This is a genomic window from Dyella flagellata, assembly GCF_030160275.1.
In the GTDB taxonomy this organism is placed as follows: Bacteria; Pseudomonadota; Gammaproteobacteria; order Xanthomonadales; family Rhodanobacteraceae; genus Dyella_B; species Dyella_B flagellata.
The window spans coordinates 1-56705 of record NZ_BSOA01000020.1 but is presented as its reverse complement, the minus strand read 5'-3'; the positions used below and the strand labels follow the sequence as shown (position 1 = coordinate 56705).

General features: G+C 63.3%; 51 protein-coding genes and 1 tRNA gene (1 of these 52 running past the window's edge). 28 read left to right on the top strand and 24 right to left on the bottom strand.

Going from position 1 to position 56705, the window contains the following annotated elements:
- From typA to QQJ96_RS11655, 3 genes are all read right to left on the bottom strand, one after another.
- A protein-coding gene (gene typA, locus QQJ96_RS11665) for a translational GTPase TypA (protein ID WP_284332175.1) crosses the window boundary here: on the bottom strand, positions 1-1667 show its 5' portion. Its footprint begins 166 nt before the window's first position; the window shows 1667 of its 1833 coding nt (coding positions 1-1667); it begins with the start codon at positions 1665-1667; the stop codon falls past the left edge of the window.
- A gap of 228 nt (positions 1668-1895) precedes the next feature.
- On the bottom strand, positions 1896-2168 hold the full coding sequence (locus QQJ96_RS11660; RefSeq protein WP_284332174.1) for a hypothetical protein: 273 nt from the start codon (positions 2166-2168) through the stop codon (positions 1896-1898).
- Positions 2169-2261: 93 nt separating this feature from the next.
- Positions 2262-3659 carry a GntP family permease gene (locus QQJ96_RS11655; protein ID WP_284332173.1) on the bottom strand — a complete coding sequence of 466 codons (1398 nt, stop codon included), beginning with the start codon at positions 3657-3659 and terminating at the stop codon, positions 2262-2264.
- A 197-nt stretch (positions 3660-3856) separates the two neighbouring features.
- Between QQJ96_RS11655 and QQJ96_RS11650 the strand changes: the two genes are divergently transcribed.
- From QQJ96_RS11650 to QQJ96_RS11630, 5 genes are all read left to right on the top strand, one after another.
- A complete protein-coding gene (locus tag QQJ96_RS11650; RefSeq protein ID WP_284332172.1) occupies positions 3857-6091 on the top strand; it encodes a TonB-dependent receptor in 2235 nt (744 codons plus the stop codon).
- A 37-nt stretch (positions 6092-6128) separates the two neighbouring features.
- The gene (locus QQJ96_RS11645; RefSeq protein WP_284332171.1) at positions 6129-7157 is read left to right on the top strand and encodes an extracellular catalytic domain type 2 short-chain-length polyhydroxyalkanoate depolymerase; all 1029 of its coding nucleotides are present in this window, start codon (positions 6129-6131) and stop codon (positions 7155-7157) included.
- A 19-nt stretch (positions 7158-7176) separates the two neighbouring features.
- Complete coding sequence (locus QQJ96_RS11640) at positions 7177-10467, top strand: hybrid sensor histidine kinase/response regulator (protein ID WP_284332170.1); 3291 nt, start codon at positions 7177-7179, stop codon at positions 10465-10467.
- 181 nt (positions 10468-10648) lie between these two features.
- Complete coding sequence (locus tag QQJ96_RS11635; protein ID WP_284332169.1) at positions 10649-11779, top strand: serine hydrolase domain-containing protein; 1131 nt, start codon at positions 10649-10651, stop codon at positions 11777-11779.
- 366 nt (positions 11780-12145) lie between these two features.
- Positions 12146-12523, top strand: a complete 378-nt coding sequence (locus tag QQJ96_RS11630) for a hypothetical protein (RefSeq protein WP_284332168.1) — start codon at positions 12146-12148, stop codon at positions 12521-12523.
- A 114-nt stretch (positions 12524-12637) separates the two neighbouring features.
- Here the strand turns inward: QQJ96_RS11630 and QQJ96_RS11625 are convergent, their stop codons facing one another.
- On the bottom strand, positions 12638-13285 hold the full coding sequence (locus QQJ96_RS11625; RefSeq protein WP_284332167.1) for a response regulator transcription factor: 648 nt from the start codon (positions 13283-13285) through the stop codon (positions 12638-12640).
- Positions 13286-13472: 187 nt separating this feature from the next.
- Between QQJ96_RS11625 and QQJ96_RS11620 the strand changes: the two genes are divergently transcribed.
- From QQJ96_RS11620 to QQJ96_RS11610, 3 genes are all read left to right on the top strand, one after another.
- The gene (locus QQJ96_RS11620; protein WP_284332166.1) at positions 13473-15218 is read left to right on the top strand and encodes a 3-hydroxybutyrate oligomer hydrolase family protein; all 1746 of its coding nucleotides are present in this window, start codon (positions 13473-13475) and stop codon (positions 15216-15218) included.
- A 98-nt stretch (positions 15219-15316) separates the two neighbouring features.
- The gene (locus tag QQJ96_RS11615) at positions 15317-15826 is read left to right on the top strand and encodes a peptidylprolyl isomerase (protein ID WP_284332165.1); all 510 of its coding nucleotides are present in this window, start codon (positions 15317-15319) and stop codon (positions 15824-15826) included.
- Between the two features lie 155 nt (positions 15827-15981).
- Positions 15982-16413 carry a YidB family protein gene (locus QQJ96_RS11610; RefSeq protein ID WP_284332164.1) on the top strand — a complete coding sequence of 144 codons (432 nt, stop codon included), beginning with the start codon at positions 15982-15984 and terminating at the stop codon, positions 16411-16413.
- A 75-nt stretch (positions 16414-16488) separates the two neighbouring features.
- Here QQJ96_RS11610 and QQJ96_RS11605 read toward each other — a convergent pair whose 3' ends face one another.
- Positions 16489-16743 (bottom strand): GlsB/YeaQ/YmgE family stress response membrane protein, encoded by a 255-nt coding sequence (locus tag QQJ96_RS11605; protein WP_284332163.1) that lies wholly within the window; start codon positions 16741-16743, stop codon positions 16489-16491.
- 192 nt (positions 16744-16935) lie between these two features.
- Between QQJ96_RS11605 and QQJ96_RS11600 the strand changes: the two genes are divergently transcribed.
- Together QQJ96_RS11600 and QQJ96_RS11595 are read left to right on the top strand one after the other, a co-directional pair.
- Positions 16936-18135, top strand: coding sequence for a pyridoxal phosphate-dependent aminotransferase (locus QQJ96_RS11600; protein ID WP_284332162.1), 1200 nt, complete (start codon positions 16936-16938; stop codon positions 18133-18135).
- Between the two features lie 67 nt (positions 18136-18202).
- Positions 18203-19189 carry a malate dehydrogenase gene (locus tag QQJ96_RS11595; RefSeq protein ID WP_284332161.1) on the top strand — a complete coding sequence of 329 codons (987 nt, stop codon included), beginning with the start codon at positions 18203-18205 and terminating at the stop codon, positions 19187-19189.
- Positions 19190-19324: 135 nt separating this feature from the next.
- On the opposite strand, the gene QQJ96_RS11590 is transcribed toward QQJ96_RS11595, so the two are convergent.
- The 7 genes from QQJ96_RS11590 to QQJ96_RS11560 form a co-directional block, all read right to left on the bottom strand.
- On the bottom strand, positions 19325-20047 hold the full coding sequence (locus QQJ96_RS11590; RefSeq protein WP_284332160.1) for a UDP-2,3-diacylglucosamine diphosphatase: 723 nt from the start codon (positions 20045-20047) through the stop codon (positions 19325-19327).
- Positions 20044-20730: a peptidylprolyl isomerase gene (locus QQJ96_RS11585; protein WP_284332159.1), complete on the bottom strand. Its 687-nt coding sequence runs from the start codon at positions 20728-20730 to the stop codon at positions 20044-20046. The genes QQJ96_RS11590 and QQJ96_RS11585 overlap by 4 nt, the downstream gene beginning before the upstream one ends.
- A gap of 150 nt (positions 20731-20880) precedes the next feature.
- Positions 20881-22380 carry a Ppx/GppA phosphatase family protein gene (locus QQJ96_RS11580; RefSeq protein WP_404649034.1) on the bottom strand — a complete coding sequence of 500 codons (1500 nt, stop codon included), beginning with the start codon at positions 22378-22380 and terminating at the stop codon, positions 20881-20883.
- Positions 22381-22523: 143 nt separating this feature from the next.
- Positions 22524-24683: a polyphosphate kinase 1 gene (gene ppk1 / locus QQJ96_RS11575; RefSeq protein WP_284332253.1), complete on the bottom strand. Its 2160-nt coding sequence runs from the start codon at positions 24681-24683 to the stop codon at positions 22524-22526.
- A 405-nt stretch (positions 24684-25088) separates the two neighbouring features.
- Positions 25089-26381 carry a phosphate regulon sensor histidine kinase PhoR gene (phoR, locus tag QQJ96_RS11570; RefSeq protein WP_404649524.1) on the bottom strand — a complete coding sequence of 431 codons (1293 nt, stop codon included), beginning with the start codon at positions 26379-26381 and terminating at the stop codon, positions 25089-25091.
- Positions 26382-26394: 13 nt separating this feature from the next.
- Entirely contained in the window at positions 26395-27084 is a 690-nt protein-coding gene (phoB, locus tag QQJ96_RS11565) for a phosphate regulon transcriptional regulator PhoB (protein ID WP_188792565.1), read from the bottom strand.
- A 165-nt stretch (positions 27085-27249) separates the two neighbouring features.
- Entirely contained in the window at positions 27250-28950 is a 1701-nt protein-coding gene (locus tag QQJ96_RS11560; protein WP_284332156.1) for a M48 family metalloprotease, read from the bottom strand.
- A 115-nt stretch (positions 28951-29065) separates the two neighbouring features.
- Here QQJ96_RS11560 and grxC point away from each other — a divergent pair, with 115 nt between their 5' ends.
- From grxC to QQJ96_RS11545, 3 genes are all read left to right on the top strand, one after another.
- Complete coding sequence (gene grxC, locus QQJ96_RS11555; RefSeq protein WP_284332155.1) at positions 29066-29329, top strand: glutaredoxin 3; 264 nt, start codon at positions 29066-29068, stop codon at positions 29327-29329.
- Positions 29326-29718 (top strand): carboxymuconolactone decarboxylase family protein, encoded by a 393-nt coding sequence (locus QQJ96_RS11550; RefSeq protein WP_284332154.1) that lies wholly within the window; start codon positions 29326-29328, stop codon positions 29716-29718. Before grxC ends, QQJ96_RS11550 begins: the two co-directional genes overlap by 4 nt.
- 214 nt (positions 29719-29932) lie before the next feature.
- On the top strand, positions 29933-30946 hold the full coding sequence (locus tag QQJ96_RS11545; protein WP_284332153.1) for an isocitrate dehydrogenase: 1014 nt from the start codon (positions 29933-29935) through the stop codon (positions 30944-30946).
- Positions 30947-31022: 76 nt separating this feature from the next.
- Here QQJ96_RS11545 and QQJ96_RS11540 read toward each other — a convergent pair whose 3' ends face one another.
- The 8 genes from QQJ96_RS11540 to QQJ96_RS11505 all read right to left on the bottom strand — a co-directional run bounded on the left by QQJ96_RS11540 (position 31023) and on the right by QQJ96_RS11505 (position 37611).
- Positions 31023-31484: a carboxymuconolactone decarboxylase family protein gene (locus QQJ96_RS11540; RefSeq protein ID WP_284332152.1), complete on the bottom strand. Its 462-nt coding sequence runs from the start codon at positions 31482-31484 to the stop codon at positions 31023-31025.
- 92 nt (positions 31485-31576) lie between these two features.
- On the bottom strand, positions 31577-32035 hold the full coding sequence (locus QQJ96_RS11535; RefSeq protein ID WP_284332151.1) for a carboxymuconolactone decarboxylase family protein: 459 nt from the start codon (positions 32033-32035) through the stop codon (positions 31577-31579).
- Between the two features lie 38 nt (positions 32036-32073).
- Positions 32074-32973 carry an RNA polymerase sigma factor SigJ gene (sigJ, locus tag QQJ96_RS11530; RefSeq protein ID WP_284332150.1) on the bottom strand — a complete coding sequence of 300 codons (900 nt, stop codon included), beginning with the start codon at positions 32971-32973 and terminating at the stop codon, positions 32074-32076.
- Positions 32974-33031: 58 nt separating this feature from the next.
- A complete protein-coding gene (locus QQJ96_RS11525) occupies positions 33032-33955 on the bottom strand; it encodes an aspartyl/asparaginyl beta-hydroxylase domain-containing protein (RefSeq protein ID WP_284332252.1) in 924 nt (307 codons plus the stop codon).
- A gap of 112 nt (positions 33956-34067) precedes the next feature.
- A complete protein-coding gene (gene thiD, locus QQJ96_RS11520; protein ID WP_284332149.1) occupies positions 34068-34853 on the bottom strand; it encodes a bifunctional hydroxymethylpyrimidine kinase/phosphomethylpyrimidine kinase in 786 nt (261 codons plus the stop codon).
- Positions 34854-34922: 69 nt separating this feature from the next.
- Positions 34923-36302 carry a PhoH family protein gene (locus QQJ96_RS11515; protein WP_284332148.1) on the bottom strand — a complete coding sequence of 460 codons (1380 nt, stop codon included), beginning with the start codon at positions 36300-36302 and terminating at the stop codon, positions 34923-34925.
- Between the two features lie 77 nt (positions 36303-36379).
- Positions 36380-36841, bottom strand: a complete 462-nt coding sequence (locus QQJ96_RS11510) for a peroxiredoxin (protein WP_284332147.1) — start codon at positions 36839-36841, stop codon at positions 36380-36382.
- Between the two features lie 206 nt (positions 36842-37047).
- Positions 37048-37611, bottom strand: a complete 564-nt coding sequence (locus QQJ96_RS11505; protein ID WP_284332146.1) for a glycine cleavage system transcriptional repressor — start codon at positions 37609-37611, stop codon at positions 37048-37050.
- Between the two features lie 120 nt (positions 37612-37731).
- Here QQJ96_RS11505 and dapA point away from each other — a divergent pair, with 120 nt between their 5' ends.
- Both dapA and QQJ96_RS11495 read left to right on the top strand, forming a co-directional pair.
- On the top strand, positions 37732-38625 hold the full coding sequence (gene dapA / locus QQJ96_RS11500; RefSeq protein ID WP_284332145.1) for a 4-hydroxy-tetrahydrodipicolinate synthase: 894 nt from the start codon (positions 37732-37734) through the stop codon (positions 38623-38625).
- Positions 38626-38673: 48 nt separating this feature from the next.
- Positions 38674-39270 carry a hypothetical protein gene (locus tag QQJ96_RS11495; RefSeq protein WP_284332144.1) on the top strand — a complete coding sequence of 199 codons (597 nt, stop codon included), beginning with the start codon at positions 38674-38676 and terminating at the stop codon, positions 39268-39270.
- An 80-nt stretch (positions 39271-39350) separates the two neighbouring features.
- On the opposite strand, the gene fdxA is transcribed toward QQJ96_RS11495, so the two are convergent.
- The gene (gene fdxA, locus QQJ96_RS11490) at positions 39351-39674 is read right to left on the bottom strand and encodes a ferredoxin FdxA (RefSeq protein ID WP_284332143.1); all 324 of its coding nucleotides are present in this window, start codon (positions 39672-39674) and stop codon (positions 39351-39353) included.
- A gap of 51 nt (positions 39675-39725) precedes the next feature.
- Positions 39726-39801, bottom strand: a tRNA-Glu gene (locus QQJ96_RS11485).
- Positions 39802-40022: 221 nt separating this feature from the next.
- On the opposite strand from QQJ96_RS11485, the gene pcnB reads away from it, so the two are divergent.
- From pcnB to panD, 5 genes are all read left to right on the top strand, one after another.
- Positions 40023-41345 (top strand): polynucleotide adenylyltransferase PcnB, encoded by a 1323-nt coding sequence (gene pcnB / locus QQJ96_RS11480; RefSeq protein ID WP_284332251.1) that lies wholly within the window; start codon positions 40023-40025, stop codon positions 41343-41345.
- Positions 41342-41824 carry a 2-amino-4-hydroxy-6-hydroxymethyldihydropteridine diphosphokinase gene (folK, locus tag QQJ96_RS11475; RefSeq protein WP_284332250.1) on the top strand — a complete coding sequence of 161 codons (483 nt, stop codon included), beginning with the start codon at positions 41342-41344 and terminating at the stop codon, positions 41822-41824. Before pcnB ends, folK begins: the two co-directional genes overlap by 4 nt.
- 138 nt (positions 41825-41962) lie before the next feature.
- A complete protein-coding gene (gene panB, locus QQJ96_RS11470) occupies positions 41963-42793 on the top strand; it encodes a 3-methyl-2-oxobutanoate hydroxymethyltransferase (RefSeq protein ID WP_284332142.1) in 831 nt (276 codons plus the stop codon).
- Positions 42794-42811: 18 nt separating this feature from the next.
- On the top strand, positions 42812-43657 hold the full coding sequence (panC, locus tag QQJ96_RS11465; protein ID WP_284332141.1) for a pantoate--beta-alanine ligase: 846 nt from the start codon (positions 42812-42814) through the stop codon (positions 43655-43657).
- A 125-nt stretch (positions 43658-43782) separates the two neighbouring features.
- Positions 43783-44169 (top strand): aspartate 1-decarboxylase, encoded by a 387-nt coding sequence (panD, locus tag QQJ96_RS11460; protein WP_284332140.1) that lies wholly within the window; start codon positions 43783-43785, stop codon positions 44167-44169.
- Positions 44170-44322: 153 nt separating this feature from the next.
- On the opposite strand, the gene queG is transcribed toward panD, so the two are convergent.
- A complete protein-coding gene (gene queG / locus QQJ96_RS11455; RefSeq protein WP_284332139.1) occupies positions 44323-45378 on the bottom strand; it encodes a tRNA epoxyqueuosine(34) reductase QueG in 1056 nt (351 codons plus the stop codon).
- A 41-nt stretch (positions 45379-45419) separates the two neighbouring features.
- On the opposite strand from queG, the gene QQJ96_RS11450 reads away from it, so the two are divergent.
- The 7 genes from QQJ96_RS11450 to QQJ96_RS11420 all read left to right on the top strand — a co-directional run bounded on the left by QQJ96_RS11450 (position 45420) and on the right by QQJ96_RS11420 (position 54726).
- Complete coding sequence (locus QQJ96_RS11450) at positions 45420-46904, top strand: NAD(P)H-hydrate dehydratase (protein ID WP_284332138.1); 1485 nt, start codon at positions 45420-45422, stop codon at positions 46902-46904.
- Positions 46897-47358, top strand: a complete 462-nt coding sequence (gene tsaE / locus QQJ96_RS11445; RefSeq protein WP_284332137.1) for a tRNA (adenosine(37)-N6)-threonylcarbamoyltransferase complex ATPase subunit type 1 TsaE — start codon at positions 46897-46899, stop codon at positions 47356-47358. Before QQJ96_RS11450 ends, tsaE begins: the two co-directional genes overlap by 8 nt.
- A 167-nt stretch (positions 47359-47525) precedes the next feature.
- Entirely contained in the window at positions 47526-48869 is a 1344-nt protein-coding gene (locus QQJ96_RS11440; RefSeq protein WP_284332136.1) for an ABC transporter permease, read from the top strand.
- A gap of 12 nt (positions 48870-48881) precedes the next feature.
- Positions 48882-50123 carry an ABC transporter permease gene (locus QQJ96_RS11435; RefSeq protein ID WP_284332135.1) on the top strand — a complete coding sequence of 414 codons (1242 nt, stop codon included), beginning with the start codon at positions 48882-48884 and terminating at the stop codon, positions 50121-50123.
- 133 nt (positions 50124-50256) lie between these two features.
- Positions 50257-51783: an N-acetylmuramoyl-L-alanine amidase gene (locus QQJ96_RS11430; RefSeq protein ID WP_284332134.1), complete on the top strand. Its 1527-nt coding sequence runs from the start codon at positions 50257-50259 to the stop codon at positions 51781-51783.
- A gap of 91 nt (positions 51784-51874) precedes the next feature.
- Complete coding sequence (gene mutL / locus QQJ96_RS11425) at positions 51875-53698, top strand: DNA mismatch repair endonuclease MutL (RefSeq protein ID WP_284332133.1); 1824 nt, start codon at positions 51875-51877, stop codon at positions 53696-53698.
- 110 nt (positions 53699-53808) lie between these two features.
- Positions 53809-54726: a DUF1684 domain-containing protein gene (locus tag QQJ96_RS11420; protein ID WP_284332132.1), complete on the top strand. Its 918-nt coding sequence runs from the start codon at positions 53809-53811 to the stop codon at positions 54724-54726.
- 64 nt (positions 54727-54790) lie between these two features.
- On the opposite strand, the gene QQJ96_RS11415 is transcribed toward QQJ96_RS11420, so the two are convergent.
- The gene (locus QQJ96_RS11415; protein ID WP_284332131.1) at positions 54791-55573 is read right to left on the bottom strand and encodes an enoyl-CoA hydratase/isomerase family protein; all 783 of its coding nucleotides are present in this window, start codon (positions 55571-55573) and stop codon (positions 54791-54793) included.
- A 313-nt stretch (positions 55574-55886) separates the two neighbouring features.
- Between QQJ96_RS11415 and bamJ the strand changes: the two genes are divergently transcribed.
- Positions 55887-56639: a BamJ family beta-barrel-assembly machinery protein gene (gene bamJ / locus QQJ96_RS11410; RefSeq protein ID WP_284332130.1), complete on the top strand. Its 753-nt coding sequence runs from the start codon at positions 55887-55889 to the stop codon at positions 56637-56639.
- Positions 56640-56705 lie beyond the last annotated feature (66 nt).

The following is a 56705-nucleotide window of genomic DNA, read 5'->3' as shown; positions in this document are numbered from 1 at the left end:
TTGCCCGAGGCGCGCATATTGGTGAGCGGCTTGGGCTTGATGGCGTTGACGGTGAGATCGTTGTCCTTGGCGTGGATGCCCACCAGCTGGCCTTCGTACACGGAGTCACCTTCGGCCGCGAACAGCTTGCCGCGGTCCTGCAGCGGCCCAAGCGAATAGGCGGGAGTGGTGCCGGCGGCGTTGGCGATCATTACGCCGTTCAGGCGCTTGGCGATCTGGCCTTCTTCCTTCGGACCATAGTGATCGAACACGTGGAACAACAAGCCCGAACCCTGCGTCAGGGTCTTGAACTGGTTCTGGAAGCCGATCAGGCCGCGTGCCGGGATCATGTATTCCAGGCGCACGCGCCCCTTGCCGTCCGGTTCCATGTTCTTCAGCTGACCCTTGCGGATGCCCAGGCGCTCCATCACCGGACCCTGGTGGTTTTCTTCCACGTCGATCACCAGCTGTTCGATCGGCTCCATCTTCTGGCCGTCCATCTCCTTGATGATCACTTCCGGGCGCGACACGGCCAGTTCATAGCCTTCGCGGCGCATGTTCTCGATCAGCACCGACAGGTGCAGTTCGCCGCGGCCGGAGACGAGGAACTTGTCGGCATCCGAACCCTGTTCGACGCGCAGCGCCACGTTGTGCACCTGCTCGCGCTCCAGGCGGTCCTTGAGCTGGCGGCTGGTGAGGAACTTGCCGCCCGAAAGGTCCTTGTTACCGGCGAACGGCGAGTTGTTCACCTGGAAGGTCATGCTGATCGTCGGTTCGTCGACGGTGAGCGCCGGCAGCGCTTCGGGGGTATCCAGCGCGCACACGGTATCGGAAATGGTCAGCTCCTGGATGCCGGAGATGGCGACGATGTCGCCCGCTTCGGCCGTATCCTGCTCGATGCGCTCCAGGCCCAGGAAGCCGAGCACTTGCAGCACCTTACCCTGGCGCTTCTTGCCTTCGCGGTCGATCACGGCCACCGGCATGTTCTTCTTCAGCGTGCCGCGCTGGATGCGGCCGATGCCGATCACGCCGACGAAGTTGTTGTAGTCGAGCTGGCTGATGCGCATCTGGAACGGGCCGGTAGGGTCCACTTCCGGCTTCGGCGCGTGGTCCATGATGGCCTGGTACAGCGGGGTCATGTCGCCTTCGCGCGCTTCCGGGTCGAGGCTGGCGTAACCGTTCAGTGCCGAGGCATAGACGATGGGGAAGTCCATCTGCTCGGGCGTGGCGCCGAGGCGGTCGAACAGATCCCATACCTGTTCCACCACCCAGTCGGGGCGCGAGCCGGGGCGGTCGATCTTGTTGACGACCACGATCGGCTTGAAGCCCATCGCAAACGCCTTCTGCGTCACGAAGCGGGTCTGCGGCATCGGGCCGTCCATCGCGTCGACCAGGATCAGCACGGTGTCAACCATCGACAGCACACGCTCCACCTCGCCACCGAAGTCGGCGTGGCCTGGGGTGTCGACGATATTGATGCGGTTTTCGCGCCAGGTGATGGCTGTGTTCTTGGCCAGGATGGTGATGCCGCGTTCCTTTTCCTGGTCATTGCTGTCCATCACGCGTTCGGCCAGCACGGTGCGTTCGGACAGGGTGCCCGACTGCTTCAGCAGCTGGTCGACGAGGGTGGTCTTGCCGTGGTCGACGTGGGCGACGATGGCGATATTGCGCAGGTTATCGATGGACATGAGTACAGGGCTGGGGCAGGCCATAGGGCCGCCGCGAAGGGTTGCGGTCAGGGTTAACTTATGGATTATACGGGGTTTTGTGACAGCTTGCTTGCGTTGGCGCGTTGCAGCCCCTCTCTGCGGCGAGAAAGGGGCTGGCTGGGCGGCAAAAACGCGTAGGCCGGGATGGCAATCCCAGCATCGGCAACCCACCAAAGTGGCTTGGGATGGGCATCCCAAGCCTACGGGTCAGGCCTCGGCGTCTTCCTCTTCTTCCTCTTCGTCTTCCTCGAACTGCGCCAGTTCCTCTACGCGCACGAAGTTGGCGGCTTCATCGGCAAAGACGATCTGCTTGCCATCGGCGCACATCGGGCGCACAGCTTGGGTCTTGCTGCCGTTGTCGAGGGTTTCCACCAGGGCGAAACAGACCAGGGCGGCGGCGCTTTCCTCGCCGCTTTCGTCGTAGACGGCGACCCAGCCGGTGGCGGGGAGGATCTGCAGGATGTTCGTGGGCTTGGACATGGGCGGCTCCGCGGGTTGAAAGGCGCGCAAGCTTGCATGGCGTTCATGACGTTGGCAAGCGCGCAGGCGGGTGCGTGCGCCGTCGGGTGGAACTCACACGAGTCCGGTCAGATAAAACGCCGCAATGATTACGAACACCGCCGATGTCTTGATCAACGTCACCGCAAAGACGTCCCGATAGGATTGCCGGTGGGTGAGCCCGGTGACCGCGAGCAAGGTAATGACGGCGCCGTTGTGCGGCAGCGTATCCATCCCGCCCGAGGCCATGGCGGCCACGCGATGCAAAACATCCATCGGAATGCCTGCCGCCTGGGCGTTCTGCACGAAAGTATCGGCCATCGCAGCCAGGGCGATGCCCATGCCGCCGGACGCTGAGCCAGTGATGCCGGCGAGCGAGGTGACCGATACGGCTTCATTGACCAATGGATTGGGCACCGCGCGCAACGCATCCGCCACCACACGAAAGCCCGGCAGGGCGGCAATCACCGCGCCGAAGCCGTACTCGGAAGCGGTGTTCATCGACGCAAGCAGTGCGCCGCTTACCGCCGCCTTGCTGCCCTCGGCGAAAGACCGGGTGACCGGGCGCCAGGCAAACACCAGCACGCACAGCACACCCAGCAACAGCGCGCCCTCCACTGCCCAGATGGCCGCGAGCTTGGAAACTTCCTGTACGACGGGAGCTGGATGGCCGATCACGGCTGGCAGGAACGATTGCGTGTGACCATACAAGCGAGGAATCAGGTGCGTAAAAGCCAGGTTGGCAACGCCCACCAGCGCCAGTGGCAGCAAAGCGATCAACGGGTGCGCCAGTTTGCCGCCGTCGAACGGCGCCGGTTCGTTGATGAGGTTTTCGCCGTAGCCTTCGCCCGCAGCAGCGGCTTTGCGCCGGCGCGATTCCAGGTAAAGCATGCCTACGGCAAGAATGAACAGCGCGCCCAACGCGCCCAGCCATGGCGCCGCCCATGCCGTGGTGCCAAAGAAGGAAGTGGGAATGATGTTCTGGATCTGCGGCGTGCCCGGCAGCGAATCCATGGTGAAAGTGAAAGCGCCGAGCGCGATCGTACCCGGGATCAGTCGCTTGGGGATGTTCGACTCGCGAAACAGTTCCACCGCGAAGGGGTATACCGCGAACACGACCACGAACAATGACACGCCGCCGTAGGTAAGCAGGGCGCACACCAGCACGATCGACAGCATGGCGCGGCTGCGGCCAACCAGGCCGATGGCGGAGGCGACAATGGCTTTGGAAAAGCCGGACAGCTCGATCACCTTGCCGAACACCGCGCCGAGCATGAACACCGGAAAGTAGAGCTTGAGAAAGCCCACCATCTTGTCCATGAACAGGCCGGTGAACATGGGCGCCACCAGCGCCGGGTCGGTCAGCAGCACGGCGCCGAGCGCGGCGATCGGCGCAAACAGGATCACGCTGTAGCCGCGGTAGGCTGCCAGCATTAGCAAGCACAATGCTGCCAGCACGATCAGAAAAGCCATTCGTTAGTCCTTGTTGTTCGGCGCGACCTGTCCACTCGCTTTCCTTGCAGGGAGCGAGCGTGTTGCATGCTGGAGTATCCCGACACGGATGCGTTCAACGGCACTGTACGAAGGTACAAGTGCCGCCCACCCATCCCTTGCCTAAGCTGCGCAGCATGGACATCCGTGGGCGGATGCACGTCACTGCGAGGGGAGACATGAAGCGTAGCCATTTGAGTCTGGCCATTGGTTTGAGTCTGGTTTGCGCCGCGCCGCTGTTTGCGCAGCAAGCCACGGACACCACCGCCACGGCCGGGACAGCTCAGGCGAACCAGGGCGATAGCGGTCCGAAGAAGCTCGACCAGATCACCGTCACCGCGCGCAAGCGTGAAGAAACATTGCAGGACGTGCCGATTGCCGTAAGCGCCTTTACCGCGCAGTCGCTCTACAACCAGAACGTACAAAGCCTGGGCGATCTGCAAGGCAAGGTGCCGGACCTGCAGATCTATGCCGCACGAGGTTCCAACACTACGCTCACCGCGTACATCCGCGGCCTGGGTCAGGCCGATCCCACCTGGGGTTTCGATCCCGCCGTCGGCATCTATCTTGACGATGTATACATGGCGCGTCCGCAAGGCACGTTGCTGGATGTGTTCGACGTGGACCGCATCGAGGTGCTGCGCGGTCCGCAGGGTACGCTGTATGGCAAGAACACCATCGGCGGTGCGATCAAGTACGTTTCCAAGCCGCTGCCGACCAAGACCGAGGGTTCGGTGGAAGTCACCGCTGGCACGCATGGCGAGAAGGACGTGAAGGCAGCCATAGGTGGCGCTACGGCCGATGGCGTGTGGCGCGGACGGGTTGCCGTGGCCAGTGAGCACAACAACGGTTTCGGCAGCGATGTCCTCACCGGCAGCCGCAATGGCAACAAGAACACCAATGCCGCGCGTGCCACTGTGGGTTTCTTCCCTACGCAGAACTTCAGCGCGCAGCTGGAAATCGACGGCATGCACGACAATTCCAATCCGCGTGGCGCGAAGATGCTGGAGGCCAACTCCTTCTACCCGCAGTACCAGCCGCTATCGAGCGACTACAACACGCGCAGCGGCATGCCGCAGCTCAACTGGACCAAGATGAAGGGCGCGGCGCTGACCTTGAATTGGATCGTGAGCCAGGACTGGACGCTTAAGTCCATCAGTGCCTACCGCAGCTCCAAGACCGACAGCAACATCGATTTCGATACCTTGCCGGTCGCGGTGGCGGATGTGAACGCCATCTACAAGGACCACCAGTTCAGCGAGGAACTGCAGGCGAACTACGATTCGGGCGGTGCCGTGCACGGGGTGATGGGTCTGTATTATTTCAGCGGATCGGCCCAAGGCGAGATCCACAATGCGTTCCTGGGTTCGCCGCCCTACAGCCTGCTGGGCTTCTCCGAATACGGCAGTACCGGCGGTAGCATGGGTACCCGCAGCTATGCCGCCTACGGCGACTTCACCTGGGATATCAGCCCGTCGTGGAGCCTAGACGTCGGTGCGCGTGTGACCGACGAGAAGAAGACCGCCATCATCCAGAACTTCCTCTATTCCGATGCCAGCTTCACCCAGGCGATCGGCGTGCTGGCCAATTTCACCGGCGCGCACACTTCCCACAACGCATCGCCCAAGGTGTCGCTGGACTACTCCGTAAACGGACAGGTCAAGCTCTACGGCAGCTATAGCGAAGGCTTCCACTCCGGTGGCTACAACATTCGCGCCAACTGCGCGGCGATTCCGTCGTCCTGCCGGCCGATCCAGGACGAGAAAGTGCAGTCCTTCGAACTGGGCAGCAAGATGAGCTTCTTCGACAACAGCCTGATGCTGAATTCGGCAGTGTTCCATAACGTCTACTCGAACATCCAGCTCTCGGTGTTTACGTCCTACATCCTGCCCAACGGCACCAAGGGCTTCTTCGGCGACTTCACCAACGCCGGCCGGGGCCACATCGACGGCTTCGAAGAGGAATTTGCCTGGTATCCGTCGCAGGCATGGACGCTCAGCGGCAATTTCGCCTACCTGCATACGAAGTACACCGAGTTTCTCAGCGAGGGCGTGAATATCGCCAACACGCAGTTCTTCACCAATGCGCCTAGGTGGTCGGGTGGCCTTACGTTGCAGCGCGGATTTTCGTTGGGTGCGTATGGCGACTTGAACGCGCGGCTCAATTACCAGTACCAGACTTCCGTGTGGCCGGAGACGACGCTGTCGCCGCTGATCAGGCAGGGAGCATATGGTCTGCTTAACGCCGGCCTGATCTGGCAGGTCGATCAACCGTGGTCGATCAGCCTGCAAGGCACGAACCTGGGCAACAAGTCGTATCGCGCCACCGGGTACAACATTGCGGCACTGGGCATCGTGACAGGATTCTATGGACCACCGCGGATGGTGACGCTGTCGGCGAAGTACGCGTTCTGATCTCAGCGACACAGCCTACTCTTGGAGGATGAAAACCATGCGTTGGATGAGCATGTTATGCGTGGGCCTATGGCTGATAGTCGGCATTTCGCACGCCGATGACGCCGCTCAGCCGCTACCCCACTTGAACCTCGACCCCTCGCGTGTCGCGGTCGCTGGCCTATCGTCCGGCGCCTACATGGCAACTCAAATGCAGATGGCCTACCCGGAATTATTTCCGAAAGCGGCCTTGGTGGCAGGTGGTCCTTACGGCTGCGCCGAAGGCAAGCTGCAGACCGCGTTGGGCACGTGCATGAAAGGCCAGCCTGCGCCCGACGTCGCATCCCTGTTGAAATCGGCAAGGCAACGCGAGGCCAGTGGAGAAATCGGCCCCTTGAAGGGCCTCGCGCATGGCCGCGTGTATCTGCTACATGGAACGCAGGATGCCGTCGTGGCGCCAGTGGTGGCGGAAGCCGGAGCGCAGTTCTACACGGCACTGCACGACGGACCGGGGATGTCGGGTTTGCAGGTGGACGATGACGGCCAGCGTGCCTTTGCGCATAACTTGCCCTTGGCCGCCACCGGCGATGACTGCGGCAAATCCGTATCGCCTTACCTTGGGCATTGCGGTTTCGACGCGGCGGGAGCGGTCTTCACCCATTTATTCGGTCCGGCACCGCGCACGGCCGCCGCTGACGCGAGTGGAAAGTTGCAGCGCTTCGACCAGGATGCCCTCAAGCCGGGCGGGGTAGATGCCTTGCTGGCTTCGACTGGCTATCTCTACGTGCCGCCGGATTGCAGGGCAGGCAAGCGTTGCGGCTTGCTGGTGGCGTTCCACGGCTGCAAGCAGAACGTCGATGCGGTGGGCCAGGCGTTTGTGAAGGACGCTGGGTTCAATCGCTGGGCCGACGTCTACGGCGTGGTCATCCTGTATCCTCAGACGAGGGCGAGCTTCGCACCGTTGAATCCGCAGGCATGCTGGGACTGGTGGGGTTATTCGGGCGGCAACTACGACACGCGGCAAGGGGTGCAGCCGCGATGGGTGGTCAACGCCGTAAAAGCGTTGGGGTTGCCGGTACGGCAATGAGCGACGGCTGGGCCGCTGCATGTTGAGCGCCGGCCTGATCGCCACCGCCGCACTGATCTGGCTCGGCCTGCTGTTCGGCGTGGCGCTTACCGGCGAACGCCATCCGCACCTGTTCGAAAAACGCTGGTCGATCGTCTATGCGCTATCGCTGGCGATCCACTGCACGTCCTGGACGTTCTACGGCACCGTCACGCAGGCGAGCCGTTCGGGATGGTGGCTGCCGCCGACGTTCGTGGGTGCGATCCTGATGTATCTGTTCGCGGTGTCGGTGCTGCGCAGACTGGTGCAACTGGCACGCGAATACAACGCCGGTTCGATCGCGGACCTGATCGTGGTGCGGCTTGGGCGTCATGCGGGATTGGCGGCGTTGGTCACCTGCGTGGTACTGGTGGGCATCGTTCCCTACATCGCCTTGCAATTGAAAGCCGTAGCGATGAGCTACACGTTGCTGCGCCGTGGCGAGCTGGCGGAATCGGCCCCGGTACATGACAGTGCCTTGTATGTGGCGTTGCTGATGGCGCTGTTCGCGATGTTGTTCGGCACACGGCGTGCTTCGGCGATGGCGCACAATCGCGGATTGGTGCTGGCAATGGCGTTCGAGTCGCTGTTCAAGCTTGGCGCCATGCTGGCATTGGGCAGCTTGTTGTTTACGCCGCTGCCGGCAGGCGCGGCCATCGGAGCGCCGCCGCCGCATGACAGCAGCGGTTTTCCCGCGCTGATTCTGCTCGGCGCGTTGGCGATGTTCACTTTGCCGCACCAGTTCCACGCCGGCGTGGTGGAGTGCCGCGACAGTTCGCATGTAAATACGGCACGTTGGCTGTTTCCACTGTACATGCTGCTGATTGCGTTGCCGATCCTGCCGCTGGCCAAGCTCGGTGATGCGTGGCTGGCGCCCAGCGGGGTGCCGTCCGATCTTTACGTGTTGGCCTTGCCGCTGGCGCGCAACCAGCACGGGCTGGCGCTGGTGGCGTTTCTGGGAGGACTCAGTGCGGCCACCAGCATGGTGGTAGTGGCGACGCTGGCCTTGAGCCTGATGGTGGTCAACCACTTCATCGCGCCGTTGCGTGTGCGTAGTGGCTGGGGGCGAGAGGAACAAGGCGATCTGCGCGGTGAAGTGCTGAATCAGCGCCGTGCCGCCATTCTTGCGGTGATCTTGCTGGCGTGGGCATACAGTCGATTGCTGGCGCGCAACGACGCGCTGGCGGATATCGGGGCGCTCTCGTTTTCAGCCTTGGCGGGGCTTGCGCCGGCGCTGCTGGCAGCGGTGTATCGCCCACAACTTGGGCCGCGAGCGGTGATGTGGGGTTTGGCGATCGGCACACTGGTGTGGCTGTATGTATTGTTGCCGGCCGGGCTTGCTCATCAGCCGGATTGGCTGTTGCAAGGGCCATTGGGTTTGCGCTGGCTGACGCCGGATGGTTTTCTCGGGCTGGACGATTGGAGTCGGCTCGGCCGCGCAGTAGTGCTGAGTTTATTGGCGAATGCGCTAGCGATGCTGGCTATTGCGAACACGCGTTACGGTCGTCGGCGCTGGAAGCCTGGCGTAAGCAATGTCGCCGTGATGGAACTGCGCGCGCTGGCCGAACGGTTTCTGCCGGCCGAACGGGTGGAGCGTCTTTTCGCTGGCACGAGCATGCAGCGGGCGGCCGGCAATGCACGCGTGGCGGAGGTGGAACACGAATTGGCCGCGGTGATCGGCGCCGCTTCGGCGCGCTTGTTGCTGGAAGCGGTGCATCGCCAAGCGCCCGCCGAGGTCGATACGGTGGCTGCCATCGTTGGAGAGGCGGCGCAGGATCTGCATTTCAGTCAGCGCGTGCTGGAAGCCGCGCTGGAAAACATGAGCCAGGGCATCTGTGTGGTGGATTCGGAATTGCGGCTGGTCGCATGGAACAGCCGCTACGCCACGCTGTTCGGCTATCCGCCGGAACTGCTGCAAGTGGGACGGCCGGTGGCGGATCTGATCCGCCGTAATATCGCCGCGGGAATCATCGGCCCCGGCGACGTGGAGGCGCGCGTGCGACGGCGGCTCGCGCATATGCGCGCCGGCACCGAATTGCTATCGGAGCGCTGCTTTCCGGACGGCACGGTGGTGGAGCTGCGCGGTCATCCCATGCCGGGTGGCGGTTACGTGGCCACTTTCACTGACGTCACGACGTTCCGTGAAACCGAGCACGAATTGATGCTCAGCAATGAAACGCTGGAATTGCGTGTGGCCGAGCGCACCCGCGAACTGGCGCAGGCAAATGAAGCGAAAAGTCACTTCCTGGCGGCGGTGAGCCATGACCTGATGCAGCCCCTGCATGCAGCGCAGTTGTTCGCGCATGCGCTGGCGGAGCGCGGTTACGACGCGGCCCATGCGCGGCATCTGAACGATTCGCTGGCGGCCACGGAAGGTTTGCTGGCCGGCTTGCTGGATATTGCCCGCCTGGAAGGTGGGCGTTTGCATCCGCAGCCACGTGATTTCCCATTGGCGGAGGTGTGGGAACCGTTGGCGGCGGAGTTCCGCGCCTTGGCGCGCGATCGCGACGTTGAACTCAGCGTTGTCGACAGCCGCATCTGGGTGCATTCCGACCCCTTGCTGCTACGGCGCGTGCTCCAGAATTTTCTGTCAAACGCCTTGCGCTACAGCCTGCGCGGTCGCGTTTTGCTGGGGGCGCGCCGGCTCGCTGGCGGCCTGCGGCTGGAAGTCTGGGACACCGGGCCGGGGATCGCCGAGGAGGAACACAGTCTGATCTTCGAGGCCTTTCGGCGCGGTAGCGCGACGGGCGGACAGGGGCTGGGCCTGGGCTTATCGATCGCACAGCGCGTGGCGGCGTTGCTGAATCATCCGCTGGGACTGCGCTCCTGGCCTGGACGCGGCAGCGTGTTCTACCTGGACGTGCCGCGTGCGGCCACGGCGTATCACGCAACCGCGCCTACCGCGGCAGAGCTGCGCCCGCTGCCGTCTGGGCGCGTACTGATCTTGGATAACGAGCCTGTGGCGCTGGCTGCACTCGCTGCTTTGCTGCAGAGCTGGGGTTGGGAGGTGCATGCGGCCGCACAGGCCGAACATGCCTTGGCAGCACCGTGGCGGCCGGATCTGTGCGTATTGGACTATCACCTCGATCGTGGCCAGACCGGGTGGGATGTGCTGCTCGCGCTGCGTCACGACCATCCGCAGCTGCCGGCCGTCGTCCTGACCGCCGATCGCGACGGCGAATTGCGCCAGCGTCTGCACGATGCAGGTGTGGCGTTGCTGTACAAGCCGCTGAAACCTCTGGCGATGCGGCAAGTGTTGCAAAAGGTGATGGCGGGTAGGGAGTTCGTGTAGATCGGGATTTGCCTGGCGAGCCGCTTGTTCGCCGGTCGGTCACATCATACGACTTTAGGCACGGCGGCTTCCGGCACATGTGCCGCATGGTCAACGCCTATTTCATAAGGAAGGCCAAACGATTCCACGTTTGGCAAACAGCAAAGGGATTTAAACCATGTCAAAGGTCACATTCGCTGTCGTGTTTGCTCTTTCGATGGCGGTTTTCCACGCGAACGCGGTGGCTTCCACGGTACGGCCCGACGAAGTCGATCGCGTCGTGAATCAATATATGGCGGCGCGGAAGATTCCCGGCGCCTCCGTGGCCATCATCAAGGATGGCAAGCTGGTCAAGGAGTCCAGCTATGGGTTGGCCAACGTCGAGTTGGGAGTGCCGGTCAATCACAACACGCTGTTTACGCTCGCTTCGACCACCAAGGAATTCACTGCCGTCGCGATCATGAGCCTGGTTGAAGAGGGCAAGCTATCGCTGGACACACCCATACGCCACTATCTGCCGGAGCTTCCCGCCAGTTGGGGCGCAGTAACGATCCGCCATTGTCTGTCGCATACCTCGGGACTGCCCGACGGCGATGCGCCCGATGATGTAAATGTCACGCCATTGGCGGGCACACAAGCCGATTTAATGAAGCTGCTGGTCACCCGCCCGGTAGGCGAGCCAGGCGTGAAAACGGTCTACAACCAGACCGAGTTCATGTTGCTCGCCGATGTGATCGAGCGCGTGACTGGTAAACCTTATAAGACATTTATCGAGGACCGGCTGCTGAAACCGCTGGGCATTGCCAGCATGCGCTGGGGCGATGCCTGGGAAGTGATCCCCGGACGAGCCTCGCTTTATACTGCGGTGGAACCAACCTCTGATCGATTGAAGCTGCAGCTTGACGCAAAAGGTGAGCCGGTGATGTCCAAGTCGGGCATCCATGTCTTCGGATCGAAGGCGGTGCCCGAGTGGCTGACGCCTGCCGCAGGGCTTAATGGAAATATTGACGCCATGGTGCGCTGGGAGTCCGCACTCTGGGGCGGAAAGGTCATCAGGCCGGAAACCTTGGCGCTGATGAGCACTCCGTACAAATTGCGTGACGAATCGGCGGGGGATTTTGGGTTGGCGTTCGTGCCCTATCCGCTGCCAGGGACGGGGGAACCCAGCGTATCCTCGGGCGGTGGCGCGGCGGTGTGGATCACCACGCTGCCCAAGAGCCATCTTACGGCCATCGTGCTGACCAATCTTCAGGGCTGTTCGCCTCCGGCCCTGACGGCGCAGGTGCTGCGGGCGTACCGGCAGCAATCCTTGGCTTCCGGTGGAAAGCCGTAGCCTTTGGGTGAACCAGGGCGGACCCCGATGCGAGAAAGATTTGTGTTGGGGCTCGCCACGCTCAAGCCCATGCCGCCGAATGCCGATCTCAGCTTTCCGCGCGGCATCCTGCTGCCGGGATTTGTATCCGATCTGCCGATTGAGCCCCGCTTCCTGCTTAGGTCGTGCCAAAGCAAGCTGGCTGCCCACGGCCAAAATAATGGCTGCATGAGCTTTTATCCCGCGTGCGTGCGGGTTGCGGTAGTGCTACCGTGGTTTCCGACAGGGTTTGCCGGCGGCCCTATTTCCCGAGTCCCGGTAAGCCCGTCAGATGGCCAGCAAGGATCGCCCGGGTTGCGTCTGCTTTGATCAGTACGAGGGGCCGGCATGGGACACGACAAATCACGTTCAGGCGTTTCAGTCGGTGATGTGAACTGGAACGATCCACGGCTGAGTGATCTGCTGCACAAGGTCGACAGCTGGAATATAGAGCAGCGCAACCAGTTGCCAGGAGAGGACGTCGAGATCCGACTTGTCAGTGGGTGGAATGCTGGCGCCGTCAGCAAACCGGCCGTGCTGATTTCCGAACTCGACGAAGTCATGGTGCTGGCTACCCGGTTCCCGCTACCGCACGGCGAGGAAGTACAGATCAGCAAGCATGCTGACGTACGCTGGGCTGTGGTGGTCCAGGAGCGTGAAGGCAATCGCGCAGGAGATCGGGAGCAGGGGCTGTTCGTGAACTGGTTGCGTGTTCGTATCCGATGATTCGTCAGCGCGTAGGCTGGGATGATAATCCCGGCTTTCTACGCGGCATTCCGATGCTGGGATTGTCATCCCAGCCTACGCGCAGCCAGACGTGCGACGAGCATGCGCAATAGATCAGGGCATCCCTAGATCCAGCATATGCAGTAACACGCCTGCCTGCGTTCGATTGCGAACTCCCAGCTTTTCAAAAATCGCCGTGGCGTGCGCTTTCACCGTGCGCTCCTGGATGCCCAGCCGATCGGCGATCTGCTTGTTGAGCAAACCCTCCGCCAGCAACGCCAGTACGCGGTATTGCTGCTCGGTCAAGCGGGCCAGACGGGCGGCGAGATCTGCGTCGGCTGGGCTGCTGGGCAGGGCGGCGACACTGCGAGCGAGTGCCGGCGGCAGCCAGCTGCCGCAATTGAATACGGTGGAAACCGCTGCGCTGATTTCGCCGGGATTGGCGCTCTTGGGTATGAAGCCGGCTGCGCCGTGATCGAGCACGCGCCGCACTACCGAAGGCTCATCGTGCGCCGAGACCACCAGTACCGCCACCGCCGGATATTGCCCGCGCAAGGCGGCGAGGCCCGAGAGCCCCTGGCTGCCGGGCATGTGCAAGTCCAGCAGTACCAGGTCGATATCCGGATCGCTAGCCAGCGCGTCCAGGGCACTTTGCAGATCGCAGGCCTCAAGCACGTCGCATTGTTCCAACTGCTCGCTGGCGGCTTGGCGCAGCGCGGCGCGGAACAAGGGATGGTCGTCGGCGATAAGGAGTCGCGGCATGCCACGGACCATAGCTGCGGCGGACGGTTACGTCGAGATGTAAAGCAAGGATGTTGTACTTTCGTACGATGGTCGGGTCGTACCGGCTTGCTATGGTGCGCGGATGACGATCCGAACTTCTCTGGCAGGTATCGCTGCGGTAGCCCTTTTCGCCTGCGCGACGCAGGTATTTGCGACGGAGCCTGCGATGCAAGGGAACGATTTCGTGCAAGGGGAAGTAAGCGTCACCACGCATCGCGAGCATGACGATCTGCTCAGCGCGGGCCTGGGACTGGAAGGTTTGAAGGGGCCGCTCGCACCGTTCGCGAACCCGGCGCAACCCACTGTGCAGGAATTGCGCCGGCGCGCGATCCAGACGAGCTGGAAGGGGATCGCCGATCTTGGACCACTAGGTGGCTATGGCAGCGTCTATGGGGTAGTACCCGAAGTGCCGGGACGCGAATACCAGGCCTTCGCCAAGATTCCCGGTGCGCGACAGCCGCATCGCGTGCTGGTGCAGGTACCGGATCACTTCGACCAGGCGCATCGCTGCCTGGTGGTCACGGCATCGTCCGGTTCGCGTGGCATTTACGGCGCGATTGCACTGGCCGGCGCTTGGGGTTTGCCGCGCGGTTGCGCGGTGGCGTACACCGACAAAGGCACCGGCTCCGGCTACTTCGATTATGCCGACGACAGCGGCGTTGCCTTGAACGGCGAGCGCGCCAAGCGCGGCACGGCGATGCTGGAATTCGAGCCGGCCGCGGCGAAGGGCGAGGGCATCGCCTTCAAGCATGCGCACTCGGGCGACAATCCGGAGGCCGATTGGGGCCGTCACGTATTGCAGGCAGCGCGGTTTGGCCTGGCCATGCTCGATCGCGCGTTTCCGGATAAGGCGCCGTTTACGCCGCAGAACACCAGGATCATCGCGACCGGTCTCTCTAATGGCGGCGGCGCAGTGCTGCAGGCCGCCGGGCGGGATGACCACCATTTGCTTGCCGGCGTGGTGGCGATCGAGCCGAACGTGCATACGCCGAATCATGGACGGGCGTTGTACGACTACGCCACTGAAGCGGCGATGTGGTTGCCGTGCGCCTTGATCGATGCGCGCTTTGCGTCCACGCCGTTTGCGCGTGATGCGCATGGCGCGCCACATGCCGCGTGGGTAGCGCGTTGCGCAAGTCTGCACGCGCAAGGCCTTTTGCAAGCGTCCACACTTGAACAGCAAGCCTCTGAAGCTTACGAGCATCTACGTAGCAGTGGCTGGAGCGATCAAGCGATGGCCACCGCGGCCTCGTCGACAGCGCTGGATTTGTGGCGTGTGATCGGCGCGGCGTATGCATCGGCGTATTTACGACGTGACGCGAACAGCATGCCGTGCGGCTATCACTATGCGGTCGTCGTCAACAGCAAGCCTGGCGTGGCCGACGAAGCCACGCGCCAGAGCTGGTGGGCGGATGCGGCGGGCATTCCACCCGGTAACGGCATCGGTTTGTTCGGCGACACGGATGAAGGCGCCGATCCCCAGCTTCCAGGCATCACCTGCCTGCGCAAGCTGTGGACCGGTAGCGATACCGATGCGCGAGCCTTGCACGCGTCAGTACAAGCTCTAGCGGTGAAGCTACCGCGCAAGGATCTGCCCCTGTGGGTGCTGCATGGCGCCGACGACGGCTTGCTGCCCACGGCGTTCACATCCGAGCCCTACGTAGCTTGGTTACACGCCGAAGGCCGGCAGCCGCTGTACTGGAAGCTGCCGCATGCGCAGCACTTCGATGCCTTCCTGGCCTTGCCGGGCTTCGGTGACCGGCATCTGCCCCTGTTGCCTTATGGGTATGCGGCGCTGGACCGGCTGTGGGCGCACCTCTTCCAAGGGCAAGCATGGCCCACCGGACTGCCGGTGCCGGCGGGTACGGAGCGAGGCGCCGGTCCGTTGCAAGCGAGCATGCTGGGCCTGTAGCCGAGGTCGCACCCATAAGACCGCTCTGGGGGTATTCTTGCGGGCTCGGCGCCCTGCCTTTGCGGACGCCTGTTCGTTCCATACCACAAGGATTACCCATGGCCATCAACGTCACGATCACCACCAACCGCGGCCCGATTCATCTGCGCCTGCACGACGACAAGACGCCGGTAACGGTGGCGAGCTTTGTCAACCTGGCGCGTCGCGGCTACTACGATGGCCTGTCGTTCCATCGCGTGATCGCCGATTTCATGATCCAGGGCGGCTGCCCGGAGGGCAGTGGCCGCGGCGGTCCGGGCTATCGCTTCGAAGATGAATTCCATGCTTCGCTGCGGCATGACAAGCCGGGCGTTCTGTCCATGGCCAATGCCGGCCCGCGCACCAACGGCAGCCAGTTCTTCATCACCCACGGCGCCACCCCCTGGCTGGACGGCAAGCACAGCGTGTTTGGCGAGGTGATCGGGGCCGAGGACCAGAAGGTGGTGGATGCGATCGCGCAGGGCGACAAGATCGAGAAGGTCACGGTGGAAGGCGACGTGGATGCGTTGCTGGCCGCGCAGTCCGAGCGCGTGAAGGAATGGAACGAGGTGCTTGACCAGCGCGGTTGAGCCGGGCGCTGATTTTCAGCTCGTTCGCAACTGACGCCTTCCTCGCCTGCGGGGGAGGCGCGAATCACGCGGTTTCACACCAGTGTTACCACGGTGTAGTCCAGGTCGACATAGAATCCCCAGGCTTTGGATTCTTTTCTCAAAGGAGAGCAGCCATGTCATTACTCGACAGCTTGGGCAGTTTGTTAGGTGGCAATCAGAGCGAGGGTGCCGGTTCGCTGGTTTCGGTGGCGGGACAGTTGATCCAACAGGCCGGCGGCGTGCAGGGCTTGGCCGATAAGCTGCAGCAGCATGGTCTGGGCGATGCGGTGCAGTCCTGGATCGGCACGGGGACGAATCAGGCCATCTCCGGGGACGAGCTCAACCAGGTGCTGCAGAAGACCGGCCTGGATTCGGTCGTCAACAATGCGGCCGGCAAGCTTGGCGTGGACCCTGGCCAGCTTATCGGGCAGCTGGCGCAAGTGTTGCCGCATGCGGTGGACCATGCCACGCCGGACGGCGAAGTGCCTGCGGGCGGCGCCGGCGGGTTCGATCTGTCGATGCTGGGCGGTTTGGCCGAAAAGCTGCTTGCGGCCAAGACGGCCTGAGCCGCAGCCGCCCAGCAAAAAGGCACGACGGGGCAAGCCGTCGTGCCTTTTTTGTGCCTGCAGGGAAGTGCCGCCTCAGTGCTGGATGAAGCGCAGCAGGTAGACCAGGATGATCGCGCCGAGGATCGACATCAGAAAGCCGGCCGTGTGGAATTTCTGGCCGGGTTCGGGCTTCTTGAACAGCGTGCCAATGAAGCCGCCGATGATCGAGCCCACGATGCCCACCGCGGTGGTCATGATGAACCCCATGTGCTCGGCTCCCGGCACGATCCAGCGTGCGATAAGGCCGACGATGAAACCGACGATGATGGACCAGATGATGTGGAACATGGACATCCCCTTGAGCCGTGGTTGATCGAGTGATACCCCTCCGCCCGGTCTTGCGGCGGCCCCGCGCCATCATGCCAGCCGAGGCCCTCGGAGCAATAGGAATTTTCCGGGCCGGTGGTGCCCCTCTCCGGGTGACGCACCGCCACATGCTAAAATCGCTGGGTTTGCTGCCCCGCCCCCAAGAGGAAAGCCATGCCCCAGCTCGCCCAGCGCGTCGGTCGCGCCAAACCCAGCGCGATCATGGTGATTGCCGAAACGGCTAAACAGCTCAAAGCTGCCGGCCGCGACATCATCAGTTTCTCCATCGGCGTGCCGAACTTCCTGCCGGGCGAGCATGTCTACGCGGCGGCACGCGACGCGCTATCGCATGACAGCGGCCAGTACGGCAGCAACCGCGGTTCGGATGCGTTGCTGGATGCCTTCCTCAAGCACATCGAGGCCTTGGGTTTCAGCGGCTATGGACGCCTGAACCTGTCGATCGGGATTGGCGCCAAGCAGGTGCTGTACAACCTGGCCGAGGCGCTGCTCAACGACGGCGACGAAATCTGTTTCGCCGCGCCTTACTGGACCACCTACCACGACATCGCCGACATCGTGGGTGCAAAGGCCAATGTGCTGCATTGCGGCCCCGAGCAGAACTACAAGCTCACGCCGCAGCAGTTGGAAACCGCGCTGGCGCGCAAGCCGAAGGTGTTCCTGTTCAACAATCCTTCCAACCCCACCGGCATGGTCTACACGCGCGAGGAAATCGCCGCGCTGGCCGACGTGCTGGTGCAGTATCCGGAAACCTGGATCGTCACCGACGACATCTACAACTCGATGGTGTTCGATGGCATTGGCTACCACAATTTCGTGTTCGCGCGGCCGGAGCTGCGCGATCGGCTAATCTTTGTCGATTCGGTGTCCAAGACGTACGGCATGCCGGGCTGGCGCGTCGGCCTGATCGCGGGGCCGGAAAACGTTGCCAAGGCGGTCACCACGCTCAACTCCAACCACATCACCAGCGTGCCGGAAGTGATCACCGCCGCGGCGGTTGCCGCTTTCAGCGGTCCGCAGGATGTGCCACTAGCCAAGTGCAAGGAATTTGCGGCCAAGCGCGATGTGGTGCTGGCGGCGCTGGCGAAGATTCCTGGTGTGGTGTGTCCGCGCCCGCAGGGGGCGTTCTATGCCTTCCCGGATATCTCGGTGGCGTTCGGCAAGAGCCACAACGGCACGCGCATCGAAACCGACGTGGATTTCTGCGCCGCGCTGTTGGGCGCCAAGGGCGTGGCTTGCGTGCCGGGCTCGGCTTTCGGCGAGCCGCGCGCCATGCGCATTTCCTATACCTGCCCCACGGCGCAGCTCGAACCGGGACTGGCACGCATCGCCGAGTTTTTCGCCGAGTTGACTTGATCTCTCTACGGCCCGCATCGTCAGGATGCGGGCTTTGTCGTTTTATGCACCTGAAGGAGTTGCCACGATGAAAGCCCCCGTTCGTGTTGCCGTGACCGGCGCCGCCGGCCAGATCGGTTATGCCCTGCTGTTCCGTATCGCCGCCGGCGACATGCTCGGCCCGGATCAGCCGGTGATCCTCAATCTGCTCGAAATCACGCCAGCGCTGCCAGCGCTGCAAGGCGTGGTGATGGAACTCAACGATTGCGCGTTCCCGCTGCTGGCCGGCGTTGTCGCCACCGATGACGTGAACGTAGCCTTCAAGGACGTGGACTATGCGCTGCTGGTCGGCGCTCGCCCGCGTGGTCCGGGCATGGAGCGCAAGGACCTGCTGGAGGCCAATGGCGCCATCTTCGCGCCGCAGGGCAAGGCGCTGAATGATCACGCCAAGCGCGACGTGCGCGTGCTGGTGGTTGGCAACCCAGCCAACACCAATTCGCTGATCGCCCAGCAGAACGCTCCCGACCTCGATCCGAAGTGCTTCACCGCGATGGTGCGCCTGGATCACAACCGCGCGCTGTCGCAGCTGGCCGAGAAGACCGGCAAGCACACCACCGACATCAAGAAGGTCACCATCTGGGGCAACCACAGCTCCACCCAGTATCCGGACCTGCATCATGCGACCGTGGACGGCAAGCCGGCGCTCAGCCTGGTCGACCAGGCATGGTACGAGAAAGACTTCATCCCCACCGTGCAGCAGCGCGGCGCGGCCATCATCAAGGCACGCGGTGCTTCCTCGGCCGCTTCGGCCGCTTCGGCCGCGATCGACCACATGCGCAGTTGGGCGCTGGGCACGGCGGAAGGCGACTGGGTCTCGATGGGTATCCCGTCCGATGGTTCCTATGGCATCCAGCCGGGCGTGATCTACGGTTACCCGGTGACGGTGAAGGGCGGCAAGTACGAGATCGTGCAGGGTCTGGAAATCAACGATTTCTCGCGCGCACGCATGGATGCCACCGACAAGGAACTGCGTGAAGAGCGCGCTGGTGTCGAGCATCTGTTTGCGAAGAAGTAAGCTGCTTTCTTCGATATGAAGCAAACGGCCATCCAAAGCGGATGGCCGTTTTTGTTTGCGCGATTGGTAGGCTGGGATGACAATCCCAGCTTCCCATGCGGCTTCCGGGTGCTGGGATTGTCATCCCAGCCTACGTTATTGGACCGCGCGCAACTCGCGAGCTTCCGGCGTTACCCGCAGCACCGACCCCTGCTCGTACCAATCCCCCAGCACGATGCGTTCGGCCGGCAGGCCGTTCAGTTCAAAGCGATGGATGGCGGGGCGATGCGTATGCCCGTGAATCAGGTGCGTCACGCCCGCGTCGCGCATGCTTTGCGCCACGGTATCGGCGTTGACGTCCATGATGGTTTCCTGGGTGGTGCTGGTATGCGCGCGACTTTCCGCGCGTGCCTTGGACGCAAGTGCACGGCGCGCATCCAGCGGCATGGCCAGAACCTGCGTCTTCCATGCGGGTGTCCGCACCTGGCGGCGGAATGCCTGGTAGGCCAGGTCGTCGGTGCACAGTACGTCGCCATGCATCAGCAGGGTGGGCGTGCCGTAGAGGTCGTGTACGGCACCGTCCTCGATCAGGGTTAAGCCGGCGCGCGCGGCGAATGCTTCGCCGAGCAGGAAGTCGCGATTGCCAGCCATGAAGTACACCGGCACGCCGGCATCACGCAGTGTGCTGGTGGCGTGGGCAATGCGCTGTGGAAGTTCCGCATCGTCGTCGTCGCCCACCCAAGCCTCGACCAGGTCGCCAAGGATATACAGCGCATCGGCACGACGGACTTCGTCGCTGGCGAGATAGTGTTCGAACAGCTGGGTGATGTGCGGGCGGCTGTCGTCCAGGTGCAGGTCGGAAATGAACAGCGTGCTCATTTCGACTTGCGCGGCGTGGTCGCGGGTTTCGCGGGGGAAGCGGGCGCGGCTGGCGCGACGGGGGCTTCTTCGCCGATCACGTTCACGCTTTGGATCACTACCAATGGCGTGGGTACGTCGGCGGCGAAGGGGCCCTGTGCATGGGTAGGCAGGGCGGCGATCTTGTCCACCACGTCCAGGCCCTTGATCACTTTGCCGAACACCGTGTAGCCCCAGGTGAGGCCGGTCTGGTTGCCGACGTAGTCCAGGCGGCGGTCATCCACCAGGTTGACGAAGAACTGCGAGGTGCCCGAGTTCGGGTCGGCACCGCGGGCAACGGCAACAGTGCCGCGCAGGTTGGACAGGCCGTTGTCCGCTTCGCTGGGCACCGGCGAATGGGTCCGGCGCGGTTGCAGCTCGGCGGTGTACAGGCCGCCTTGAATGAGATAGCCGGGAATCACGCGATGGAACACGGTGCCGGCATAAAAACCTTCGTGCACGTAGCGCAGGAAGTTCGCCACGCTTTTGGGCGATTTGTCCGCATACAACTCCAGCGTGATGTCGCCGGCCGAGGTGTGCACGATCACTTGCGGATTGGCGGCCGCCGATGCCGGTTGAGCTGGCGTGGTAGGCGATTTGGACGTCTGCGCTACGCCGAGCGGGGCGGCAAGCAGGAGCAGGGCGGTCAGCAGGTACTTGGGCATGATTAGGGGCGGTACGGCTGAAGTATCCGCGCATGATACGCGTGGCAGGGGGCACGGAGTAGGCTGGGATGGCAATCCCAGCTTTCCCTGCGGCGTGTTGAAGCTGGGATTGTCATGCCGGCCTACGCGGTTGCAACGCTTGCCCTTCCGTCATTGCGTTCCGATCGAGAGCACCAGCCCCAGCTCCGCCATTGGCGTAATTTCCTGTTCCAGATCCGCCTGCGTCAGCGGATGCTGCTCCAGCCATGGAGCGGGCAGCTGCAGCCCCAGGCGCTGGGCGGTGGCCGCCAGACGTAACGGGGGGAGCGATTCGGGGCGGCGCGCGCGACGGAACAGCACCGCCAGGCGCAGCAGGGCGGTGATGTATTTGGCGAGCTGGCGATAGCGCTGCGGGAGGGTGGAGAAGGCCGTCTTATCCGGCTTGCGGCGATGTGCCTGCACGATGTTGGCAAGCAGCTGCTGCTCCTGCTTGGAGAAGCCGGCCAAGTCGGCGTTGCGCAGGATGTAGGCGCCGTGTTGGTGGTGCTGGCTGTGCGCAATGGCCAGGCCGATTTCATGCACGCGTGCAGCCCACGACAGCCACTCGCGTTCCTCGCCGTCCAGCTTCCAAGTCGTGGCGACCTGGTCGAACAGCATCAGCGCGGTGGATTCCACGCGGCGCGCCTGTGCGCGGTCCACACCGTAGCGGTTGGCCAGCGCGTCGATGCTGGACGTACGCGGGTCGGTACCGCCAGCGCGGCCGAGCAGGTCCCACAACAGACCTTCGCGCATCGAGCTTTCGCATACTTGCAGGCGCTCAATGCCGAGCGCGGCGAAGGCCGCTTCGAAGATCACCACGGCGCCGGCAAACACCGGCGCGCGATCTTCCGAAAGACCAGGCAGCTTAAGCGTACTGATCTGGCCTTGTTCGAGCACCGCATCGCGCAACATGGCCAGCGACGAGGGGGTGACGCCATGGTCGGAAAGCTTCATGGCCTGCACCACGGCGCCGATCGCCTTGGCGCTGCCGGAAGAGCCAACGGCATCGGTCCAGCCCGCTTCCAGGTACTCCTCCGAGAACTGCTGCAGCAATACGCCGATTTCGCCGCGTGCCCGCTGCCAGCGCTTGCGGGTGAGCTTGCCGCCGGGGAAAAAGCGCTGTGTGCTGGCGATACAGCCTACCTGCACGCTTTCCGTGTGCAGCGGGGCGAGGCCGCGGCCAATGATGAATTCGGTACTGCCGCCGCCGATGTCGATCACCAGGCGGGGCTCACGCGAGGTGGGCAAGTCGTGTGCCACGCCCAGGAAGATCAGGCGGCCTTCCTCGCGGCCGGACACCACTTCCACCGGGTGGCCGAGCGCAGCTTCGGCCGTGGTGAGGAAAGCTTGTGGCGAAGCGAGGCGGCGCACCGTGTTGGTGGCTACCGCGCGCACGCGGGCGGTAGGAATGCCGGCGATGCGCTGGCCGAAGCGGGCCAAGCAATTGAGGGCGCGCGCGCGATGCTCGGCATCCAGCGTGCCGTCGGCACGCAAGCCGGCGGCCATGCGCACTGTTTCACGCAGGCGGTCGATCACCCGCGGCTCGCCGTGCTCCATGCGTGCCACCACCATGTGGAAACTGTTTGAGCCTATGTCGACGGCGGCCATCAGTTCGCCGTCCTTGATCTGCATCTGGTCACCGAGGCTCACGCGGGACTCCTGTTCGGGCTGCGCGCAATTCTCGCATGTATCCGCCAAGCATGTAGGCTGGGATGACAATCCCAGCACTGCCATGCTTGCCACATCGCGATGCCGGGATTGTCATCCCAGCATCCCTAGCCTTCTTCACGCAGCGTGGTGGGCAACTGCGCACGAGCGGGCGCGGTGGTGGTCGCATTGCACAGCTTGGCGAGCAAAGTTTCCTGCGCCGAATAAGGCGGGGCCTCGCCCGGCATGGCGCGCGTATATTGCCCATGGCTATCCAGCAGCCATGCGTGGGTGTTGTCGGCAAGGTAGTTGGCCAGCGTTTCATCGTAAACGCGCGCCGCGAGCTGCGGATCGAGGATGGGAAAGGCGACCTCGATGCGACGCATCAGGTTGCGCTCCATCCAGTCCGCGCTGGCACAGTAGATTTCCGGCTCACCGTCGTTGGCGAACCAGTACACGCGGCTGTGTTCGAGGAAACGGCCCACGATCGAGCGTACGCGGATGCGTTCGGAAATGCCGGGCAAGCCCGGGCGCAACGTACACGCGCCACGGACGATCAAGTCGATCTCCACGCCGGCCTGCGCCGCCGCGTAGAGCGCCTCGATCACGTGTGACTCGTTCATGGCATTGAGCTTGGCGACGATCCGCGCCGGCTTGCCGTTGCGCGCATGCGTTGTTTCGCGATCGATTTTCTCCACCACGCTCTTGTACAGCGTGAAGGGCGAATGCAGCAGGCGCTTCAAGTTAATGACCGGGCCCAGTCCAGACAGCTGCTGGAAGATCTTGTGCAGGTCTTCGCCGAATTCCGGGTTGGCCGTCATCAGGCCGATGTCGGTGTACAGGCGGCTGTTGGTCTGGTGATAGTTGCCGGTGGACAGATGCACGTAGCGGCGCAGATGGCCGTTCTCGCGGCGCACGATCAGCATCATCTTGGCGTGCGTCTTGAAGCCCACCACGCCGTACACCACCTGTACGCCCGCTTCTTGCAGGCGCGTAGCGAACCGGATGTTGGCTTCCTCGTCGAAGCGAGCGCGCAATTCGATCACCACGGTGACATCCTTGCCGTTGCGGGCCGCTTCCACCAGCAGATCCACCAGCGGGGTGTCCTTGCCGGCGCGGTACAGCGTCTGCTTGATCGCCAGCACGTCCGGATCCTGCACCGCTTCGCGCAACAGATCGACCACGGCATTGAATGATTCGTACGGGTGGTGCAGCAAGATGTCGCGCTGGCCCAGCACGTCGAAGATCTTGCGCCCGTTACCCAGCGCGATGGGCAGGGCGGAAGTGAAGCGCGGGAACTTCAGCGCGGGACGGTCGAGTTCGTCGTAGACCATGCCGGCGCGGATGATGTTGACCGGGCCGTTGCAACGGTAGACGTCGGTTTCTTCCAGTTCGAAGTTGCTGATCAGCATCGACACGATCGAAGGTGGGCAGTCGGCGCCGATCTCCAGTCGCACCGGACGGGCATAACCGCGGCCGTGCAGTTCTTCCGCCAGCGCGCGTGCCAGGTTGTCGACCTCTTCCTCTTCGACGATCAGCTCGCTGTTGCGGGTGACCCGGAACTGGTAGGAGCCGGCGACCTTGAAGCCGGGGAACATCATGTCGACGAAGGCTTGCAGCAATTCGGCGAGGAACACGAAGTGATCGCCGGCGCCGCATACCTCGTTGGGAATGCGGATGATGCGCGGCAGCGAGCGCGGTGCGCGCACCAGCGCGAGATGGCCTTCGTGGCCAAACGCGTCGCGGCCTTGCAGCACCACCGCGATGTTCAAGGTCTTGTTGAGGATACGCGGAAACGGATGCGCGGGGTCGAGTCCCAGCGGCGACAACACCGGCAGCACTTCGTTTTCGAAGTAGCCGTGCAGCCAGCGGCGCTGGCGCGGCGTCCATTGCTTGCGGGTGAGGAAATGGATGTTTTCGGCGACCAGCTCGGGGCCGAGTTCGTCCTGCCAGGTGGTGTATTGAGCGCTGACCAGGTCGAGCACACGCTCGCGGATGCGCGCCAGCAACTCGCCGGAAGGGATGCCGTCGGGGCCTGGTGCTGCCGAGCCGAACTGGTGATGGTGCTTGAGCATCGCCACGCGCACCTCGAAGAATTCGTCGAGGTTGTTGGCGACGATGCTGAGGTAGCGCAGGCGTTCCAGCAGGGGGATACTGGTGTCTCGCGCTTGCGCCAGGACCCGGAAATTGAACTCCAGGGTGGCCAGCTCGCGGCTCAGGTACAGCTCGGGCTGGTGCGTTTCGGCAACGGTAGGTTGGGTAGGTTGGGTAGCTTGACGGCGCGGCATCCGCACATTCTTACTCATGAACCGCCGCCACGCCTATGCGTTTGTAAGAAGCCGTTCAACGTTTTGTAATACGGCGCAATCGGTTGATGCCTAGGGATGCTCTGATCTATTCCACGTGCCCGGCATGACGTCCAGAAGGCCCGCAGGGCGTGCCCCGCGGCACAGGGCAGACTGGCCGTCTGTTCAAGCCGCGGGGCACGCCCTGCGGGCCTTCTGGACGTCACCCCGTCATTAAAATTCAAAAGGTTGGGGCCGCACTGTATGCGCGCCTCGCAGCGACCCAGCGTCTAGACAGACGGCCAGTCTGCCTTCGCCACTGGGTCGCTGCGAGGCGCGCATACAGTGCGGTGACGGGTACGTGGAATAGATCAGAGCATCCCTAGATGGGTGTCCCAGCCTGCGCGCTCAGCTTTCCAAGGAGCGGGACTCGTGGGTCTCCGGCGCCATCAGGCGCTCGCGGCCGAAGCAGCAGGTAAAGGTGGAGCCCTGGCCGGGCGTGCTGTGGATATCCAGGCGCGCCTGGTGCAAGCCGAGCACGTGCTTGACGATCGACAGCCCCAGGCCGGTGCCACCGCTGTCGCGCGAACGGCTGGAGGAGACGCGATAGAAGCGCTCGGTAAGGCGGGACAGGTGATCGGCCGGGATGCCGTAGCCGGTGTCGGTGACCGAATAGTTCGCGCCTTCGGCGCTGCGTTCCCAGCGGATGGTGATGCGTCCGCCGGTGGGCGTGTAGCGAACCGCGTTGCTGACCAGGTTGGACAGTGCGCTGTGCAGATCCTTCGGCGAGCCGAGCAGGTCGATGTTCGCCACGTTTTCCACGCTGATGCTGTGACGGCCCTGGCTCAACGCCTCGGCCTCCTTGCGCAGGGTGGCCAGCAGCGGCGCCATCGGTACGCGCTCTTCGCTGACGTGATCCTGCGTTTCCAGACGCGACAGGGTGAGCAGGTCTTCCACGATCTGGCCCATGCGCTTGGATTGGGCGCGCATTTCGTTCAGCACCGGCGCGAGGTGCGGCACGTCTTCCGGATCGAGCAGTTCGAGATAGCCGTGGATCACGGTCAGCGGGGTGCGCAATTCATGCGAGACGTTGGCGACGAAATCGCGACGAATCTGTTCCAGCCGCGACATGTGGCTGATGTCGCGCGCCAGCAGCAGGCGTTGGCGGGCGCCAAACGGCAGCAACGTCACGTTGATGTGGCGGCTGGGTGCGCCTGGTGCGCTCACGTCGTTGAGCGGTTCGGGCGAGGGCTCTTCCAGCCAGCCGGCCAGTTCGGAATTGTGCAGGCGTTCCTTGAGCACCACGCCGCGGTCCTGTGGGCGGCGCAAGCCGAGCAAGCTTTCCGCAGCATGGTTGAACCAGCGCACGTGCTGGTCCTGGTCGAGCAGCACGATCGCGTCCGGCAGGCTGCCTGCGGCACGGCGTAGATCATGCAGGTTGGCGGCTAGGCGTCGGGAGCGCATCATGAATCGATCATGCCGGGGGTCGGAGGTACCATCGGGGGACGTGGACGGTAAGCTCATGATGGGCTTAGCAATGTGACGCAAATGCGTCAGTAACAAGACAATCTCTGCTATAGCGACTAGCGCCACACCGGTCGTGACATGTCCGCCTGCGAACCAGCCGCCGAGCGCGCCCACGACCAGCCCCCCGGCTAGCGCGAGGGGGATTTTCCAGGCGCCTGCGACCGGGGTTTTCATAGCGGCGGTTGCCTCAAGGGCTGGCGGAGAAGCGATAGCCCGCGCCCCTGACCGTCTGCACCATGTCTTCCAGCTTCCACGGCTCGAGCGTCTTGCGCAGGCGACGGATATGCACGTCCACCGTGCGCTCTTCCACATACACGCTGCCGCCCCACACGTGGTCGAGCAATTGGGCGCGCGAGTAGACGCGTTCCGGGTGGGTCATGAAGAAGTACAGCAGGCGGTATTCGGTCGGGCCGATCGGTACCGGTTCGTCGCCCGCGAACACGCGGTGCGCGGGGCCATCGATGCGCAGGCGGCCCAGCTCGACCATGCCCGAGCCGTCATCGCCCTGGCTGCGGCGTAGCACGGCCTTGATACGGGCGATCAGTTCACGGGTGGAGAAGGGCTTTACGACGTAGTCGTCCACGCCCGCTTCCAGCCCGTTCACGCGGTCCATTTCCTCGCCGCGCGCGGTCAGCATGATGATCGGGATCTCGCGGCTGAGCTCTTCCTTGCGCAGGCGGCGGGCCAGGTCCAGGCCGCTGGTGCCCGGCAGCATCCAGTCGAGCAGGATCAGGTCCGGCACCTGTTCGGCGATGGACATCTGGGCCGTGCGCGCATCGGCGGCCTGCGCGGTATCCATCCCGGCTTTACGCAGGGCGAAGGCGACCATGTCGCGGATGGAAGCTTCGTCTTCAACAATCAGGATGCGTTTGTGCACGCTAAGGTCCGAATGGGGTGGCCTATGACGCAAATATTGCAGCGGTGAAATGTTACGCGGCAATGACAATGCGTGAAAACAATCGCTTGGCGCGTGATTCGGCTTACAAAAACCTGCGTTCCCTGCGCAGGCAGCGCGATTTTGACCCCTCCAGCCAGCTTTGTTTCATCGGCTGGGACTGGCGCCCCAGCTCAAGCAAAGCCGGCCTTGGCAGCCTGGGTTCAACTGCTGCTGGGTCTGGCTGGCGCCATCGGGGTTGTCTTCGGTCGATACCCTGCGCTTGCGCAGTTCCATCACCAGCGGGGTGAGGTCGGCGATATGGGCCTGGATACGGGCGCGGGCGTAGTAGTCCAGGTCGTTACGCTTGAGCAGGGTCTTGAGCTGCTCCATGGCGTCGAAAGGCCGTCCGGAAAGGTAGCTGGCCTGGGCATAGGCCTCGCCGGCCCGCACCGTCTGGCCGGCCCGTTCGCTGGCGCGGGCGTAGGCGGTGTACAGGCTGGGCTCGTCCGTATCCTGCAGCATTGGGCGCAGTAACTCGGCGGCCTGGATGGCCTGTTCCCGGCTGCCGCCCTGAGTGAGCGCACCGGCATAGGCCAGGCCAACGGCCTTGTTGCGCGGGGACTCGGTGTTGAGCGCGGCGTAAATCTCCAGCGCGGCGGCACGCTCCCCGGATTGCAGGCGTGCATCGGCCATCGCCAGCCGCAGGGCAAGGTTGTCCGGGTGCTTGTCCAGCAGGGGCTGCAACTGCGCGACGGCTTTGCCGCCCTGGCCGCTGCGGGTCAGCGCCAAGGCGTAGCCGTAGACATTTTCCGGCGTGTTGTAGCGACCGTCCTGGCGGCCAAGCAGGCCGCTGTAGTAGTTGCTCATGCGATAGGCGTCGTTGGACAGCACCCGCACGCGTTCACGCATCAGCAGGTAAGTGTTGACGCCCTGGCCGTTGGCATGCGGTACCAATAGTTTGGTGGCGTCTTTCACATAGGCGATCGGCGCCGTCTGCTGGTCCCAGCGTTCCTTGTCGAGCAGGCTGCCGTGCGGTTGCAACTTCTGCGCCGCGATCAGCGAGCCGGCGCGCGCTTTGGCATCACTGATGCGCTGGGCCGTCACCGGATGGTCCAGCAGCAGCGATGGCACGTTGACGCCACCCGCGTCGGCGCTCATTTCGTCTTCCATGCGCTGGAAGAAGCCGGCCATCGCGTTCGGGTCGTAGCCGGACTTGGCCAGGGTTTCGATGCCGGTGCGGTCGGCTTCGGCTTCATCCTTGCGGGTGAAGTTGATTTCCTTCTGCATCAACACGCCCTGGCCGCCGAGCAGGGCAGCCGCGGCGGCCTGGCCACCGGCAGCGCCGCCGGCGGCGATCGCGCCCAGCGCGACCAGGGCCATCAGCGGGGTGTCCTTCTTCGCCGATTCATAGGCGCGTTGCAGATGGTTTTGAGTGATGTGACCGATTTCGTGCGCCATCACCGCGGCCAGCTCATCTTCGCTGCGTGTGATGGCGATCAGGCCGGAGTTGATGCCGATGTAGCCGCCAGGCGCCGAGAAGGCGTTGATGACCGGATCCTTGGCGATGAAGAACGCGAAATGATCCTTGGGCTTGGCCGAGTTCGCCACCAGGCGGAAGCCGAGATTGTTGATGTAGTCGTCCAGCAGCGGATCGTCCAACACCATGTCCAGTGCCCGCATCTGCTGCAGCATCATGGCGCCGTAGTCCTGGGCTTCCTGCGGCGAGATCAAGGCGTTGGCCGAGCTGCCGAGGTCGGGCAGGCGGATGTCGTCGGGCTTGTCCTGAGCGCCAGCGGCGAAGGCCACGCCGGCGGCGAGCAGCGTGGTCAGCAGGCGTTTAGGGAGGTGGCGATGCTTTAGGGTCATAGATGAACGACAATATCATTGAGACCGCTCGACAGTATGGCAGTTCAGCGTCCAGCAGCTTGCTTTCGAACACCGTAACCGCCATTTAGGGCGCAAGTAATTCCGGAGTTTTGCGATGCCCAAGATCGAAGTCTATTCCACCGAGCGATGCCCTTACTGTGTGGCCGCCAAGAACCTGCTCAAGGCCAAGGGGCTGGCATGGGAGGAGGTGCGGGTGGATATCGATCCGGCCCAGCGCGACAGCATGCTCGAGCGCAGCGGAGGCCGCCGCACCGTGCCGCAGATCTTCATCAACGACCAGCATGTTGGCGGTTACGACGACCTGGTCGCCGCCGATCGCAGCGGCAAGCTCGCCTTGTTGCTGGAAATGGCCGCATGAGCAACGAAAAAGATCGCGTCGCCGAATTCACCGCGTTCCGCCAGCGCATGAACCAGCGCATCCTGGCTGAGGACAACCAGGTCGTCCGGCGCTTTTTCGCGCTGGACACGCAGACCTACAAGCCCGGCGCGCTGGATTTGAAAACCAAGGAAATGCTCGGCCTGGTCGCGTCGATGGTGCTGCGTTGCGACGATTGCATCAGCTACCACATCGCGCAATGCAAGGAGGCAGGCGTCAGTCGCGACGAATTGTTCGAAGTGTTCAGCGTGGGCCTGGTGGTCGGCGGCTCGATCGTGATTCCGCATTTGCGCCGGGCGGTGGATTTTCTCGACCAGCTGGAAGCGGGCGAGGCGGCAGGGCAGCCAGCAGGCTGCGGCGAGCACACATAAGCTGCTTCTACTCCCTCTCCCCGCCGGGGAGAGCAGGCGAAGGCGAAAAGCCCATCGTTCGATGGGAAGCAACGCTGCATGCGAGCATTTGCAACGCTTCCCGGCCATTTCAGGCTGTTCGCCGACAGGCGCATCGGGGATAATTGAGCGGTTTTCAGCCAGGCGCATCCCCCCGCGCGCCGGCCTCTCCGCTTCATTCCAAGGAGTTTTCCCCATGAGCAAGACCATTGCGGTGATCCCGGGCGACGGCATCGGCCCGGAGATCATGGCCGCCACGCTGCACGTGCTCGACGCACTCGATTGCGGCCTCAGCTATGAAACCGTCGAAGCGGGCATGATCGCGCTCGAAAAGCATGGCGACCTGCTGCCCAAGGCCACGCTCGACGTCATTACCAAGCACAAAGTGGCGTTGAAGGGACCGCTGACCACGCCGGTGGGAGGTGGCTTCACCTCGATCAACGTCACGCTGCGTCGCCATTTCGATCTGTATGCCAACGTGCGTCCGGCGATCAGTTTCCCCGGCACCAAGGCGCGCTTCGAGAACATCGACATCATCACGGTGCGCGAGAACACCGAGGGCGCCTATCTTTCCGAAGGCCAGACCCTGTCCGAAGACGGCGAACTGGCTACCTCGATGATCCGCGTCACCCGCAAGGGCTGCGCGCGCATCGTGCGCTACGCGTTCGAGATGGCAGTGAAGAAAGGCCGCAAGAAAGTCACCGCGGTGCACAAGGCCAACATCATCAAGACCGCGTCGGGCCTGTTCCTCAACGTGGCGCGCGAAATCGCCAAGGACTATCCGCAGATCGAGTTCAACGAGATGATCGTGGACAACGCCTGCATGCAGCTGGTGATGCGTCCGGAGCAGTTCGACGTGATCGTCACCACCAACCTTTTCGGCGACATTCTTTCGGACCTGTGTGCCGGCCTGGTCGGCGGTCTGGGGCTTGCCCCGGGCGACAACATCGGCGAGCAAGCGGCGATCTTCGAAGCGGTGCATGGTTCCGCGCCGGACATCGCCGGCAAGGGCATCGCCAATCCGTGCGCACTGCTGCTGGCTGCGGCCGACATGCTTGATCACCTTGGCATGGTGGAGAAAGGTACCAAGCTGCGTGTGGCGATCCGCGAAACCATGGCGAACGATCGCGAGCACGTCACGCCGGATCTGGGTGGCAAGGGTTCGACGCAGAGCTTTGGCGAGGCGATTGCCAAGCGCGTGAAGGGCTGAAGCTCAAACGCTCCGCTGCCCCCGGCGGTAGTCCGGGGGCTTTGCTGGGATTTCATCCCAGCCTAACTTGCCCAATTCACGCCACCTTGCGCGTTGGCACCTGGTAATCCGGCGCCTTCTTTGAAGGTATCGCGATGCGATTCCAGCTATTGATGGTGATCACCAGCAGGTTCAGGTCCATCAGTTCCTTTTCGCTGAACTGGGCGCGCGCCTGTTCGTAGATGTCATCCGGCACGCCGTGCGCAGGATCGAGCCGGGTCACCACTTCGCACCAGGCGAGCGCGGCACGCTCGCGTTCGCTGTAGACCGGCGCTTCGCGCCATGCCTGCAGCAGGTATAGGCGCTGTTCGCTTTCACCTTCGGCGCGTGCTTCCTTGCTGTGCATGTCCATGCAATAGGTGCAGCCATTGAGCTGGGAGGCGCGCATCATCACCAGGTGCATCAGGTTCTTTTCGAGTCCCGAGTGTTCGACATGCTTCCACATGGCGAACAGCGGCTTCATGGCTTCGGGATAGGTATCGTAGGAGAAACGTTGCATGGTCGAATCCTCGTCGGCGTGAGGCCCTTGCAGGGCCGTTCAATTCAAGGACGTGGCAGCCGGCCATTTCGTGACCGGCTGCCCCATCGTACTCAGCCGAACATGCCGGGCTTGTAGTCGCCCGCCACGGTATGTGCCGCCAGGTTGATCCGGTTCCAGGTATTGACGTTCGTCACCAGCAGGGTGAGTTCGACCAGCTCCTTTTCGTTGAACTGACGGCGCACCTCTTCATAGAGGGCATCCGGCACCGGGTTGCCGGGAACCGGCCGGGTGAGCGCCTCGGCCCAGGCGAAGGCTGCGCGTTCGCGCTCGCTGTAGAACGGCGCTTCGCGCCAGCCGGCCAGCACGTACAGGCGCTGCTCGGTCTCGCCGGCGGCGCGTGCGTCCTTGCTATGCATATCCAGGCAGTAGGCGCAGCCGTTGATCTGGGAGACGCGCATCAGCACCAGCTCGATCAGTGCCGGCTCCAGCGTGCCGGCCTTGATGTGCTTGCTCAGGGCGAACAGCGGCTGCACAGCCTGAAAATGCTTCTGGATGTTGAAACGGGACATGGGGGAACTCCTTGAATGAGGCGGCCAGAATTGGCCGTTCAATGCAAGGACGGCCCAGTCGGCGATTTCGTGACAGCGGCCAGTCGCGCCAATTTTTGCGGATTGCGCAATGCGTGCAGGGCAGTAATGCGCTCGCCGTCGCACTCGATCCAAATGACGGTGACCAACTGGCCATCCACCCAGGTCAGGAGTGCCGGTTCGCCGTTCACCACACGCAGGTCGCGTCGGATGTCGTGGCCTTGCTCGTGCTTGTGGATCTGCAGATACAGGCGCGCGATCCGTTCGCCGCCGAGCAGGGGCCGCAAGGTGGCCGAGACGAGACCGCCGCCGTCGGCGACCTGCATCGCATCCTCGGCCAGCAGGGAGCGCAGGTTTTCCTCGGTGGGCTGCCGCAAGGTCAAGGCGAAGCGCTCCAGCAGGCGCCGCTGGGTCTGCGCGTTGGCACTGAAGCGAACGCGCTCCTCGCGCAGCCGCTGTTTGGCCCGATGCGCGCGCTGACGGCAGGATTCCTCGGTAATGCCAAGGATGGTCGCGGCTTCGGCGTGGCTGTAATCGAACACTTCGCGCAGCAGGAACGCCGCGCGCTCTTCCGGGCTCAGCCGTTCGAGCATCAGCAGAAAGGAGTGAGTGAGCGTTTGGGCCTGTTCCGCTTGCGAATCAGGCTGCGCCTCGGGCTCCACCAGTGGCTCGGGCAGCCAGGGGCCGGTGTAGTGCTCGCGTTCCACCTTGGCATGGCGCAGGCGGTCCAGGGCGAGGCGGGTGGTGACGGTCACCAGCCAGGCTTCGGCATCATCCAGGCCGGCCTTGTCCTGCGCATGCCAGCGCAGCCAGGCGTCGTGCAATACGTCCTCGGCATCGGCTTGGGTGCCAAGCATGCGGTAGGCGAGCCCGAGCAGGCGCGGGCGGTGTTGCTGGAACAGGCTGGTGTGGGCGTCCATGGTGGGTTCCGGTCAAGGCTTATAACCAGGACGTGTGAGCGTTGAGAAACGTGACAGCTCAGCGAACGAACGGCCAGGGCGCCAGGAATACCAGCCAGATGAAGATCAGCATGCCCACGTACTTCACTGCGCGGAACAGCTTCGGGTACTTCTTCTTGAAGGCGCGGTTGCGCTCGCGTCCACGCTGGTTGAGCGCAAACACGCGGTTGACGAAGCCGACTTTTTCTTCCGGCGACTCGGTATTCGGCGAGGCGGTGATCTTGCCCATGAAAGCACCTACCCGGTGATTAATGGCGCTCATCAGGCGCGTGCGCAGCGGGCGCTCGACGTCGGCGAACAGGATGACGCGCGTCTGGTCGGTGTTGTTTTCCACCCAGTGCACGTAGGTTTCGTCGAACACCACGTCCTTGCCATCGCCCCAGGCGTGTTCTTCGCCGTCGACGAAGATGCGGCAATCGCGCGAGTTCGGCGTGATCAGCCCCAGGTGGTAGCGCAGCGAGCCGGCAAAGGGATCGCGGTGCGGATTGAGTTTGCTGTGCGGCGCGAGGGTGGCGAACATCGCCGCTTTCACGCTGGGAATGGCATTGAGCAGCGCTACCGTTTTCGGGCACAAGCTTTCGGCCGAAGCCAGCGGCTCGCCGTACCACTTCAGGTAAAAGCGCTTCCAGCCCTGCTTGAAGAAGCTGTTGAAGCTGGCGTCGTTGTGTCTTTCAGCGGCGCGGATATGGCCTTCGTCGAACAGCTGCAGGGCTTCGTCGCGAATCGTCTGCCATTGGTCCTTTAGCAGATCGAGCTGCGGAAAGCCGCCGCGATCGAGGATCGGGCGCGCCGGCACGGCCGAGAAGGCATACATGAGCAGGTTGTAAGGCGCGAACACGGCCGAGTGGTCCACCAACTGGCGATCGAAGCGCAGCCGTGCCCGTCCACGCAGATGCACCAATAGCACGCACAGCACGAAGGCCAGCAGCAAGTAGAGAACGATGAAGCGAGGGCTGAGGAAATCCATGGTGAAAGCGGCGATGGCCGGGGCCGGTGGCCAATTTTACGGCAAATAAATAGCGCGTAGGCTGGGATGATAATCCCAGCCTAGCTGTTCAGTGACGAAGGGTGTACGCCGTGCCTACACCGGGCCGGTAGCCGTTTTTCAGCGCGCGTTGCACATAGGCAACCGCCCGGCGTACCGCCTGGCGTGGTGTGGCGCCCTTGGCCAGCCCAGCAGCGATGGCCGAAGCCAGGGTGCAGCCGGTACCGTGGCCTTCACAGGGAAGGCGGGCATGGCGGATTTCCATCAGACCCCGTTCATCGAAATAACGGTCGACCACATCGTTGCCGCGTCCGTGACCGCCTTTCAGCAACACGGCGTGTGCGCCGAGCGAGCGCAAGGCGTGCCCGGCATCCGTAAGTTGTTTCGGCGTGCGCAGCGAGTGGCCTAGCAGCGCTTCAGCCTCGGGCAGGTTCGGCGTGAGCACATCGGCAAGTGGCAACAGATCGTTGATCACCGCCTCGATCGCATCTTCGTCCAGCAATCGCGAACCGCTGGTCGAGATCATCACGGGATCGATCACTACCCAGGCCGGCTTTCGCTTCCTGAGTTCCCGCGCCACCAACCGTACCGTGGCCGCATTGCCCAGCATGCCGGTTTTCACGGCCGCAATGGCAAAGTCATCGAACACTGCGGTGAGCTGACTGCGGATATGCGTGGTCGGCACCGGATGCACCGCAGTGACACCGCGCGTGTTTTGCGAAGTGATGGCGGCGATCACCGAGAGGCCGTGCACGGCATGTGCATGGAAGGTTTTCAGATCGGCCTGGATACCTGCGCCTCCGCCGGAATCGGAACCGGCGATGGTGAGGGCGATGGGTGGAGGGGCGGTCCTCATCAGAATTCCGTGATGCGTAATCTTGTCTGGCCGTCATTCCCGCGAGAGCGGGAATGACGGCCATGGAGGTTACAACGCTTCGGAGGCGAAATCCGCCAAACGCGAACGCTCGCCGCGGCGCAGAGTGATATGCGCCGAATGCGCCCAATGCTTGAAGCGATCGACCGCATACGTCAGGCCCGAGGTGGTCTCGGTGAGGTAGGGGGTATCGATCTGCTCCACATTGCCCAGGCATACGATCTTGGTGCCGGGGCCGGCGCGGGTGATCAAGGTTTTCATCTGCTTCGGCGTGAGGTTCTGCGCCTCGTCGATGATCAGGTAGCGCGAGAGGAAGGTGCGTCCGCGCATGAAGTTGAGCGAACGAATCTTGATGCGCGAGGCCAGCAGGTCATTGGTGGCCTGGCGCCCCCAGCTGCCGCCTTCTTCGGGGTTGGCGAGCACTTCGAGGTTGTCGGTCAGCGCGCCCATCCACGGCGTCATCTTTTCTTCCTCGGTGCCGGGCAGGAAGCCGATGTCCTCGCCGACCGAAACCGTGGCGCGCGTCATGATGATTTCGCGGTAGCGCTGCTGATCCATCACCTGCGCCAGGCCTGCGGCCAGCGCCAGCAAGGTCTTGCCGGTGCCGGCGGTGCCGAGCAGGGTCACGAAATCCACATCCGGATCCATCAGTACGTTGAGCGCGAAATTCTGCTCGCGGTTACGCGCGGCGATGCCCCACACGCTGTGATTGGTATGGCTGTGATCATCGAGCAACACCAGCGTCGCGCGCACATCGTCGACGTGCAGCACGCGCAACTCCACGCTGTTGTCGCCGGGCAGGAACAGGCACTGTTGGGGATGCCAATCTTCGTCCTTGTGACGATCGACTTTGTAGAAAGTACGGCCGCGTTCGTTCCACGACTGCACCTCCGGGTGACGATCCCAGAAGTCTTCCGGCAGTTGCGCCGAGCCGGTGTAGAGCAGGGCGAAATCGTCCAGCGCGCGATCGTTCTCGTAATCCTCCGCATCGATGCCGTAAATCTTGGCCTTGATGCGCAGGTTGATGTCCTTGGTAACCAGGATGACCGCGCGACCGGGATTTTCTTCCTTCAGCTCAATAACAGCCGAAAGGATCAGGTTATCGGCCTTGCCATGCCCATTGGTGGTGCGCTGCTGGAAATACAGCCGGCCAACCGCGCCGCCGCGCCTTAGCGAGACGCCTTCGGGGTTTTCCAGTTCCAGGCCATTGCTGATGCCGTGGCCGTTGCCGCGTACGATCAATTCGTTGAGGAAGCGGCTGACCTGGCGTCCGTTGCGCGAAACTTCCGAGGCGCCTTTCTTCTTTTCGTCCAGCTCTTCCAGCACCGTCATCGGGATGAAGATGTCGTGCTCCTCGAAACGGAACAGCGAGGTCGGGTCATGCAGTAGCACGTTGGTGTCGAGGGCGTAAATGCGCTTGCTTCCGGTCATGCGGAAGTAACCTCACGAGGCAGGAGGGGGATAGGTTGCGTCACGTAAATCGCTGGCGATGTGGACGGACGTAAGAATCACCGGGCAGGAATGGCGTCGAGCACCGCCTGGGCATGGCCGGGCACTTTCACGCCCCGCCATTCCGCGGCGAGCTTGCCGTCGGGGTCGATCAGAAAGGTACTGCGTACCACGCCCATATGACGCTTTCCGTACAGCACTTTTTCGTGGATCACGTCGAAGGCCTGGCACCAGGCTTCGTCCGCATCGGACACCAGCGGGAACGGCAGTTCCTGCTTGCTGGTGAAGTTGGCGTGGGATTTCACCGAGTCGCGCGAGACGCCGATGATTTCGGCATGGCGCTTCTTGAACTTGGGATGGAGGTCGCGGAAGTCTTTGGCTTCAGTGGTGCAACCGGGGGTGCTGTCCTTGGGGTAGAAGTAGAGCACTACCCATTGGCCTTTGAGTGAATCGAGTTTCAGCGTACTGCCGTCGCCGGTGACGCCTTGCAGCTTGGGGACTTTCTTGCCTAGTTCGGGCATGGGCTCTCCGGTAGCCAGCTTGGGTAATGCCATTAGCTGTGGCGGAGACTAGCGCGGCAAACGTTACGGAAACAGCCTTGTCAGATGGCAAAAGGCGGAGCATTCTAGAATTTCACCGGGCCTAAGGCGGGGGTCCGAATTGCGCCCCTAGGCCGGGATGACAATCCCGGCATCTGCAAAGCGAACAGACAGCGGGCGTCGCATTCCTAGAACTTCACCGGATCCATGATGGCATCCAGGTTCAGGCCGTCGCAGAATTCCAGGAAATCGTCGCGCAAGGCGGCGATGTGCAATTTGTCCGGCACCCCGATGGTGAATTGCGCCTGGAACATCGCCGCACCGGTCTGCATCGCCTGGTAGCGCATCGAGCTGAGCTGCTCGACGCTGATGTCGTGGCGGCTGAAGAAATCGACGATCTTGACCAGGATGCCGGGACGATCGGAGGACACCACTTCCACCAGGTACGGCAGCAAGTGGCCGCTAGGCTCGCGCGGGTTGGTGCGGTAATGCGTAAGACGCAGTTCTTCCTCGCGCGCCAACTTGGTCAAGGCGGTTTCGAGCTTGGCCACGGCATCCCAGGCGCCGCTGGCGAGCAGGGTAAGCGAGGTGTCCGCGCCGATGGTCGATACACGCGCATCGGAAAGATTGCAGCCGGCATCGGCGATGCGCCGGGCCAGTGCAAGCAGCGGCGTGCGCGTGGCCGGGGTCAGGGTCTGGATCAGCAGTTGGTGGTCGTTGCTGGATCGCGCGGAAAAAGGGTTGGTGGACATGGATGGTAAGCGACCCCCGCGTCGTGCGGGATGACGACGAACGATACGCCAGCTTACTTGCCCGTCCCGCGAGCCCGCAAGTAAGATGCCATGTCCTAAGTTTTTTGTGCGGAACGCGCCATGAAGATTCACGGAAGCGTCTGCGCGCTGGTCACTCCATTCGGCTCGGATGGGGCGCTCGACCTGGCGGCGTTCGGCCGTCTGCTCGATTTCCAGATCGCGGGCGGCACCCAGGCGGTGGTCGTTGCCGGTTCCACCGGCGAGGCCCACATGCTCGAACACGATGAATACGATCGCCTGCTGGCCTATGCGGTCGAGCATGTCGCCGGCCGTATTCCGGTCATCGCCGGCACCGGCGAGGCGGCTACCGCCAAAACAGTGGCTCTTACGCAACGCGCGCGCGCGCTTGGTGCGGATGCCGCCCTGGTGGTGGCGCCGTACTACGTGCGGCCCACGCAGGAAGGTCTGCGCCGTCACTTCCTGGAGGTGGCCGATCGCGGTGGCCTGCCGGTGATTCTCTACAACGTGCCCAGCCGCACGGCCTGCGATCTGGCGCCGGGAACCACCGAGGTATTGCGCGACCACCCAGCCATCATCGGGATCAAGGAAGCGCGCGCCGATGCCGAGCGCATCCAGCGCAGCGTGGAACTCGCGCGGCCGGATTTCGTCTATCTGTCCGGCGACGACGGCAGCGGGGCGCAGGCCATGCTGGCCGGTGCTGCAGGCGTGGTTTCCGTGGTGGCCAATCTGGCGCCCAAGGCTTTCCGTGCGCTGTGCGATGCGGCCACGGCGGGTGATCGCACCGCCGCTGCGCGCTGCAATGCCGTGCTGGAGCCGCTGGTGCAGGCGCTCAACTGCGCGCCCAATCCAATCGCGGTGAAGGCCGGCCTGCCGGAACTGGGGCTGGGTACGGCGATGCCACGCCTGCCGCTGGTGGAACTGGAGCAGGGGGCGGCGCGTGAGCAGCTACGCAATGCCTTGGCGACTCTGGCATCCTTGGCGGATGCCGCTTAACCTGCTCGGCTACTGACTAACTTTTCGGAACCCAACGGAATTCACTACATGAAGAAATCTTCCCTCGCCGTCGCCCTGCCGGCCTTGGTTTTGACTGGCTTGCTCCTTTCGGGCTGCGGCATCTTCCGTTCCGAAAAGGCCTGGCAGACGGCCAAGCAGCAGGCTCCGCTGGAAATTCCGCCGGGCATGGACACGCCTAATGCCAGCGCCGCCCTGGTGATTCCGCCGCAGGGTGCCAACCACCCGAATGCCAATGGCGCCACTGCGCGCGTGGGCAACACTCCCAGCACGATTACCGATGGCTTCATCCTGGCCGATAGCGTGGACGACACCTACCGCCGCGTGGGCGAGGCGCTTAGCAATGGCGAAATCGGCACGCTGCAGAGCCATGACGACGCCGCGCACAGCTATAGCCTGAAGGTGCTGGCGTCCGACCAGCCAGCGGAAAAGGCTGGTTTCTTCGGCCGCATGTTCGGCCACGGCAGCAGTGGCGGCGCGAGCGGCCCGAATGTGGCGCCGCGCGCGGTGGTGGTCACCGTGAACAGCAGCGGCCAGGGTTCGAGCGAAGTGCGCGCTCAGGGCGAGGCGGCGGCCGTGGCCAAGGTGGTCGACAGCCTGAAGTCACGCCTGGGTGGCAAGGGTTGAGCGATACGCTCAGCCTGGCCGGCCGGACAAAAAAACGCCGCTCATCGAGCGGCGTTTTTCATGGACGGATCCGGCGGCACTCAGCGCTCGAGCAGCTTGATCTTGTCCGGCTTGTTCTCCCATTCCTTGGCATCCGGCAGGGCGTCCTTACGCACCGTGATCACCGGCCATGCCATGGCAAGTTCCTTGTTCAGGGCGGTGAAATGCTCCTGGCCGGCGGGAACGTCGTCCTCCGGGTAGATCGCGTTGATCGGGCATTCCGGCTCGCACAAGGTGCAGTCGATGCACTCGTCGGGATTGATTGCCAGGAAATTGGGGCCTTCGTGGAAAGCGTCGACCGGACAGACTTCGACGCAATCGGTGTATTTACACTTGATGCAGTTGTCGGTGACGACGAAGGTCATACTGCCTTGTGCCTGCTAGGGACCGGTAAGCCGATCATACTGAAGGGACGATGGCGCTCCCAACGAGGTTCGAACTCGTGTTCCCGCCTTGAGAGGGCGGTGTCCTAGGCCACTAGACGATGGGAGCGGATTGTCGCGAAGCGCGCTAGTATAGCTGAATTGTCTCGTCCGGCAACGCCCTGAGACAGTGCTCTCGCATCAGCGGGAACGCTTGCGGGACAATGCTTACGGCCGGTGCCGGATGGTATCGATGCGCGCCAGGCGTGCTCGGCCATACCCCCGGATTTGGAAACCCGCAAGGATTTCGAACGCTTGAATCCCATAGCCAGGAACGACGCCAAGCTTGCCATGCCCATCATTCCGCGCGAGCAGCACACGATTTCCCGCAAGAACATCAGCAAGGCTGCCTTGCGCGTGCTCTATCGCCTGAACGAAGCCGGCTATGACGCCTATCTGGTCGGCGGCGCCGTCCGCGACCTGCTGCTGGGCGGTCATCCCAAGGATTTCGACGTGGCCACCAATGCCACGCCGGACGAGGTGAAGAGGCTGTTTCGCAACTGCCGCCTGATCGGCCGCCGCTTCCGCCTCGCCCACGTGGTCTACGGCAACGAAATCATTGAGGTGGCGACGTTTCGTGGCGCCAGCGAAGAGGTGGGCGTGGAAGGCGATCGGCACATCGTTGATGGCCGCATCGTGCGTGACAACGTGTGGGGCACGATCGAGGAAGACGCGTTGCGTCGCGACTTTCGCGTCAACGCGATGTACTACGACATCAGCGACTTCTCCGTGCGCGACTACGTGGGCGGCATGAAGGATCTGGACAACTGCGTGCTGCATCTGATCGGCGATCCGGCCACGCGCTATCGCGAAGACCCGGTGCGCATGTTGCGCGCCGTTCGCTTGGCGGCCAAGCTGGATTTCCGCATCCATCCTTCCGCTTCCGCGCCGTTCTCGGAACTGGGACCGTTGCTCAGCGGTGTCGCGCCGGCGCGATTGTTCGACGAATCGCTGAAAATGTTCCTGGCCGGCCATGGCCTAAAGAGCTTTCGCATGCTTGAGGAATGCAAGCTGCTCAAGTTCATGTTCCCGGCCACGGCGCGCGCGCTCAAGCGCGGCGACGAGGCGTTGCGCTCGCTGATCGAGCAAGGGCTGGAAAACACCGATGCCCGCGTTGCCGAGGGCAAGTCGGTCACGCCGGCGTTCCTGTTCGCCGTGCTGCTATGGGGCGAGGTGCGTGATCTGGCCCACACCTGGGGCACCCAAGGCAAGGACGTCAACGAGGCATGGGCTCGCGCTGCCGCACACGTAGTGGCCGAGCAATGCCAACGCGTGGCCATCCCACGTCGCTTCACCATCACGATGGAAGAAATCTGGTCGCTGCAACCACGCTTCGAACAGATCCAGCGCAAGAAGGTCTTCCGCCTGCTGGCCCATCCGCGGTTCCGCGCTGCGTTCGATTTCCTGCTGCTACGGGCAGCGGAATCGCCGGCGATCGGCGAACTTGGTCAATGGTGGGCGCATGCGCAGCAGCTGCCGCATGAAACCCTGGCCGCTGCACTGCCCCTGCATCAGGCCAATGCCACCGGCGAAGCCGAGCCGGCACGTCCAAGTGCAACGCGCAAGCGCAAACGGCGACGCAAGCCCGCCGCCGGTAAATCCGGGGCTGGCTGATGCACGCTTATGTCGCGCTGGGCAGCAATCTGGGCGATTCGCGACAACACCTGCTGGATGCCACTGAAGCGCTGGCCACGTTGCCCCAAACCGAATTGTTGGCGCGCTCACGCCTCTACCGCACCCCGCCGTGGGGGGGAGTCGATCAGCCGGATTTTCTCAACGCGGTGGTGCTGATTGAAACAGCGCTGCCGCCGCACGATTTGCTCGATGCCTTGCTCAATATCGAGCGCGCCGCCGGCCGTCAGCGCAACGGCGAGCGTTGGGGGCCGCGCACACTCGACCTGGACCTGCTGTACGTGGCCGGCAGGACAGTGAACAGCGAGCGCTTGACCTTGCCCCATCCGCATATCGCTGACCGCGCTTTCGTGCTGTTACCGCTTAACGACGTGGCCCCCGATCTGCTCATTCCGGGGCAGGGCAAGGTGTCGAACCTTCTCCAGGGTGTGGATGCGCATGGCTGCACCCCGGTCGAGTAGGCTGGGATGGCAATCCCAGCGCCGGCAAGCCGCCAGAGAGCTGGGTGCTGGCCTTGATGCGCAAGGCCGCATGCCCTTGGCTTGAGTACGGCTGTTGCGCGCCGGATAATTGTTCACCGCAACATAGAAGGAAAGGCCGTGTACGTGGAAAATGCCAGCGCTCCCGTTCGCAAGCCGGTGACGGTTCCAAGCTTGCATGCGATGAAGGCGGAAGGGCGCAAGATCGTCATGCTCACCGCGTACGACGCGAGCTTTGCCGCGCAATTGGAATGGGCCGGTGTAGACATCGCCCTGGTCGGCGATTCCTTGGGCATGGTGGTGCAAGGCCAGCGCAGCACGCTGCCGGTCACGCTCGACCAGATGGCTTATCACACCGGCATGGTGGCGCGCGGCTTGTCCGCCACGTTGCTGATTGCCGATATGCCTTTCATGGCCGACCGTAACGTCGACTATGCGCTGGAAGCCGGTGCCCGGCTGGTCGGCGAGGCGGGCGCGGCGATGGTGAAGATCGAAGGCGCCGCGGCGCACGTTCTTGAATCGATTCACGCCCTGACCGAGCGCGCCATTCCGGTGTGCGCGCACTTGGGGCTTACGCCACAATCGGTGCACAAGTTTGGCGGTTACAGGGTGCAGGGTCGCGAGCAAGAGGCGGCGGAGCGCGTTGTGAATGAAGCGCTGGCGGTGCAGCAGGCCGGCGCGGATATTTTGGTGCTGGAGGGCGTGCCTACGCCGCTGGGCGAGCGTGTGACCAAGGCCCTCGACATCCCTGTCATCGGCATCGGTGCGGGCCCCCACTGCGATGGCCAAGTGCTGGTGATTTACGACATGCTGGGGATCACGCCCGGCAAGCGCCCCAAGTTCAGCAAGGATTTCCTTGCCGGCCGTGGCTCGGTGCAGGAGGCGGTCGCCGCCTTTGTCGCCGAGGTGCGCAACGGGACATTTCCCGCGGCCGAACACGGTTATAACTAGAACGGACACCCTTCATTCATGCAAACCCTCCAAGATGCCGCAGGCTTGCGCGCCACGATTCGCGGCTGGCGCGGCCAAGGGCACACGATTGGCTTCGTGCCGACCATGGGCAACCTGCACGCCGGACATCATTCGCTGGTCAAACTGGCGCGTGCGCGCACGGATCGCGTCGTAGCAAGCGTGTTCGTCAATCCCACCCAGTTCGGACCGAACGAGGATTTCGAGCGCTATCCGCGCACGCTGGCGCAGGACCAGGCGGGGCTGGCTGAATCTGGCTGTGATCTGTTGTTCGCACCGGACGTGTCGGTGCTGTATCCCTTTGGCGCGGACAAGAGCGTCAGCTTGCGTGTGCCGGAACTGACCGAGACCCTGGAGGGTGCGCACCGTCCAGGCCATTTCGACGGCGTGGCCACGGTGGTGTGCAAGCTGTTCAACCTGGTGCAGCCGGATATCGCGATCTTCGGCCAAAAGGATTTCCAGCAGTTGAAAGTGATCGAGCGCATGGTGCGCGACCTGTCCTTGCCGGTGAAGGTGATGGGCGGACCCACCCAGCGGGCGGAAGACGGGCTGGCGCTCAGCTCGCGCAACCAGTACCTGTCGGTGGATGACCGCGCAAGCGCACCCCTGGTCTACGAAACCCTGCAGCAGATGCGCGAGCTGATCGCCAAGGGGCACGCCCGCAAGGTGGTGGAGCAGGCGGCGGCTTCGAAGCTGGAACGAGCCGGCTTCGCCCCCGATTACGCCGCCATCCGGCGCGCCGAGGACCTGTCCGAGCCGGCCGATGGCGAGCGGGAAGGCTTGGTGGCGCTGATCGCGGCCCGCCTGGGTGCCACCCGGCTGATCGATAACCTGTTGTTTGACTGAAACATTTTTGCGCTATTGAACAATCATGGGCGTTACCCCATGTTGGGCTCGGGTGCCGTTGCGGCGATGCCTGCAGCGGCAGGATAATAGAAGGCTATGCAGGCAGTCCCTGCTGGAATGAAGTCATGCAACTGAACATGCTGAAGGCGAAGATCCACCGTGCCACCGTGACCCACGCGGAACTGCACTATGAGGGTTCGATCGCCATCGACGGTCTGCTGCTCGATGCCTCGGGCATCCGCGAATACGAGCAGATCCACGCCTGGAACATCAACAACGGCAAGCGCTTCGTTACCTACGCGCTGCGCGCCGAAGAGGGTTCGGGCATCATCTCGGTGAACGGCAGCGCCGCGCACCGTGCTCAGCCGGGCGACCTGGTGATCATCGCGGCCTTCGTGCATCTGAACGAGGCGGAAGTGGAAAAGTTCCAGCCGACCCTGGTGTACGTGGACAAGGACAACCGCATCAGCCATACGAATCGTTCGATTCCGAAACAGATGGCGGCAGCGTAACGCCAGTGCAGCCGTCATTCCCGCGAAAGCGGGAAGCCATTTTGCTTTTGCTCTGATGCATCTTTAAAGATGGATTCCCGCTTTCCTCGTTCCTCAAAGCCAGGCACGTCCATATGCCTTCCCCGCGTGCGCGGGAATGACAGCTATGCGGCCTTAGTCATGCCGCGCCAACGCCCAGGCCACGTGTTCGCGCACAACCGCCGAAGGGTGTTCGGCGCGCGCCAGCAGCGCCGCACGCACCTGTTCTGACGATGGCGCATTCCCAAGCGCAACCGCAATATTGCGCAACCATCCTTCGTAGCCTGCGCGACGGATCGCCATGCCTTCCGTGCGCCGTAGAAATTCCTCCTCGCTCCAGCCGAACAGTTCCACCAGCTTGGCGCCATCAAGGCTGTGCCGCGGCGCGAAATCCGGTTCGGTCGCATCTTGCGCGAACTTGTTCCATGGGCAAATCAGCTGACAGTCGTCGCAACCGAAGATACGGTTGCCCATCGGCGCGCGCAGGTCTTCGGGGATCGAACCTTTCAGTTCGATCGTGAGGTAGGAAATGCAGCGGCGTGCATCCAGGCGGTAGGGTCCGACGATCGCCTGGGTTGGGCAGATATCGATGCACTTGCGGCAGGTGCCGCAATGCGCCGTCGCCACTTCGTCAACGGGTAGCGGCAGGTTGGTGTAAAGCTCGCCGAGAAAGAAATACGAGCCGGCTTGGCGATTGATCAGCACCGTATGCTTGCCGATCCAGCCGAGGCCGGCATTGCGTGCGAGCGCTTTTTCCAGCACCGGTGCGGAGTCGACGTAGGCGCGATAGCCAAAATCGCCGATCGCCTCGCGGATGCGATCGGCCAGCTTCTGCAGCCGGTTGCGCATCAGTTTGTGGTAGTCCCGGCCGAGCGCGTAGCGTGCCACGTAGCCGGCCTCGGCGTCCTGCAGCACATCCCATGCGTGCTGGGTTCCCGGTGGCAGGTAATCCATGCGTACGGAGATCACGCGCTGCGTGCCTGGTTCGAGTTCATCTGGCCGGCTGCGCTTGCTCCCATGGCGTGCCATGTAATCCATCTCCCCGTGATAGCCGTCTTCCAGCCAGCGTTCGAGGTGCTGTTCGTCCTGTTCCAACGTCACGCCGCTGATGCCGGCTTCGGCGAAGCCGAGTTCGCGCGCCCAGCGCTTGATATCGCGGGCGAGAGCGGCGTAATTCGGGGAAACATCCATGGGCATGCGCATAGTGTAGTAGCGCTCTCTATAATCCGCCGATGCACGCAGACCGGCACCTTCGCGATCTCTACACCGTCGAGCAGGTGCGCGCCCTCGACCGGCGCGCCATCGACGAACTGGGCGTCAGCGGTTTCGAGCTGATGAACCGGGCCGCCACGGCGGCCTTCGCATGCCTGCGCCGGCATTGGCCACATGCGCGACAAATCGCCGTGTTCTGCGGCCCGGGCAATAACGGCGGGGATGGTTATCTGATCGCAGGCCTCGCACAGGATGCCGGCCTCGGTGTCGAGGTGGTGGAATTGAACGACGCTGGGCGAGGCGATGCCGGGCTCGCGCGCGATGCATGGCAGCGCAGCGGCGGCATCACGCATCGCTGGCATCAGGATGCGTCGCTGCCGCAGGCCGACGTGTACGTGGATGCGCTCTATGGCACAGGCCTGAATCGTGCTCCGGAGGCCGCTGCCAGCACCTTGATCGAACGCATCAACGCCTCGGGCATACCTGTGCTGGCAGTGGATATTCCATCCGGTTTGAACGCCGATACCGGTCATTGCGCCGGTGCGGCAATCCGCGCGCAAGTGACGATGAGTTTCATTGCCGCCAAGCGCGGCATGTATACCGGGCAGGCCGCAACCCAGGTCGGCTCGCTTGAGATCGACACGCTCGGCTTGCCGCAGCTCTTGTGGCAGGGAGTGCCTGTGGACGCCACATTGCTCGAAGCCATGCATCTTGGGCCGCGCGCACGCGATGCGCACAAAGGCGATGGCGGGCACGTGCTGGCGATTGGCGGCGATCACGGCACGGCAGGCGCCATTCGCCTGTGTGGTGAAGCGGCGTTGCGTTGCGGGGCGGGGCTCGTAAGCATTGCCACCCGCAGCGAAAACCTCACCGCCTTGAACAGCGCGCGCCCGGAATTGATGGCGCACGGTGTGCATGGCCCGCAGGAGCTGGAAACCATGCTCGCGCGCGCCACCGTGCTTGCGGTGGGGCCGGGTCTGGGACAGGGCGCATGGGGGCATGCGTTGTGGCTGACCGCACTGGATAGCGGCATGCCGCTGGTGCTGGATGCCGATGGCCTGAACCTGCTCGCCCGCGAGCAGCGCTGTTTCACCCTACCTGCCGTACTGACACCGCATCCTGGTGAAGCGGCGCGCTTGCTCGGCAAAACCAATGCCGAAGTGCAGGCTGATCGATTCGCCGCGGCGCGCGAACTGGCACGACGCTACGGTGCGGTGGTCGTATTGAAAGGATCGGGTAGCCTCGTCGCGAATCCGGATGGACGTCTAGACGTCTGTACATGGGGTAATCCAGGTATGGCGAGCGGTGGCATGGGTGACCTGTTGACGGGCGTGATTGCCGCCTTGATGGCCCAAGGCTGCTCAGCCTGGGATGCTGCCCGCATCGGTGTCGGCCTTCATGCGCGCGCGGGGGACGTGGCGGCGCGCAAAGGTGAGCGTGGCTTGCTGGCCAGCGATCTGCTGGATCCTCTGCGAGCGTTGGGCAATGGATTCGGACATGACTGAACAACACTGGGAGCTTCCCGACGAAGACGCCACGCGTGTGCTGGGTACGAAGCTCGCCGGCGCCCTGGACAGTGGTCTGGTGGTTTACCTGCGCGGCGATCTGGGCGCTGGCAAGACCAGCTTCGCGCGCGCCTTGTTGTCCGCCATGGGCGTTGGCGAGCGCATCAAAAGCCCTACCTACAGCCTGGTCGAGGGCTATCACGGCAAGGACGGCCGACCGGCCTGGCATCTGGATCTTTATCGCATCGCCGATCCGGGGGAGCTGGAATGGCTGGGCCTGGATGCGCTGGCTGATCTCGCAGCGGTCGTGCTGGTGGAGTGGCCCGAGCGCGGACTAGGTGCGTTGCCCACGCCGGATGTGGAGGTGCATTTGAGCTATCACGGCAGCGGGCGGCACGCGCGCTTGCAGCCAAAAACGGTGCGTGGCGAACACGTGTTAGCTCGGATTGCTTGAGCGTCCTAAGACGCGCGCGTAGGCGCACGCCGTATTCGCAGAAAGTTTGACGCAAGTTTCGTCGATGGCTTCACATTCTTTAGACGGATCATGTGAACTTTATAAGAAGACAAGCTGGCGATGATCGCGCATTTGATCAGGAACGATTGGAGTGGGGGAGGGAACTCGTGCTCGGTTATTACGCTGTGTTGGCCATACGGAGTCTTAGTCGCGACATAGCGCTGACGCTGTTGATGGTGCTGACCATCGCCATCGGTATCGGTGCCAGCATGACTGCACTTACCGTTTATCACGTGCTGGCACGGGATCCCTATCCTGGGCGTAGCGGCAAGCTTTTTCGGCCACAGCTGGACCCGCGCCAATACGCCGATCGGAGCAAGACCAACCTGCATGCCGGCGCCGAAGAGCCCTATATCCAGTTGAGCTGGATCGATGCCATGAACCTGTTGCATGCGCACCGCGCGGATCGCCAGGCGGTGATGTCGACCGGTTCTTTCCGTGTGGAGCTGCCGGATGGCAAGGTCCGGCCGAGCCACTCCTTTGGGCTCTACACGACTACCGACTTCTTCCCCATGTTTGGCGCTCCCTTCCGTTACGGTGCCGCCTGGAGCGAGGCCGATGATGAGCGCGGTACGCGCGTGGTTGTCATCACCGATACGCTCAACGACATGCTGTTCGGCGGCGCGAACAGCGTCGGCCATATCGTCGTGCTGAGGGGCGTACCGTTTCGCGTGGTAGGTGTGCTGGATCATTGGCAGATCCTGCCGCGCATCTACGGCTCCTACCAGGCCATCGAATTGAGCGATGTCTACGAGGCCTACATCCCGTTGACCTCGGCTATCGATGCCGATCTGCATCCCGCAGGCAGCCGGCGCTGCTGGGACGAAAAAGTTCCTTTTCCGCCAGACAATCGGCAGAAGAAGACCGCGCCCTGTGCGTGGCTGCAAATGTGGGTGCAATTGGACAGCGCGGCCAAGGTGGCGGCCTATCGCGACTTTCTCATCCATTACTCGGAGGATCAGAAAGCGATCGGCCGGTTCCAGCGGCCACCCAACGTACGTCTGCGTTCCGTGACGCAATGGCTGGAGGCTTTCCACGCCGTTCCCGACGATGCACGCGTGCAGGTGTGGCTGGCTTTCGGTTTTCTGCTGGTCTGCCTGATCAATGCCACCGGACTGATGCTGGCCAAATTCATGCGCGGCATCGGTAACGTGGGTGTACGTCGGGCCATGGGGGCGTCGCGGCGGGCTGTGTTTGCGCAGCTGCTGGTGGAGGCCGGCATGATCGGTGTCGCGGGCGGCCTGATCGGACTGGTGCTGGCCTACGGCGGGCTGTGGCTGTTGCGGCAGCAGCAAGATGGCGACATCGACTATGCCACGCTGGTGCACATGGACGTCGGCATGCTGATCATCAGCATCGTGATTGCGCTGGCCAGCAGCCTGCTGGTCGGCTTATTGCCAGCATGGCGCGCCTGCCAGGTCTCGCCGGCCCTGCAGCTCAAGACCCAGTGAGCAACTTTAGTCATGGACCTCAAGCCGATACTCTCCGCACTGCTCCGGCACAAGGTGGTGCTTTTTCTGCTGGTGCTGGTGATCGCCCTCAGCTGTGGCGTGGTGAGCAACAGCGTCTTCCTGATGACCTTGCACTTGGAGCGGCTGCACATGCCCGCCGGCTTCGACGAGGATCGGCTGGTTGAAATCAATGCCGACACTCTGCTTACCCCTCACAGCGACGAAGCCAAGCGGCGCACGCGCGAAACGGCGGACGCCTTGCGCCAGATCCCCGGCGTGCAGGGCGTAACGCTGAGCAACCAGGTGCCGCTGGACTACAGTGCCTTCTTCCCCGGCTACATTGCACTCAACGAGAAGGATGCGGAAAGCCGATCCGGCGTACTGGTGGCGGTCTACGGTGGAGAGGAATTCGCCAAGACCCTCGGCTTGCGCCTGGTGGCCGGCCGCTGGCTGAACCCGCTTGGCTTTGTCGACTACGCCGACGTCTTCAAGCCGGGCAGCGTGCTTGCGCCGTCGGAAGCGCTGATTACCACGGCGCTGGCCAAGCGCGTGTGGCCCGGCCAAAACCCGCTCGGCAAGCAGTTCTATTTCACCAGCGGCAAGCCTCCGACGACGGTGGTCGGCGTCGTCGAACACTTACCACGCCCGAACGCGATCTACGGCCCTGGTGAGGAGGATTACAGCATCGTTTTGCCGATGCGCCTGTGGCTCGACGATGGCGTCTACTATCTGCTCCGCACCGCCGACCCCAGCCAGCGCCAACAGGTCCTGCATGCCGCTGTGGATACTTTGCATCGGCTTGATCCGCACGTAGCCATCATGTCGCAACGGCCAGTGACCGATGCGCGCAAGGAGCAGCTCGGCAAGGACCTGGCCATGGCCAGGATGCTGGCCGGGTTATGCGTTACCTTGCTGCTGATCACCGGCCTGGGCATCGTCGGCTTGAGCAGCTATTGGGTGCAGCAGCGACGACGCCACATCGGTGTACGCCGGGCCCTCGGGGCCACCCGCACCGATATCCTGCGCTACTTCATGCTGGAAAATTTCCTGCTCACCAGCCTGGGCGTGATGCTGGGCATGGCGCTGGCTTATGGCCTGAGCGCGTTGCTGATGCATTACTACGAATTGCCGCGGCTGCCCTGGTTCTATTTTCCGCTGGGTGCGGTGGCACTGTGGGTGACTGGGCAGCTTGCCGTGCTGGCGCCGGCTCTGCGGGCATCGTGTATTTCACCCGCCGCGGCAGCGGCGGGATGAGGCGTTTTGCCTCGATCAGCCTGCTGGGCGGTAGCGGAAGCTTCAGCGCATTCTGATAAAAGCCATGCAGCCCATGGAAATTTAAAGAAAAATCTCTTGCATTCAGGAATCTGGTGAGCTTCAATGCGGCACCATGAGGGGCTATCTCACTCGCATTTGTTGCCTGGTTGCTACCGCGATGCTTGCCGCGGCGCCCGGTTTCGCCCTGCAAGCGGCCGAGGTAAAGAACGCCCGCGTTTGGGCCGGCCATGACTACACCCGCGTGGTGTTCGATCTTTCCGGCCCCGCCAAATACAAGCTCAGCCAGGACGGTGACCGGATCGTGCTCGAGCTGGCCAGCAGTAGCGCCAGCGGCCGGCTTGCACCTGCCGCGCAGGGCATGTTCAAGAGCCTGACCAGTGCAGGGCAGGGGGATTCGCTGCGCCTGACCGCTTCGGTCGCGCCAAACAGCCAGCCGAAGACCTTCGTGCTCGGTCCGTCCGGTCAGGCCGGCTATCGGCTCGTGCTGGATCTTTATCCTGGCAGCGGCAAGCAACCGGTTGCGCCGGCCAAAGCCTCGGCGCCGGATCGCAGCGGCGAAGACACCGCTGTAGCGCCCAGCAAGGCGGCCCCGGTCGACCAGGCCGACGCCCCCGCACCGGTGGTGATCAACGCGAGCAGCAAGCTGACCTCCCGCAAGGGTGTCACTACCCGCCAGGCGGCGGTGTTGCTGAACAGCCAGCGCCAGGTCGTGGTGGCGGTGGATGCTGGCCACGGCGGCAAGGATCAGGGCGCCCACGGCCCCGACGGCACGCTGGAGAAGAACGTCACGCTCGCGGTGGCGCGCAATCTTGCCGCGCTGATCAACCGCCAGCCGGGCATGAAGGCAGTCCTCACGCGTGATGGCGACTACTTCATCCCGCTGAAGCAGCGCTATGAGATCGCCCGCCAGAATCAGGCGGACCTGTTCGTGTCGGTTCACGCCGACTCGTACACCAGCAGCGACGCAAAAGGTTCGTCCGTGTGGGTGCTGTCGCCGCGCGGCAAGAGCTCGGTGGCAGCGCAGATGCTGGCCGATCGTGAAAACAGTTCCGATCTGATCGGCGGCGTATCGTTGGCCGCCGAGAACGACAGCCTTGCCTCCGTGTTGCTCGATATGCAGCAGGGCTGGGCGGTGCAGGCGAGCGAGACGGTAGCGCAGAACGTGCTGAACGCGCTCTCGGCGCTTGGGCCCACCCATCGCGGCTACGTGGAGCGCGCCAACTTCGTAGTGCTGCGTTCGCCGGACGTGCCATCGATCCTGGTGGAAACGGCCTTCATCAGCAATCCGTCCGAGGAGCACCGGCTGCGCGATCCTGCCCACCAGCAGCAGCTTGCCACCGCGATCATGGATGGGGTGAAGGGTTATTTCCTGAGCAATCCGCCGCAGGGCACCTGGTTTGCGATGGAGGCCGCGCGCCGCAAGGGGGTGCTGCCTAACGATGCCAAATCCGACACCGTGGCCAGCACCGGCGAAGCCGCCGATGCGGACGTGCGTGACATGCATCGTGTAGCCAATGGCGAAACCTTGCGCAGCATTGCCAAGCAGTACGGCGTGAGCGTGGATTCACTCAAGAACGTCAACGGCATCAGCAGCAACAGCGTGCGCATCGGCACGATGCTGGTGATACCCAACAGTTGACGTAGGCTGGGATGACCATCCCAGCCCTGCGCACTGCAACCATCGATATCCGGATAGTTGATGCGACGCGGCGCTGCTAAGCTTGCGCCCCATGTCCCGTATCCGCCCTCTGCCTCCCGAACTCATCAATCAGATCGCCGCTGGCGAGGTCATCGAACGGCCGTCTTCGGTGGTGAAGGAACTGGTCGAAAACAGTCTTGACGCCGGCGCAGGGCGCGTGGAGGTCGATATCGAGCTCGGTGGCGCGCGCCTGATTCGCGTGCGCGATGACGGCGACGGCATCGCGGCCGATGATCTGCCGTTGGCCGTCGCCTCGCACGCCACCAGCAAGATCGGCAGCTTCGACGATCTCGAACACGTGGCAAGCATGGGTTTTCGTGGCGAAGCGCTGGCGTCGATGGCCTCGGTGGGGCGCTTCGCGATGACCTCGCGCCTGCGTGGCGCGGACAATGCCTTCCGTATCGAAGTCGACAGTGGCCGCATGCAGGACGTGAGGCCCGCGCAGCATCCGCAGGGCACCAGCGTGGAATTGCGCGACCTGTTCTACAACGTGCCGGCGCGCAGAAAGTTTCTGCGCGCGGAACGCACCGAATTCGCGCATATCGACGATCTGCTCAAGTCGCTTGCCCTGGCGCGTGGCGGCGTGGAGTTTCGCCTGAGCCACAATGGCAAATCGGTGCGCGTGTGGAAGGCGGCGCGTGACGAGGCGGCCATGTTGCTGCGCGTGGCGGAAATGCTCGGCGAAAACTTCCCGCAGCAGAGCCTGCGCATCGATCATGCTTCGGCAGGCATGCGTCTGTCAGGATGGGTCGGATTGCCGACGGCTTCGCGGCCGCAGGCCGATGCGCAGTATTTCTACGTAAACGGGCGCCTGGTGCGCGATCGGATAGTCGCGCACGCGGTGCGGCAGGCCTATGCCGACGTGCTGTTCCATGGTCGCCATCCGGCCTTCGTGCTCTATCTGGAGCTGGATCCCGTCGGCGTGGATGTGAACGTGCATCCGGCCAAGAGCGAAGTGCGCTTTCGCGAGCAACGCCTGGTGCACGATTTCCTGTTCCGCACTTTGCATGAAGCGCTCGCGGAAACGCGCGCCGGGCAACAGGCGGCAGTGGAAGCGCCGGCGTGGCCCGCCGCCGCGGGCGTGGCATCGACCGTGGTGCAGGAAGTGAACCGGCAGGTGAGCAACTGGCCGGCGAGCGCGTCGCAAAGCCGGCTGCGCTTGGGCGTTCGTGACGAACCGTTGGTCGAATACGCCACTTTGCTGGGTGAACCGATGGCCGAGCAGCGGAGCATCGTTCAACAGCCTCTGCCCGCAGCCGATGACAGCGAGGCGCCGCCGCTGGGCTACGCTATCGCGCAGCTCAAGACCATCTACATCCTGGCCGAGAATGCTCACGGCCTGGTGCTGATCGACATGCATGCCGCGCACGAGCGCATCACCTACGAAAAACTGAAAGCCGGCCGCGCGTGCAGCAATCTTCGTTCGCAAATGTTGCTGGTGCCGTTGTCGGTGCCGGTCAGCGCGAAGGAGGCCGCCGCCGCCGAAGAGCACGGCGACGCCCTCGCCGATTGGGGGCTGGAGCTTTCCCGCAGCGGCCCCTCCGCGGTGGTGGTGCGGCGAATCCCTGCCTTGCTGGAAGGTGCGGACGTGGCTGAACTTACCCGCAGCGTACTGGGCGAGCTGGCCCAGCACGGCAGTTCGCGCCAGCTGCAGGAGCTGGAAAACGAGTTGTTATCCAGCATGGCCTGCCACGGTTCGGTGCGCGCCGGCCGGCGCCTGACCGTTCCGGAAATGAATGCCCTGTTGCGCGAGATGGAAGCTACCGAACGTTCTGGCCAATGCAACCACGGCCGTCCGACCTGGGTGCAGCTGGGCATGACTGAATTGGATAAGCTTTTTCTGCGGGGGCGTTGAAGAGCTTCTGATCTCGTGTAGGCTGGGATCAAATCCCAGCATTGGACGCCGCATGGAAAGCTGGGATTATCACCTCAGCCTACGTACTTGCATCGAGCGGAGCAGACCCCATGTGGCGCAGCGTCCTGGTCGGATTGATCTTGAGTACTGGAGTGGCCCTCGTGCATGCCGATACCCCCCAACAAGCAGCAACCCCCGACGCGTACCAGCAAAGCATTGAAAAATGGCGCGCCGAACGCGTCGCACGGCTGACCGCGGCGGATGGCTGGCTCAGCCTTATCGGCCTGGAGTGGCTGCAGCAAGGCGCGAACAAGGTGGGTACAGCGACCGACAACGACATCGTCCTGCAGGCGGGTCCCGCGCATCTGGGCGTGATTACGCTGGACAAAAGCGGGCAGGCCAGCATCAAGCTCGCCGCCGGCAGCGGGGCTACCATCGACGGTAAGCCGGTTGGGGAGGCTGCGCTGATCGATGACATGCATGTCAAAGGCGATGCGGCGCCCACCAAGGTGGACTTCGGCACGGCGAGTTTCTACGTGATTGATCGCGAAAGCCGCAAGGCGCTGCGCGTGAAGGATGTCCAAGCCGCCACGCGCAAGCATTTCCTTGGTATTGACTATTTCCCGATCGATCCGTCCTGGCACATCGTGGCCGATTGGGTGCCGTTCGATCCGCCGCATGACCTGAAGATCGGTTCGGTGATCGGCACCATCGATACGGTCAAGGTGCCCGGCAAGGCCGTGTTTACCCGTGACGGCCACACTTATGAGCTGCTGCCGTACCAGGAAGAACCGGGCGGCGAACTGTTCTTTGTGCTCGCCGACCGTACCTCCGGGCATGAAACCTATGGTGCGGCGCGTTTCCTCTACGCAGCGCTACCGCAAAACGGCAAGGTGGTGCTGGATTTCAACAAGGCCTACAACCCGCCTTGTTCTTTCACGCCGTTCGCGACCTGTCCGTTGGCGCCGCCGGAAAATCGCCTGGACCTGCGCATCACTGCCGGCGAGAAGAAATATCGCGGTCATTGAGTAGGCTGGGATAGTCATCCCAGCTTTCCGTGCGGCACCTCGATGCTGGGATAGTCATCCCAGCCTACCGACCATTGAAGGTTGCCTTGCGCTTCCCCAGGAACGCGCTGGTCCCTTCCTTCATGTCTTCCGTGGCGAACATCAATGCGAACGCCTGGGTCTCGAATTCCAGGCCTTGATCCAGCGAAGTCTCGCCGCCCTGCAACACGGTGTCGAGAATGCTCGCCGCCGCCAGCGGGGCCGCTGCCGCCAGCTGGTCGGCCAGGGCATTGACCGTTTCATCCAGGGCTTCGGGCGCCACCACGCGATTTACGACACCCAACTCGTAAGCGCGCTGCGCCGTGATGTTGCTGCCGGTAAGGCATAGCTCAAGCGCCGCGCCGCGGCCGGCCAGGCGCAACAGGCGCTGGGTGCCACCGAACCCGGGAATCAGGCCGAGGTTGATCTCCGGCTGACCGAACTTGGCTTTCTCGCTGGCAATGCGCAGGTGGCAGCACATCGCCAGTTCCATGCCGCCGCCCAGGGCAAAGCCCTGGATGCGCGCGATCACCGGCTTGCCGAGCCGCTCGATGCCGCTCATCAGCCGCTGGCCGGTGCGCGAAAAGCTCTGTGCCTGCATCGGCGTGTAACCGTTCATCTCGCTGATGTCCGCCCCGGCGACGAACGCCTTGTCGCCCGCCCCGGCCAGCACGATGGACCGTACTGCATCGTCCTGGGCCGCCTGGTTGAAGGCCAGGGTCAGCTCGTTCAAGGTATCGCGATTGAGCGCGTTAAGCTTGTCCGGGCGGTTGACGGTGATGGTGCGCACGGCACCACGATTGCCGATCTCAAGGTTGCGGTAGGCCATGGTGGACTCCGTTGGAAAGTTAAAGCGCTGATTTTAGCAGCGGGAACCTTTGCCGCTTGCGGCTTTCTCACTGTGTCTCCGCTTGCCGCCTGGTCTCATCTGCCTGGGGGTGTTGAGCCTTCCCCCGCAGCGCTGAACATTCGGCAGCATCGTATCCAGCTACAGGACTGCCTACGAAGACGGCTTTCGCCGTATGCTTAGAGCCCGCCCCATGTCTCCAAGTCGTACCCATCGGTTTTGTTTGCCCACGGCGGCCTCTCAAGGATGCCAGCCGCACGGAGGCGTTGGGCGGTTTTGCAACCTGGAGAAAATAATGACCCCTGCGCGTTGCCTGATTGCGGTTCTACTGCTGCTTGCCGCCGGCGCGGTGCAAGCACAGGGAACGAACGCACCCGGGGCACCGCAGCAGCATCCCCCGGCGGTGAAGCTCGACAAGCACAAGCTGTCCTATGCCATCGGCTACCGCATCGGCACGCAGTTCTCCGACGGCGATTTCCCGATCGACATGGGCGTGCTGCAAAAGGCCATCGAGGACGCCTACGCCAAACGCCCGCCGGTGGTCTCCAAGCAAGACATGTACAACCAGCTGGTCGGCCTGGGCGAGCGCATGCATGAGCAGGCCGTGGCCGAATTCAACCGCATCGCGGCCGAGAACGCCAAGAAGAGCACCGACTATCTGACGCATAATGCAACCCTGCCTGGGGTGGTGCAGCTGCCCTCGGGCATCCAGTATTCGGTGATCAAGAAAGGCGACGGTACGGCCAGCCCGGGCACCGACAACCTGGTCACCGTCAACTACCGCGGCATGCTGATCGACGGCACCGAATTCGACAGTACCTGGGCGCACGGCAAGCCGGTTACGTTCACCGTGGACAAGGTGATCCGCGGTTGGCAGTACGTGATCCCACGCATGCACGTGGGCGATCGCTGGAAGGTCGTCATCCCGCCTGCGCTGGCCTACGGCGAACAGGGCGCGTTGCCGCGCATCGGTCCGAACCAGGCGCTGGTATTCGACATTGAGCTGCTCGACATCAAACCACCGAATCCGCAGGCGCCAGGCCCCTGACGCCGAGGCGACGCGTGCGCTAGGATGTTAGGGAGCCTCTGATCTATTCCTACGTACCCGTCACCG

Excerpts from the sequence above, each read along its gene's own strand:
- QQJ96_RS11605 (WP_284332163.1), bottom strand. The coding sequence starts at position 16,743 with ATGTTCCACATCATCTGGTCCATCATCGTCGGTTTCATCGTCGGCCTT.
- phoR (WP_404649524.1), bottom strand. The coding sequence starts at position 26,381 with ATGAAAACCCCGGTCGCAGGCGCCTGGAAAATCCCCCTCGCGCTAGCC.
- QQJ96_RS11650 (WP_284332172.1), top strand. The coding sequence starts at position 3,857 with ATGAAGCGTAGCCATTTGAGTCTGGCCATTGGTTTGAGTCTGGTTTGC.
- QQJ96_RS11545 (WP_284332153.1), top strand. The coding sequence starts at position 29,933 with ATGAGCAAGACCATTGCGGTGATCCCGGGCGACGGCATCGGCCCGGAG.
- QQJ96_RS11540 (WP_284332152.1), bottom strand. The coding sequence starts at position 31,484 with ATGCAACGTTTCTCCTACGATACCTATCCCGAAGCCATGAAGCCGCTG.
- QQJ96_RS11420 (WP_284332132.1), top strand. The coding sequence starts at position 53,809 with ATGTGGCGCAGCGTCCTGGTCGGATTGATCTTGAGTACTGGAGTGGCC.
- pcnB (WP_284332251.1), top strand. The coding sequence starts at position 40,023 with ATGCCCATCATTCCGCGCGAGCAGCACACGATTTCCCGCAAGAACATC.
- QQJ96_RS11590 (WP_284332160.1), bottom strand. The coding sequence starts at position 20,047 with ATGAGCACGCTGTTCATTTCCGACCTGCACCTGGACGACAGCCGCCCG.
- QQJ96_RS11550 (WP_284332154.1), top strand. The coding sequence starts at position 29,326 with ATGAGCAACGAAAAAGATCGCGTCGCCGAATTCACCGCGTTCCGCCAG.
- dapA (WP_284332145.1), top strand. The coding sequence starts at position 37,732 with ATGAAGATTCACGGAAGCGTCTGCGCGCTGGTCACTCCATTCGGCTCG.
- QQJ96_RS11645 (WP_284332171.1), top strand. The coding sequence starts at position 6,129 with ATGCGTTGGATGAGCATGTTATGCGTGGGCCTATGGCTGATAGTCGGC.
- QQJ96_RS11620 (WP_284332166.1), top strand. The coding sequence starts at position 13,473 with ATGCAAGGGAACGATTTCGTGCAAGGGGAAGTAAGCGTCACCACGCAT.
- ppk1 (WP_284332253.1), bottom strand. The coding sequence starts at position 24,683 with ATGCCGCGCCGTCAAGCTACCCAACCTACCCAACCTACCGTTGCCGAA.
- QQJ96_RS11515 (WP_284332148.1), bottom strand. The coding sequence starts at position 36,302 with ATGACCGGAAGCAAGCGCATTTACGCCCTCGACACCAACGTGCTACTG.
- QQJ96_RS11610 (WP_284332164.1), top strand. The coding sequence starts at position 15,982 with ATGTCATTACTCGACAGCTTGGGCAGTTTGTTAGGTGGCAATCAGAGC.
- QQJ96_RS11660 (WP_284332174.1), bottom strand. The coding sequence starts at position 2,168 with ATGTCCAAGCCCACGAACATCCTGCAGATCCTCCCCGCCACCGGCTGG.
- bamJ (WP_284332130.1), top strand. The coding sequence starts at position 55,887 with ATGACCCCTGCGCGTTGCCTGATTGCGGTTCTACTGCTGCTTGCCGCC.
- QQJ96_RS11495 (WP_284332144.1), top strand. The coding sequence starts at position 38,674 with ATGAAGAAATCTTCCCTCGCCGTCGCCCTGCCGGCCTTGGTTTTGACT.
- QQJ96_RS11615 (WP_284332165.1), top strand. The coding sequence starts at position 15,317 with ATGGCCATCAACGTCACGATCACCACCAACCGCGGCCCGATTCATCTG.
- QQJ96_RS11630 (WP_284332168.1), top strand. The coding sequence starts at position 12,146 with ATGGGACACGACAAATCACGTTCAGGCGTTTCAGTCGGTGATGTGAAC.
- QQJ96_RS11655 (WP_284332173.1), bottom strand. The coding sequence starts at position 3,659 with ATGGCTTTTCTGATCGTGCTGGCAGCATTGTGCTTGCTAATGCTGGCA.
- sigJ (WP_284332150.1), bottom strand. The coding sequence starts at position 32,973 with ATGGACGCCCACACCAGCCTGTTCCAGCAACACCGCCCGCGCCTGCTC.
- QQJ96_RS11435 (WP_284332135.1), top strand. The coding sequence starts at position 48,882 with ATGGACCTCAAGCCGATACTCTCCGCACTGCTCCGGCACAAGGTGGTG.
- queG (WP_284332139.1), bottom strand. The coding sequence starts at position 45,378 with ATGGATGTTTCCCCGAATTACGCCGCTCTCGCCCGCGATATCAAGCGC.
- QQJ96_RS11535 (WP_284332151.1), bottom strand. The coding sequence starts at position 32,035 with ATGTCCCGTTTCAACATCCAGAAGCATTTTCAGGCTGTGCAGCCGCTG.
- QQJ96_RS11560 (WP_284332156.1), bottom strand. The coding sequence starts at position 28,950 with ATGACCCTAAAGCATCGCCACCTCCCTAAACGCCTGCTGACCACGCTG.
- QQJ96_RS11505 (WP_284332146.1), bottom strand. The coding sequence starts at position 37,611 with ATGTCCACCAACCCTTTTTCCGCGCGATCCAGCAACGACCACCAACTG.
- QQJ96_RS11580 (WP_404649034.1), bottom strand. The coding sequence starts at position 22,380 with ATGCAGATCAAGGACGGCGAACTGATGGCCGCCGTCGACATAGGCTCA.
- QQJ96_RS11640 (WP_284332170.1), top strand. The coding sequence starts at position 7,177 with ATGTTGAGCGCCGGCCTGATCGCCACCGCCGCACTGATCTGGCTCGGC.
- QQJ96_RS11625 (WP_284332167.1), bottom strand. The coding sequence starts at position 13,285 with ATGCCGCGACTCCTTATCGCCGACGACCATCCCTTGTTCCGCGCCGCG.
- tsaE (WP_284332137.1), top strand. The coding sequence starts at position 46,897 with ATGACTGAACAACACTGGGAGCTTCCCGACGAAGACGCCACGCGTGTG.
- QQJ96_RS11510 (WP_284332147.1), bottom strand. The coding sequence starts at position 36,841 with ATGCCCGAACTAGGCAAGAAAGTCCCCAAGCTGCAAGGCGTCACCGGC.
- panC (WP_284332141.1), top strand. The coding sequence starts at position 42,812 with ATGCAAACCCTCCAAGATGCCGCAGGCTTGCGCGCCACGATTCGCGGC.
- panD (WP_284332140.1), top strand. The coding sequence starts at position 43,783 with ATGCAACTGAACATGCTGAAGGCGAAGATCCACCGTGCCACCGTGACC.
- mutL (WP_284332133.1), top strand. The coding sequence starts at position 51,875 with ATGTCCCGTATCCGCCCTCTGCCTCCCGAACTCATCAATCAGATCGCC.
- thiD (WP_284332149.1), bottom strand. The coding sequence starts at position 34,853 with ATGAGGACCGCCCCTCCACCCATCGCCCTCACCATCGCCGGTTCCGAT.
- QQJ96_RS11585 (WP_284332159.1), bottom strand. The coding sequence starts at position 20,730 with ATGCCCAAGTACCTGCTGACCGCCCTGCTCCTGCTTGCCGCCCCGCTC.
- QQJ96_RS11450 (WP_284332138.1), top strand. The coding sequence starts at position 45,420 with ATGCACGCAGACCGGCACCTTCGCGATCTCTACACCGTCGAGCAGGTG.
- QQJ96_RS11430 (WP_284332134.1), top strand. The coding sequence starts at position 50,257 with ATGAGGGGCTATCTCACTCGCATTTGTTGCCTGGTTGCTACCGCGATG.
- grxC (WP_284332155.1), top strand. The coding sequence starts at position 29,066 with ATGCCCAAGATCGAAGTCTATTCCACCGAGCGATGCCCTTACTGTGTG.
- QQJ96_RS11595 (WP_284332161.1), top strand. The coding sequence starts at position 18,203 with ATGAAAGCCCCCGTTCGTGTTGCCGTGACCGGCGCCGCCGGCCAGATC.
- QQJ96_RS11600 (WP_284332162.1), top strand. The coding sequence starts at position 16,936 with ATGCCCCAGCTCGCCCAGCGCGTCGGTCGCGCCAAACCCAGCGCGATC.
- fdxA (WP_284332143.1), bottom strand. The coding sequence starts at position 39,674 with ATGACCTTCGTCGTCACCGACAACTGCATCAAGTGTAAATACACCGAT.
- QQJ96_RS11415 (WP_284332131.1), bottom strand. The coding sequence starts at position 55,573 with ATGGCCTACCGCAACCTTGAGATCGGCAATCGTGGTGCCGTGCGCACC.